Genomic DNA, 57671 nt, shown 5'->3' with positions numbered 1-57671 from the left:
GGGCGGCCGCGCTCACGTGGGCGGCCTCGTCGAAGTCGGCGTCGGCGAACTGGCCCGGTCCGGCCGTCCGGCCCTGCAGGGCGCGGATGAGCTGCTGGTAGCTGAGTATCGCGAGCGCCTGGAAGCGGCTGCCGGTCCGCTCGGAGAAGGACAGCAACGGCGGGATCTCGTCGGCCAGCGCCTCCAGCGTCTCGGTCGTGTCCAGCTGGACGTTCAGCAGGCGGACCGACACCATGCTCGCGACCTGCAGGTCGCCGGCCGCCACCAGCTCGTCGCGGGCCCGGAACGTGTCGTCGAGCAGATCCTCGAGCGGCTCGTGCCAGGGCGCGTTGTAGCACAGGTATTGGAACTGGAGGATCGCCGTCTCCGCGCGGTATCCGTGCCGGACGGCCGCGGCGACCATCTGTCCGGAGATCAGGTAGCCGGTGCGGTAGTCGTCGCGCAGGTCGACCATGACGTTCAGGGCGGCGCCGAGCGTGACGAGGAACGGTGCACAGATGCCGTGGCGCGTCCACATGTCCCGTGCCTCGACCACCAGCCACGCGTTCAGCAGCGGGTCCACCAGGAAGGTCGGCGTGAGCAGCCGGTTCATCAGCCGGCCGGCCGCGATGATCCGCGGGTCGGTGGTCTCGCCGAGGTCCGGCTCGCCGGTCGCCAGGTCGGCGGCCCAGTCGTACAGCCGGTCCAGGCCCGCCTCGACGTACGGTGCGAGGTCCGCGGGTGGCTCGATGCCGAACTGGCGCAGCACGCCCAGGCCCAGCTCGATGGCGGTCCGGGAGCGGGCGCGCTGCATCAGGCTGTTGATCTGGGAGGCGGTGGCGCCGGCCAGGGTGAGCACGTCGGGGTGGCGGTCACTCAGCTCCCGGTAGACCTCGTCGGCCTCGTCGAGGCGGCCCAGGCAGAACAGCACGGCGTGCCGGTCCACGGCGATCGCGTTGCGCAGCGGCGCGATCCCGCCGGCCCGCGCGGCCAGGTCGTCCGCGGTGGACAGCAGCTCCTCGGCGATCGGGTAGTTGGTCAGGCCGAAGGAGCGCCGGCCGGCCGCGTGCAGCAGGGCAGCGGCGGAGCGTAGCTCGCGGTGCGCGTCGATCCGGCCGGCGATCGCCAGATACTGTTCGGCCGCCTCCTGCCGGTAGTCCGGGCAGGGTGCGAGCCGCCGGGCGATGGTGATCTGGAGCCGGTCCCGTTCGGCGACGGCCAGGTCCTCGTGGGCGGCCCGGTGGATGAGGTCGTGCCGGAACCGGACCGTATCGGCGGCCGCCGCGCCGCGGTCCAGCGCGACCAGCCGCTCCGTGGCGGCGGGCGCCAGGCCCTGGACGAGTTCCGGCTCGGTCTGCCGGAGCGCGACGGCCAGCAGCGCCAGCCGGACGTCACCGCCCAGGCAGGCCAGGGCGGTGAGCACCTGGCGGGTGGGCGGTGGCAGCTGCTCGATGCGCGCGGCGAGCAGTTCGGGCAGGCGATGCCGGCCGGTGAACGCGGACACCGCCTCCTCGTCCCAGCTCCAGCCCGCGTCGGTGAGCACCAGCAGCCCGTCCGCGCGCAACGCGTTGAGCAGCTCGACGGTGGCGTACGGGTTGCCGCCGCTGCCCTGGCCGATCGAGCCGGCGAGACGGGCGACGGCGGCCGGGGCCATCCGCAGGACGGCGGCGACCAGTTCGCCGAGGCCGGCCTCGGCGAGCCCGGCGAGCCGCACCGGCGCGGTGATCCGGCCCTCCCGCGCCCAGCGCGCGGCCATCGGCCACAGCGGGTGGTCGGGGCCGACCTCCTGGTCGCGGTAGGTGGCGACGAACAGCAGCCCGGGGACCGTCGGTGCGGTCGTGACGATGGCGTCCATCACCCGCAGCGCCGAGCTGCTGCTCCATTGCAGGTCGTCGAGGGCCAGGACGATCGGGCGGCGTGCCGCGACGGCCCGCAGGGTCGCGACGACCGTGGCGGTGATCCGGCCCGGGGCCAGGCCCTGACCGTCGGAGCCGCCCTCGTCCGGCCCGCCCATGAGAGTGGCCATCTCGGGGATCAGGTAGGTGGCGACCGCGGTGTTGGGCCCGAGCGCCGCGGCCAGCAGCTGCCGGTCCACGGCCATCTCCGCCTCCGGCTCGGCGAGCACCAACCCGGCCAGTTGGCGCATGGCGCGGGTGACACCACCGCTGCCCGTCCCGGTGCGGAACTGGTCGTACTTGCCAGTGAGGAACCAGCCGCCACGGTCGGTGACCGTCGGGCGCAAGGCGTTCACCAGGGCACTCTTGCCGATTCCGGGCGGCCCGGAGACCAGCACGGCGGCGCCGCCGGCCTGCGCCGCGTCGAGGGCCGCGACCAGCCGGCCGACCTCCGGGTCGCGGCCGACCAGGTGGCCCGGCGCGGTGAGCACCGCGGGGAAGTCGCGCTCGCCGAGGCACCAGCCGTCCGCCGCGCCGTCGGAGAAGTGGAGCAGGTCGTGGGCCAGACCCTCGGCGCTCTGGTACCGCCGTTCCGGGTCCTTCTCCAGCAGCCGCATGAGGATATCGCTGAACCCGCGGGGGAGATCCGGCGTCAGGTCCGCGGGGAATGTGGGCGTCCGGACCAGGGTGTCGCGGATCAGCTCCAGCGGGTCGTCACCCGGGAACGGCGGGAAGCCGGTGGCCAGCGCGTACAGGGTGGCGCCGAGCCCGTACAGGTCGGCGCGCCGGTCGACGGCCAGCCGCAGCCGGCCGGTCTGCTCGGGTGGCAGATAGCCGAGGGTGCCGACCGGTTCGTCCGGCGGCGCGGAGCCGTTTCGCGCCTCCGGTCCGGTCAGCGCGAACTCGAAGTCGATCAGCACCGGCGCCCCGGACTCGCCGATGATCAGGTTGGCCGGGGTGATGTCGCGGTGCACGACGTCGGCCTGATGAATGGCGGCGACCACGCCGGTGAGCGCGCGGGCGATCTCGAGCAGGCGGGGCATCGGGAACCGCTCGCCGTCGGCCGTCCGGCCGCCGTCGTCGAGCAGGACGAGAGACTGGCGGCCCTGTCGCCCGGCCAGGCGTGGCACCCCCGGGATGCCGGCGAGATGGCGCAGCACGGCCCGTTCGCGGTCGATGCGGCGGATCGCGCCGGCGCCGGTGGTGCGTTTGCATATCACCGTGCCGTCCGGGGCGGGCCGGCGGAGGACCTGCGTCCGCTCGCTGCGGTACAGCGACTCCTCTGCCATAAGCCGGATACTGCCACCTTATGTACGTTATATCCGTTAGAAGTCGGGTGGCTTGACCGTATCAATGGGCATCGATTAGACAGGGCGGGTGATTCGAACACTTGCCGTGGTCTGCACCGTGGTCGTGCTCGGCGTGGGTGGCGCAACGCCGGCACTGGCGGCCGGCGCCGATCCCACCCAGCCCACCGCCGGCCCCTGCCAGTACACGCCGACACCCGACGACCCCGCCGCGCGCCCGGTGCCGCTGCCTCGCGACCCGTCGCCGACGCCGAGCCGCGGCACCGTCCACACGGTGCTGTTCACCAACCTCGGCCCGATCCCGCTGCGCCTCGACCGGGCCGCTGCGCCGTGCACGGTGCAGAGCTTCCTGCACCTCGTCCGGCACCGCTTCTACGACCGCACGATCTGCCATCGGCTGACCGCGTACCCGACGCTGAGCGTGCTGCAGTGCGGCGACCCGACCGGCACCGGTGAGGGCGGTCCCGGCTACCAATACAGGGACGAACTGCCGACGAACCTGCCGCCCGCGCCGACCGACCCCACCGGGGTCCGGCGCGTCTACGCGCGGGGCGTGCTGGCCATGGCCAACGCCGGGCCGGACACCAACGGCAGCCAGTTCTTCCTGGTCTACGCCAACTCCGCGCTCCGGCCGAACTACACGATCTTCGGTACGGTCGATCCGGCCGGCCTGTGCACCCTCGACCGGGTCGCCGCCGGGGGCGTGCAGCCCACCCCCGACGATCCGGCGCCCGTCGACGGCCCGCCGGCTCGGCGCACCGAGATCATCCGGGCCCTGGCGCTCCCCTGACCGCTGATTCACGGCCCGTCCCTGTTCGCCGGGACGGGCCGTGGCCTCGATCAGCGACCCGGTTGGCCGCAGCCGTACGCGCAGGCGCCGAACTTGGCGAAGCGCAGGCGGGCCGCGGTGCCGAACGCCGTGAAGTCGCCGCCGACCGTGATCGTCCGGCGGACCGGGTCGGCGCCCAGCGTGAGCACGCCCCACTTGCCGTTGCTCTGCGGATTCCAGGCGAGCACCGCGCCGGTGGCGGGATCCCAGGCGGCCAACTTCGGGTGGTCCAGCTTCGTGACCTTGCACCAGGCGGTCGCCGAGGCGAACGGCGTCGGGCAGACCACGGTGAAATGTCCGCCGGCATAGATGGCGCCGTTCAGATATGTGATCGCCTGCACGTCGCCGTCCGTGACGCTGCTCCACATCAGCGTCCCGTTGGGCTGGTACGCGACCACCCGTCCACCCGGGCCGGCCAGTGCGGCGAACAACCGATCGGCGGTGGCCGTCAGGGCGTAGACCGGATAGGGGGTGGCCGACCGGAACTGCGGGTCGACCTGCCCGTCGGCCGGCCGCAGGGCGGCAAGGCGACCGGTCCCGGTCACGTTGTTGAGACTCGTGAAGTAGCCGCCGACGTACAGCCGCGGGCCCGCGGCGTACAGCACCTGCACCTTTTTGTTGGCACTGCCCCGGAAGCCGGTGTCGACGGCGCCGTCGGACAGGCGGAACGCCGCCAGGTTCGGGGCGGCACGCCCGTCCACCTTCGTGAAGTCGCCACCCACGAAGAGCCGGCCGGCGGTCGCGGCCAGCGCCCGCGGGGTCCCGGTGATCGTGTGCTGGAGCGGGCCGACGTTGCCGGTGGACAGGTTGATGCCGGCCAGCCCGGCGCGGGGCAGGCCGGCGATGGTGGTGAACGTGCCGGTGACGTACAGAGTGGATCCGGCGACGGTCACCGCCAGCACCGTTCCGTCCGACCGCGGTGCCCACGGCAGCAACTGGCCGGTGCGGGTGTCCACCGCGGCGAGCCGCTTACGGGCGACCGGCTTCCCGTCGACGATCGCGTGCGTGAAGTTGCCACCCAGATAGACCGTCGTTCCGACCTGGGCGCTGGCGTACACCAGGCCGTCGAAGCCGACGGTACGGTCCGGCTTGGCCGAGATCAGCGGGACGGCCGCGGCTACGGGCGTCGCCGCGAGGGTCAGCGCGCCCGAGAGCAACAAACCCAGGGACAGCCGCCAGAAGGGGCGCTGCCGAGAACCAGTGAGGAGCATAAGGGGACGATAGGTCCGAAAGGGTGCGTTTCGGGCCTCGATGGTGCGCGGTAACCCGAACGGGGCGGGTGCGGCTCGCTCCGGCCGCACCCGCCCCGGCTCAGTGGAGCCTGGTCTCCCTGGTCGAGAGCGGCCCGCTGAGGTAGCCGGGCACCGCGGACCCGTCGGTGGTCGCGACGGCGGCGTAGGTCCCGTCCCGGGACAGGGCGGCGCCGTCCCAGGCCCGGCGCGTATCCGTGAAGTCGTCGGGCAGCGGCGTGTACCAGCCGCCCAACCGGACCGAAGCGCCGCCCGCCGTCTTCACCGAGAGCAGAGTGGATCGGTTGGCGTCGGAGTCGTGGACCGCGATGATCGCGCGGGTACCGTCCCCGGACAGCCGGCCGGACTTGATCTCGTCGCTGGTGAAGGCGGCGCCGGGGTCCCGGCTGGCCACCGTGGTGACGCCGGTGGTCAGGTCACGCCAGTAGGCCTGCGTGTAGAACGTGCCCACGTCGACGAGCTGATCCATGGAGGTGAACAGGGCGTAGCGGCCGTCGGCGGAGAGGTCGAGCAGCTCACCCCAGGAGTCGGCGCTGCCGTTCGCCCAGGCCGACGCCATGACGGTGGTCCCGGCGGTCAGGTCCCGGCGGTAGGCGTGCGAGGTGTAGGCGTTCTGCCCGGTGGCTGCGCTCAGGCCGGTGGCCATGGAGGAGAAGCCGACGTAGCGGCCGTCGTCGGAGAGCACCGGGGAGCTGCTGTGGTCATTCCCCGCGGCGCCCTTGCGGTTGACGCTGACCAGCGTGTTCGCGCCACTGGCGACGGTAGTGACCAGAACCTGGTTGGTGACGTTGCCGGCCTTGCCGCCCCACAGCTTCGCCTCCGAGGAGACGTAGGCGACCGACGTGCCGGTGCCGTTGATCGAGGGGGACTGGCTGTGGCCGGCCGCGGGCTTGCCGGCCAGGCGGCTGATCACCTTGACCGTACCGGTGGTGCGGTCGAAGAGGTACACGTCGCTGCTGTCGTCGGTGTCGTCGGCGGTCAGCTGGGCGTCGGAGGCGAACGCGATCCATCGGCCGTCGGCGGAGATGTCCGGTTCCCCGCTGGCGCCCTCCGCCGTTCCGCCGGTGGTCGTGTGGCTGACCAGCGTGGTGGTCGCGGTGGTCAGATCGGTGACGAAGACGTCGGCGGCGTTGTTCGTGTCGCCGGCGGCGAGGCCACCGGCAGTGGAGACGAAGGCGACGTACCGGCCGTCGGCGCTCACCGAGGGCGAGCCGGCGTCGCTGGAGAGTTGCCCGCCGCCCGGACCGCGGACCACCGGGACGGATTCGTTCAGCGCCGGCAACCCGGGAGTGCCGACCGCGACGGTGACGGTGGAACTGGCCGCACTGGCGGCGCTGTCCTGCACACGTACCGTCACCGGGGTTGCCGCCGCCGTGGCCGTCGGCGTCCCGGCGATGACACCCGACGTGCTCAGCTTCAGCCCGGCGGGCAGGCTGCCGCCGGTGACGCTCCAGGTGTACGGGCCGACCCCGCCGGTCGCCCGCAGCGCGCCGCTGTAGGCGTGGTTGACCAGGGCGTCCGGCAACCGCCGGGTCGCCGGGGTGGCCAGCGCGAGCGGGGTGGTCAGCGTGGACAGCAGGAGGTTCGGGGTGTCACCCGGGACGCCGGTGATCTTGTCCGGGGTGGCCGAGGAGGACAGTCGCGCGGCGACCACGGCCGGGCTGAGCTTCGGCTCCCGGCCGAGCATCAGCGCCGCGGCGCCGGCCACGTGCGGGGTGGCCATCGACGTGCCGGACATCGTCGCGCTCGCCGTGTCGTACGCGTTGCCGGCGGACAGGATCTCGTCGCCGGGCGCGAGCAGGTCGACGCACGGGCCCCGGTTGGACCAGCTCGTCAGCGCGTCGGTGCTGTCCGTCGCGCCGACGGTGACCGCGGCCGGCACCAGGGCCGGGCTGTGCTGGCAGGCGTCGGCGCCGTCGTTGCCGGCCGCGACGACCACCGTGATGCCGTCGTTGATCGTCGCCTGCACCGCCTGCTCCAGCGCCGGGTCCGGGTCGCCGCCGAGGCTCATGTTGACCACGGCCGGGCCGGTGGTGTGCTGGGCGATCACCCAGTCCAGGCCCGCGATGATCCATTCATCGTCACCGTTGCCCATGCAGTCCAGGACGCGGACACCGACAATGGTGGCCTTCTTCGCCACGCCGTAGGTGGTCCCGGCGAGGGTGCCGGCCACGTGCGTGCCGTGTCCGTGGCAGTCGGTGGTGCCGAACGCGTCGGGCACGAAGCTGATCGGCGCGCTGGCCCGGCCGCCGAAGTCCTGGTGGCTGGCCATCACGCCGGTGTCCACCACGTACGCGGTGACGCCGGCGCCCCCGCCGGTCCAGGTGTACTTGGTGTCGAGCGGCAGTTTGCGCTGGTCGACCCGGTCGAGACCCCACGGGGCGTTCGACTCGGTGTCACTGATCCGCATCCGGCGGACCGGATCGACGGCCACGACGGAGGGGTCGTGGCGCAGCCTCGCGGCCGCCGCCGGGGTGAGATCGGCGGTGAAGCCGGGCAGGGCGGCGGTGAACTGCCGGCGGATCGTGACGCCGGCGGCGCGCGCCCGGGCTCGCTGGGTCTCCGGCGACGCGGCGGTGAGCCGCACGATATATCTCGAGGTAGTGGCCGGCGCGGCGGTGGCCGGCACCGTGGTCGTCCCGGCGCCCAGCGCCACGACGAGCGGGATCAACCAGCCCGAGCGTCCCCATCGGACAAGTCGTCTCTTCTGGTGCATGTGGCCTCCCCAGTCGCCCAGCATCTGTGGATCATGGTGCCGGAGGAGACCGGGGCGGCTCGGACGGGAAGCCGACCATGTGAGATAGCGGACACGGCGGCGGAGAAGGTCTGGCGGCCGCCGAAAACCTGTTCCCATCCGCTAGCCGCCCGGCTCCGAATTCTTTGCGACGATGTGACCGGTGGAGAGGCGGACCTATGGCGGAACGCGGCGCTAGTCGCCGGCCGGAGCACCTCGCAGCGGTGCCCCCGCCGGAGCCGACCGATGCCGGTGAGCTGCTGCGGGCGGTCGCCCGCGGCGACGAGCAGTCCTTCGGCCGGCTCTACGACCTGGTCGCGCCCCGCGTCTACGGCCTGATCCGGCGCGTTCTGCGCGACCCGGCCCAGGCGGAGGAGGTGGCCCAGGAGGTCCTGGTCGAGGTGTGGCGCACGGCCGCCCGTTTCGACCCGGCCCGCGGCTCGGCGACCGCCTGGGTCTTCACGATCGCCCACCGGCGGGCGGTCGATCGGGTGCGATCCGAACAGGCGGCGGTCGACCGGACCGTACGAGTCGGGGCGGCCTCGCTCGAGACACCGTACGACGTCGTCGCCGACGAGGTCTCCGGCCGCCTCGAGCGGCAGCAGGTGCGCACCTGCCTGAGCGAGCTGACCGAGTTGCAGCGGCAGGCGGTGACCCTGGCCTACTACCAGGGGCACAGCTATCCGCAGGTGGCGGAGCTGCTCAACGCGCCGCTGCCGACGGTGAAGACGCGGATGCGGGACGGGCTGATCCGACTGCGTGACTGCCTGGGAGCGGGGGTGGGTGCGTGAGCGGCGAGGACATCCACGCGCTGGTCGGCGCGTACGCGCTGGACGCGGTCGACGATCTCGAGCGGGCCGCTTTCGACCGGCACCTGCGCGACTGCGAGGCATGCCGGGCCGAGGCGGCCGAGCTGCAGCAGACGGCGGCCCGCCTCGCCGACGGCGCCTGGTCGGTTCCGCCGGCGACCCTTCGGGACACCGTGCTGGCCGAGATCGCGACGACCCGGCAGGTGGCGCCGCGCGCGCCGGGGCGGCCACGCCGGTCCGGCTCGCTGCGGATGCGCTTGACGGCGGCGGCCGCCGCGGTCGTTGCGGCCGCGGCGGCGGGCGTCGCCGTGTTCGTGATCCAGGAGCAGCGCGTCCACCACGAGCAAGACGTCGCCGAGGCCGCGCGGTCCGCCAATGCCCGGGTACAGGCCATCCTCGCCGCGCCCGACCTGGTCGTACGGCAGGACTCGCTGAGCACCGGCGGCCACGTGACCGTCGCGTCGTCGCGCCTGCACGACGCCGGAGTGATCCTGGTGGCCCCCACCGAGGCACCCGCACCCGGCAACGTCTACGAGGCATGGACGGTCGGCGCGAACGGCCCGGTGCCGGCCGGCACCGGGCAGACCTCGGTCGTCCATGTCGTCGAGAATCTGTCGGCCTCGTCCGCCGTGGCGGTCACGGTCGAACCGGCTCCCGGCTCGCTCAAGCCGACCGGATCGGTGGTCGGGAAGGTCAACCTGACCTGACGTCGCGGGCTCACCGAGCCGACCGCCGATCGACTCCGAATCCCCGGTGTCCATCGCCAGGAATCGGCGCGGGGGAGGTGACGGCATGCGGTTGGAGGAGAATGCCGGTGTCGAGAGGGTGGCCGGCCGCTACCGGCTGATCGCGCTCCTTGGCGCCGGCGGTATGGGGCGGGTGTATCGGGCACACGATGAGCTGCTCGACCGCGAGGTCGCGGTCAAGTGTGTCCGGGCTCCGGCCGTCCGGGACACCGTGCGCGAGGCGCGCGCCGCGGCTCGACTCGATCATCCCCATGTGATCCGGATCTTCGACGTCGTCCAGGCGGACGGGCGGTCCTGGATCATCATGGAGTATGTCCCGTCGCGCTCGCTGCACGAGGTGGTGAGCGAGGGGGGTCCGCTGACCCACCGGGATGCCGCCCGGATAGGACTGGCCGTGCTGGAGGCCCTGGAGGCGGCGCACGCGGCGGGTGTCGTGCACCGTGACGTCAAGCCGCGCAACGTGTTGATCGCCGCCGACGGCCGCGTCGTGCTGGCCGACTTCGGCCTGGCCGCGGTGGGCGCCGAGCCGGCCGGTCCGGGGGAACCGATTCTCGGTTCGCCCAGTTACGTGGCCCCGGAACAACTACGCCGCGGAGTCTCGGGCGAACCGGGCGATCTGTGGTCGCTGGGCGCCACCCTCTACTACGCGGTCGAGGGCCGTCCGCCGTTTGCCCGGCCGAGCGTCGCCGAGTCGCTGTCGGCCCTGCTGTCCGGGCCACCCGACCCGCCGCAACGGCCGGGACCGTTGCACAGCATCATCACGCCCCTGCTGACACCGGACCCGGACCGTCGTCCGAGCGCCACCGACGTCCGGACCGCCCTGCGCGACGCGATGACCAGGGCGATCGGCGTTTACGCCGTACCGGCGCCGCGCCGCCCGGCCGGCGGTGCCGTCCGGTTCCGCCCCGCCGCAACGCGAGTCCCGATCCGACCCGACGTCCACGAGGTGCGTGCGGCCGGTCCCGGCTTCCTCGGCCGGTGGTGCAGGCTGCTCGTGCCGGGACTGTCATAGGGCGCGGAGCCGTCGTTCGGCCCGTTCATAGCGGTCGATGCGGTCGACCACGTCCGGCGTCGGGGCCAGGCGCCGGTTGTTGGCGAGGTTGTCCGCGAGATCGGCGAGCTTGACCTGACGAGCCAGCGGATCAGCGGCCACCTGCTCGATGTACTCCTCGTACGTCTGCTCCGGCCGATGGGTCAACGCGACGACCGCCGCGACGACCCGGTCGGGGAGGCCGGCTTCGCGCAGGTCGCCGGCGGTTACCGCGGTGTCCTCCAGAACGTCGTGGAGCACCGCCACCATCCGCGTGCGAAGGGGACGGACGGCCAGCATGACCCGCAGCGGATGCTGGATGTACGGCTCGCGCTCGGGACTGGGATAACGCTGGCCGCGGTGGGCGCGGCAGGCCACGGCGATGGCCTCCGCCAGCAGGGTGGCGTCGTCCTCCATGCGCCAATGGTGCCTCTTGGCTCAGATCACGGCCCGGACGCCCATGCCGAGTCCGACCAGGACGACGAGGGCGGCCGTGGCGGTAGGGGCTCCGGCCGAGATGCGGCTGGTCAGGCGGGTCGCGCGGGCGCTCAGGCGGGCGGCGTGGCCGCCGCGCGCGACCAGCCGGCCCAGCCTGCGCTGGGCGACGACCAGGAGGAGTCCGACCGCGGTGAGGGTGCCGGCCATGCCGATCCCGTACGCGAGGACCAGCAGCACGCCGAGACCCGCCCGGCCGAGGCCGATCGCGGCGAGCAGCACCACCAGCGCGGACGGGCTCGGTACCAGGCCGCCGGCGAGCCCGATGCCGGCCAGCCCGAGCCGACCACCCGGCCGGTGGTCATGTCCGTGCCCGTGGTGGTGCCCCAACCCATGGCCGTGCGGGTGGGCGTCGTGCGAGTGGCCGTCGTGCGGGTGACTGTCGTGCGTGTGGGCGTCGTGCGGGTGGCCGGCGTGATCGTGGCCGTGCGGGTGGGTGTGGTCGTGGTCGTGGCCGTGCGGGTGGGTGTGGTCGTGGTCGTGGCCGTGCGGGTGGGTGTGGTCGTGGTCGTGTGGGGCGTGCCGGTGGCGGCGGGCTCGGCGGGCGGAGACCAGCATGGCGAGGCCTACGCCGGCCACCAGGAGGCCGCTGGCGGCGCCCAGCCAGGCCAGCAGTTGCTCGCCGGCCAGGGCGGTCGACGTGCTCAGCAGCAGGCCCACGACCAGGACGCCCCCGGTGTGCGCCAGCGTCACGGTGCCGCCCACGGCGAGGGCGTCCCGGATCCGCCCGCGGCGTCCGGCGAAGTAGGCCGCCATCACCGTCTTGCCGTGGCCGGGCAGGGCCGCGTGCCCCGCCCCGAGCAGCAGGGCCAGCAGGAAGGCGAGTCCGACCACGAGCGGCGTCAACCGGCCGCCGACCACCGACTCGACCCGGCTCTGCGCCGAGGTCAGCCAGTTCGGGCCGCTCGCGGCGAGCCGGGCCGGGGTGCCCACGGCCCGGCCGCCGGAACCGCCGACCCGGATCGTCGCGGTGCGCACGTCGGGGGCCGAGGTCAGCAGCTCGCGCGGGTACGAGGTGAGCCGCCCGCTCACGCTCTCGACCGGCAGGGCGCTGTCGATGCGTACGCCATCGCCGTGTGCAGTGAGCTCGCGCCAGCCCACCCGGCCGGACCGATAGCGGTTGTCGACCCGCAGGGTCGTGGCCCTGGCCTGCGCGCCGAACGAGCAGGTCAGCCGGCCGGTGGACAGTCCACCCGCCCCGGGCGCGAGCCGGTAGCCCGGCTCGGTGACCGTCCACGTCAGCCTCGAACCGTCGGCGGTGACGGCGAACGCGTCCGCGTACCGGCGGCATTCGGCGACGGCGTAAGCGGCCCGCTCGGCATCGGACAACCGACCGTCGCCGTCGGTGTCGATCAGCGGCTTCTCCTGCAGGGTCGGTATCTCCGCGATGTCCGAGAGGGCGAGCACGTCGACGCGGTCGGTGCGGACGGTGAGCTCGGCGTACTGGTTGATCGAGAAGTTGCCCAGCGGGTGCGCCTGGGCGGGCGCGGCCGGGGCGAGCAGACCGGACACGACGGCGGCGGCCGGCACGAGCAGCAGGCGGGCGAGTCGGCTCATCGGGCGTCTCCGAGGGCGGGGGCGGGCGAGTCGGCTCATCGGGCGTCTCCGAGGGCGGACAGGGCGCGGCGGGCGGTGGGCCCGTCGGCGGGCGAGAAGTACGGGTTGGTGGCCAGCGCGCGGGCCAGTTCGGCGCGGGCCTCGGCGCGATGACCGAGGGCCAGGCTGATCATGCCGAGGTGGTAGGCGTAGGTGGCCGGGTGCGCGCCGCCCGCGATCGCCTGCCTCGCGTAGGTGAGAGCCTCGTTGTCGCGCCCGGCGGCGTGCAACGACCAGGCGACGGTGTCCGCGACGTCCGGGTGGTGCCGCCGGGCCCATTCGGCGCTCGCCGCCTTGACCGCGTCGGCGGGCCGGCCCTCGGCCAGCGCCAGCTGCGCGGTGGCCAGGTCGTCGCGGCCGCCGTTGGCGGTGAAGAGCCGCTGCGCGGCCGCCGCCAGGGACAGCTGCTGCTGGGCCTGCGCGGAGCGGCCGGCGACGGTGAGCAGCTCGGCGTACTCGATCAGGGAGGACGGCCCGGGCAGCCGGGCGGTGAGATCGGCATAGTCGGCCAGCGCGCCCGGCAGGTCGCCCTGCGCGGCCCGGACCCGGGCCCGACCGCGCTGGGCCGCCACCGAGGACGGGTCGGCGGCGAGGGCGGCCGCGTACTGGTCGCCGGCCGTACGCAGGTCGCCGCGGCCGAACGCGAGCTCGCCGAGCTGGGTGTGGCAGAAGGCGGCGTCGTGCGGGTCGGCCGCGTCGTCCAGCGCCCGGCGCATGAGCCGGTCGGCGTCCGCAAGCCGGCCGCGCAGCTCGAGGTCGTAGGAGGCGCGGGCGTACGCGGCCAGGCCGGGCCGGGTGTCGAGCATGTGCTGGACGGCGTCGGTCGCACCCCGGGCGTCGCCCAGCTGGGTGAGCGCGTCGGCGAGCACCCCGTACGCATCGGCGTCGGCGGTGTCCACCTTCAGCGCGGCGTGGGCCTGGTCGCGGGCGGTGGCGAAGTCGTGCCGGGCGTTGGCCAGCGCGCCGAGCACGACCAGCGCGCCGCCGTTGCCGTCCCGGCGCAGCGCCAGAGACTTGCGGGCGGCCTGCTCGGCCTGCGGGTAGAGGGCCGGGTCGGCGGTGACCCGGGCCTGTTCGAGGTAGGTGGCGCCGAGCGTGGCCCAGCCTCCCCAGTCGCCGGGCACGTCGCGCAGGTGCTGCTGGGCGCGGGCGACCCGGTCGGCCAGCTGGTCCACGGGCGGTGCGGCGGTCAGCGCGGCCGGCGACGCGCTGTGCGGCCGCACCGCGATGCCGGCGACGCCGAGCAGCGCGGCGGCGAGAGCGAGGCTGATCAGGGTGCGGCGCATGACGCTCCTCCAAGAGATACGCCGGGTGGGCGCGCCGGTCGGCGCGCCCACCCGGGTCGGGTCACAACTGGGCTGTCTGGTCGGGGTCGGAGAAGGGTTGCGGCGAGACCGGCCGACGGCGGCGGCGCAGGAAGGCGAGCAGACCGAACGCGATGACCAGGGCGCCGAGGCCGGTGAGGCCGGTCGCGTACGCCACGGGCTTGGTCATCCAGGTTCCGCTGCCGGTGCCTTCGGCGGCCGCGGGTTCCGTGGCGTCCGGAACGCCGGCCCCGGGCGCCGCGGCGGCATCGGACTGGTCGGCGTCGGGCACACCCGCGCCGGCCGGGCCGGAGTCGGCCGTGGCGGTGGGGTCGGTCGCCGGCGGGGCGGCCTGCGGTTGCGCCGCGGCGCCGCCCTGCGAGTTGACCGCCAGCGAGTTGGGCAGCGCGACGTACGGGAACTTCGCCCCGAACGGCTGGTTGTTCGCGTCCACGGCGTCGCCCTTGGCGAGCGCGTCGACCAGCTTGCCGGTCTGCGCCGCCCCTTCGAGGGCCTGCAGCTCGATGTCGACCACATCGTCGGTGAGCCGCCGCCCGTTCGGGAAGCCCTGCAGGTCGCCGCCGAGCACGCCGAGCCGGTTGGGCTGCCCGCTCACCGGCACCGACAGGTTGAGCCGCAGCTGTTCGGACGGCGTGAACCGGCCGGCCGGCACGTCGGCGTTGTTGAGCTGCGAGTTGAGGTCGGCCTTGATCGGGCCGCCGGCCTTGGTGGTGATCCCGGTCAGGAAGATCTCGACCAGGTCGTTGCGGGGCGTCGCGGGCGCCGGCACCTGGTAGATCTTCTGGATCAGCTGCGGCACCTCGGGATTGGTGACCCGTTTGACCAGCGCCGGGATCTTCGCGTCCCGGTCCGGCGGGGTGGCGTTGAAGGTGTCCTTCAGCCCGGCCGGCACGACCACCTCGTTGACCAGCGGGTTGCCCAGGCGCGACACCTGCACCTTGCCGCCGTACGAGGAGCCGTCGGCCACCCGTACCCGGTCGCGTTCGGTGGTGGTCCAGAGGCCGACCACCGGGTTGCGCTTGGCGTCGCCGCCCAGTGCCACGTCCTTGAACGGCACCTGGATCGCGATGGTGTTCACGTTGTAGCCGGCCAGCGTGTCCTGCCCGGTCTCGCTCAGGTTCCCGCCGTACAGCAGGTCGAAGACCCGCAGGTCGAGGAAGAACGGGTCGTCGGCCTGACCGGCGAAGATCTTCCAACCGCCGGGCAGGGTACGGGTGGCCTGCGCGCGCAGCGTGCCGTAGTCGGGCATCGACGCCGGCCCGACCCGGGACGGCGCCACCGGTACGTCCTGCGCGCGTACCTTGAACGGCTCGCCGTGGAACGACGACTCCAGCGTGTAGGTCTGCCGGAAGAGCAGGTTCTCGTCGTCGATCGAGGTGACCGGGCCGTTGTTGTAGAGGAACGTGTTGGTCCCGCGCTTGTCGATGTTCTTGAACGTCCAGCGGAACGTCGCGTCGGGCTTGGCGTCGCCGTCGCTGTCGACCTTGATGAGGTACGTGGCGTCGGCGGCGAACGGGTAGAAGTTGGGGCCACCGTTCGGCTCCTCGAACGGCTGCCAGTTGGCGATGAAGGTGACGTAGCCCGGGCGTTCCGGGCTGACGAACGCGTACAGGTCGGTGTTGTCGATCGCCGGGTCGGCGGCGACCAGCGGCGCCTCCCGGTGGCTCGACGCCGTGGCTGTGCTCGGGCCCAGCCCGTACACCGTGCCGGCGAGCAGCGCGCTCACACCGAGCGCGGCCGCCACACGTTTGACGGTCATGATGGTCTGTCCTCCCGTGCCGGTGACTGTCTCGGCACGGATTCGAGCCCGTCCACGCCCCAGATCGGTGGCTGTGAGATTGCCGTCGCCGGCCCATCCGCGCCGCGAGCGGCGCCGAATCAAAGAGCCGCACCGCCTGTCGGGCGCCGTGCGGCGGGTGGTGCGATGCTGGGGCCGTGACGGAGCAGCAGCAGCCGGCGGGCGAGGCGGCCGGGGTGATCCAGGCCTTCGAACAGATGCCGGCGGTGCTGTGGGCGTTCGAGGGGCCGCAGCACCGGGTGGTCGCCGCGAACCGGGCCGCCCGGGCCAGCATCGGCGATCGGGCCGGCATCATCGGCCGGCCGATCCGCGAGGTCATTCCCGAGATGGCCGGCCAGCAGATCTTCGAGATGATCGACCAGGTGTACGCGTCCGGACAGCCCGTGTCGCACGCCGACCGCCGGGTGCTGGTGGACCGCGACGGCGACGGGCACCTCGAGGAGGACTTCTACACCTACACGTTCCTGCCGACCCGGGACGGGGACGGCGCGGTGACCGGCATGGTGGTGCACATCGTCGAGACGACCCGATGGGTACGCCAGCGGCAGGCCGCCGAGGCCCGCGCCGACGACTCGGAGCGCCGTTACCAGCAGGCCCGCGACGTGGTGCTCTCGCTGCAGCGCAGCCTGCTGCCGCACGGCGTGCCGGTCCTGCCCCGGATGCGCCTGGCGGCCCGCTACTCGGTGGCCGGCGCCGAGGCGGCGGCCGGCGGGGACTGGTTCGACGCCGTCGCGCTGCCCGACGGCCGGGTCGCCCTGCTCGTCGGCGACGTCACCGGGCACGGGCCGGAGGCGGCCGCGGTGATGGGCCAACTGCGCGCGGTCGCCCTGCAGGCGCTGATCGACGGCGCGGGCGTGCTCGACGTGCTCGGCCGGCTCGACACCATCGCCGGGCACATCGCGGCCGCGGAGGGCGCGACCGTCGGCATTGTCCTGGTCGACACGCATACCGGCACGCTGGAGTACGCCTCGCGGGCGCATCCCTCGCCGCTGGTTCTCGGGCCCGGCGGCGCCGCCCGCTTCCTGCCGGGGGCGGCGGCCGGGCCGCTCGGCGTCGGCAGCAAACCGGCCCGGCTGCACGTCGACCGCCTGCATCCCGGCGAGTTCGTCGTGCTCTACTCCGACGGGCTGATCGAACGCGCCGGCCGCGGCCTCGACGCCGGCCGGGCCGAGCTCGCCACCGTCGCCGCGGCGATCCTGTCCGAACCCGTCTCGCCGCACACCTCGCTGCCCGCCCTCGCGGTGGACCGGCTGTGCGGACTGCTGATCGAGCGGTTCGCCTGGGCCGGATACCAGGACGACGTCACCGTGCTGGCCGCCGAGCTGCTCGCCGACCAGCCCCCGCCGCCCCGGCTGCGGCTGCCCGCCCGGCCCGACAGCCTGGCCGTCGCGCGTGCCGCGATCAACACCTGGCTGGCCGGTCTCGGCGTGTCCCCGTCGCAGGTGGGCGCGGTGCAGCACGCGCTCGGCGAGGCGCTCGGCAACGCCGTGGAGCACGCGTACGGCGGCGGCCCGGGCGACTTCGCCGTCACCGTGGACCTGGACGAGCAGGGCGTACTCCGGTCGACGGTCACGGACCGGGGGCGATGGCGGCCGGTTCCGGCCGATCCGCAGTACCGCGGCCGCGGGATGCTGATGATGCGGGCCCTGTCCGACCACGTCGAGGTGGTCACCGGCGAGCGCGGCACCACGGTCACCCTCACCCACCGGCTGCGGCGCCCGGTCGAGGTCGGCGCGGCGACGACCCGCTTCGAGGCGGCCGGCGAGGCCGCCGAGCAGGCCCGGGAAGTGCCGTTCCGGATCGAGACCGGCGGCCCTGCGCTGCGGGTCGCCGGCGCGATCGACGCGGCCACGGTGGATCAACTGGAGCGAGCGGTCCGGCAGGCCGGGCGAGGCGGCGTCGTGCCGGTCACGCTCGATCTGACCGAGGTGACCCTGCTGTCCAGCGTCGGCGTCCGGCTGCTGCATCGACTGGACGCCGCCGCGGTGCCGGCCGGTCTGAGGCTGACCGCGCCGGCCGGCGGCGCCGTCCATCAGGTGCTGACCTTGACCGGCCTGGCCGACCTGCTGGCCTGACCGGCCAGGTCATCGCGCGGGCCGTGCGGTCGGGCATCAACGGACCTCGGCCGGTAGCTCGCCGGTCTCGGCCAGCTCCTGGGCGACGTCGGCGAGTTTGCGGTTCAACTGCTGCGATACCCGGCGCAGCAGGTCGAAGGCGTCGCCGGCGGACAGCCGCCGGCGTTCCATCAGGATGCCTTTGGCCTGCCCGATGACGTCGCGGGTGCTCAGTCCACGATGCAGGGCGGCCTCGCGCCGGTCGACCTCGTCGTGGCGCTGGGCGATGGCCACCGCGATCCCGATGTACGCCGCCAGGATCGAGCCGAACTCGTTGTCGGCGTCGCTGAACGCGTCGGGTGTCGAGCTGTAGAGGGTCAATGCGCCGAGCGCCGACCACTGGGCCGGCCGCTGCACGTACAGGCCGTAGCAGAGTGCGCTGGACACGCGCAGCTCGGCGGCGGTGGCGGCCAGGACCGGCCAGCGCGACGCGGCGGTCAGATCGGAAACCGAGACGGGTTGGTCGCTGTTCATCGCCTCCGGTGCCGGTCCGATGCCGGTCTCGAACTGGATGTCGTCGAGCTCGGCGGCGACCGCGTCGGTGGTCACCGTGTCGACGACGCGCCCGTGCCGGTGGAGCGTGACGCTCGCACGGTCGCACCCGGCCACGGCGCCGACGGTGAACTTCAGCACCTGCGCGAGCACGTCGCGCAGGTTGTCGTTGCCGAACAGCTGCCGGGCCAGCGGGGCGAAGGCGGCCAGCAGCATCGGCCCGTACGCCTGGGGGCCCCACGCCGCGGCGGCCCGGGCCCGCTCCCGGGCCGCGGCCCGCCGGCCGGCCGCGGCACGCTCGCGCTGGCGTTCATCACCGAAATGCGCCTCGGCGGCCGCCTCCGCCCGGTCGGTGTCGAGCCGCCTCGCCGGTCGGCCGGTGGGCCGCAGCCGGTCGAAGCGCCGCTCCCGGTCGAGCAGCTCACGCTCACGCTCGTCGGCCAGCCGTTCGCGCAGCCCGGCGGTTTCCTCGCGCCGGTCCGCCGTGTCGTCGCGGTCGTCCGCCCGGTGATCGCGCTCGGCGGCGACGAAGTCGCGCCGGTCGGCCAGCCAGGCGGATTCCTCGGCGTTGATGGCCTCTGCCGCGTGGTGGGCGGTCGCGATCCGCTCGCCGCGGGCGCCGCGAAGGGCGGCGCGCGCCCGGATCCGGGCGGCGGCCTGGCGGGTCCGCTCCAGCTCCGCCTCGGCCCGGCGCACCGCGGCCTCGGCGCGGCGGACCGCCGCCTGGGTCTCGGCCGCCTCGGCCGCCTCGGCCGCCTCGGCCGTCCCGCCGGTGCGCCTGGCGGACGCCGCCCGGGAGGCCTCCCGCTCGTCCTGCGAGCGCTCCTGCCGATCGGCCAGCCGCTCCCGTTCGTCGGCCAGCGCCTCCCGCTCGTCGGCCAGCCGTTCGCGCTCGTCGGCGAGCCGCTCGCGTTCGTCCGCGCCGGCTTCCCACAGGTCGGCCCGCCGCAGGCGTTCGTCGAACGAGACCTCGCTGTCCGGCACCCGCTGGTCGTCGGTGTCAGTCAAGCGGATCCCTCCCGCCGTCGCCGGCCAGGAGCGGCGTCAACCCGAGCACGTCGAAGACCACCTTCGGCACGCCGTGCAGCCCATCGACCTGCAACAGCGTGCCGTGGCTCCCGGCCGCCTCCCGGGCGCACGCGATGATGCCGGCGGACTTGGCATCGATGAAATGCACCTGTGACAGGTTCAGCATCAGGACGGCGGCGGTGCTTGTCTCGGCGACACTCATCAATCGTGAGCGCAGTTCGGGGGCTGTCGCCAGATCCAGCTCACCCGCCAAGAAGATCACGTAAGCACCGCCGACACGTCGCTGCGACCAGCCGAGGAGGTCGGCACCCCGGCTGGGGGCAGGCACATGATCATTAAGAATCTTGGACACCAGCCATCACCTCACGGAGCAGTGGCTGGGTCATCAACCTCGACCCATTCTCGTCCCGGCCGGCTCGACCCGCAAGCCGCCCGGCAACTCTCTTGACGCCTGCGGGCAGCTGCGCTGCTGAAACCGCCTGACCATTTACGCCAGTGGGGGGACTCGCGGGAGGCCTCTTTCCAGCTGTTCGGCGACGAAACCGGGCGGCCAGTCCTGCGGCCGGTAGCCGGCGTTCTGACACGTTTTGCCAGCCTAGGCCGTGGTCCGTCCGGATGCATCGGGACCGACCGTTCCCCGGCGCTCGCGCTGGGCGTGAGCGCCGGGGTGCCGGGATCGGTCAGCAGTCGGGGATGACGGTGCCGTTGTTGTCCCTGGCCTCGTCGTTGCCCCAGCGGCTCAGGTAGTAGGCAGAGACGAACTGCTCGGCCGGGCCCGAATCCGGGTCGGTCTTGAGCCAGTAGTGGTTGTAGGCGCTGCCGCTGCCGATCTGCCGGCCCCACGCCTTGCAGAAGACGTAGTTGGTGCCCGCGTTGAGCGTGCCGGTCTGCGAGGTGCTGGTCGGCGAGGCGAAGACCGGCGCGGCGGCGAAGGTGTCCACCCAATACTTCGGGCGGCTGCCGCCGGCGCAGTCGGGGATCACGACGCCGTTGTTGTCCCTGGCCTCGTCGTTGCCCCAGCGGCTCAGGTAGTACGCCGAGACGTACTGGTTGGCCGGTCCGGTGTCCGGGTCGGTCTTGAGCCACCAGTGGTTGTAGGAGCTGCCGCTGCCGATCTGCCGGCCCCACGCCTTGCAGAAGACGTAGTTGGTGCCCGCGTTCAGGGTGCCGGTCTGCGCGGTGCTGGTCGGCGAGGCGAAGACCGGGGCGGCGGCGTACGTGTCCACCCAGTACCTGCTGGCGCCCGAGCCGCCACCGCCGGTCCACAGGGCGTCGGCCAGCAGCTGAGCGTCGTGCACCTGGGCGCTGTACGCGTCGGGGTAGGCGGAGACCTGAACGGCCTGGCAGATCGCGCCGATGTCGCCGCTCATCCAGGCGTTGTTCGGGTATTTGCGGATCATCGCGTTGAGGAAGGCGTTCGTCGCGTAGACCGGATCGGTCAGCTGGGCCGGGGTGCCCCAGCCCGCCGACGGGCGCTGCTGGAACAGGCCGAGGCTGTCATGGTCGACGGCCTCGGTGTAGTTGTGCAGGGTCGACTCGGTGATCGCGGTGGTGATGGCGATGACGGCGGCGCGCTTGTCGAGCCCGCGTCCGGCCGCCGTGGCGGCGATCACCCGGGCGCAGGAGACGTGGTAGCTATTGAGGGCGTTGCCACCCAGGTGGCCGTTCATCTGGGCGCGCAGCTGGTTGGCGACGGTCGTGTCGGCGCTGGTCGCGCCGCCGGAGACGCAGTTGGCGTACGCGATGGCCGCGACCATCGAGAGCGGTACCGGCCGGCCGGCGGGGCCGGGACCGGGTTTCGGATCGGCGGCGTAGGACGGGGCGGCCGCGGTCAGCAGCATCCCGGCCACGGTGGCGCCGATGACGGCAAGTCTCTTCCAGGACATGGTGGATGACCTCCTGAGGAATCAGCAGTCGGGAACGTTCGGGAGTTTGTTGTCGGGCGAGGTGACATAGATGTTCGTCATGTAGCCGCCGAACTGAGGCAGATAGCCCCACCACGGGTTCCGGTACGGGCTCACCACGACCTCCTGGCCGAGCGCCTGGCAGGAGACCAGGACGTCGACGCCGGTGGGAACGGTGGCCAGCGGCGGCGCTGCGGTCGTCGGGGCGGACCGCACGCGTACGCCGGAACCCCAGGTCCCGAACGACGAGCCCGGGAATCTCGTGCCGCCGGGCACGGTCAGGGATCGGACGATGCCGGTGAGCGCGTTGTACGCCTTGGCGAACGGCGTGCCGTCGGGGTGCAGGGTCAGCACCACGACGATCGAGCGGTCGTCCGGCCCCACGGTGCCGGTCGTGTGCAGGGCTTCCTGGACGAGGTCCACCCCGGAAGCGGCGGCCGATCCACGGGACGCGGCGGCCGATCCGCCGGCACAGGTCATCGGGGCGTTCCCGAAGCCGGACCAGCCCTGCTTCACCGCGCGGGCACCGGAGAACACGCTCGGGATGCCGAAGGCCTGGTCGTAGGAGTCGGCCGCGCAGCGGGTGCTCTGCCGCAGGTTGTCCATGATGTACTGCCGCACCGGCGCGGGCGCCGAATCCAGCAGGTACCGATAGATGCGGACGACATCGGCCGCGGTGATCGCGGTGTAGCCCCAGTAGCCGCGCTGCGAGCTCGGCGGCGGCGCCGTGTTGCGCAGCCCGAGGCGCGGAACCATCCGGTTGATCACCTGCTCGTAGCCGCCCTGGACCCAGTAGTACGTGGCGGCGTCGTCGTCGCTGCTGCGCAGCATCGCGTCCAGGCGGGTGCGGTCGGCGGCCGGTATCGCGTAGTCCGGCCCGCGGTCCCAGAGGAAGTCCAGCGCGAGGAGCAGCTTGACCACCGAGGCCGACCGGAACTGCAGGTCGGCGTTCTGCTGCGTGGTGAAGGCGCCGGCCTGCCGGTCGAAGACGGCGATCCCGGCCGTGACCCCGGCGGGCACGGGCACCGCGGCCTGCGCCCGGCCGGGGACGGCCATCGCGGCGATCACGCAGGCCACGGCGATCAGACTCGTGAACGTCTTGCCCGGTAGTGACCTCATGTCAGCAGTCCGGGATGACGGCGCCGCTGTTGTCCCTGGCCTCGTCGTTGCCCCAGCGGCTCAGGTAGTACGCCGAGACGTACTGGTTGGCCGGGCCCGAATCCGGGTCGGTCTTGAGCCAGTAGTGGTTGTAGGAGCTGCCGCTGCCGACCTGCCGGCCCCACGCCTTGCAGAAGACGTAGTTGGTGCCCGCGTTCAGGGTGCCGGTCTGCGAGGTGCTGGTCGGCGAGGCGTAGGCCGGCGCCGCGGCGAACGTGTCCACCCAATACTTGCCCGGGTCTCCCGAGCCACCGCAGTTGGTGCTGGTCAGCGACTTGACGCCGTAGCTTGCCGGGTAGGGCGCGAGCGACGTGCCCTCGATCGCGATGGTCTGGCCGACGCCGTTGAGCAGCTGCTCGTAGTGGATGTGCTCGCCGGTGGAGTTGCCGGTGGTCCCGGTGACGCCGATCTGCTGGCCCTGCGCCACGTGCGCGCCGTCGTCGACGGAGTACGACTGCAGATGGAAGTAGTAGGTGTGCCAGCCGCCGCCGTGGTTGATGTCGATGTAGTTGCCCGCACCGTCGGCCTGGTACTTGCGCGCCGCCGTGCCGGCCGCCGACGCGAGCACCGGGGTGCCCGCCGTCGTGCCGCCGTCGTTGCGGATGAAGTCGAGGGCCAGCCGCACCTCGCCGTCGTGGTGCTGGTAGGTCCAGCGCTGGCCGCACGGGAACGGCGCCTTGAAGTTGGGCCCGGCCGCGTGGGCCGGCGACGCCAGCACTCCTACCGCGGCCACTGCCACGGCCAACGTGGCCATGATTTTGACCTTCATGAATGCCCCTTCGTCTGCCGATCGCTCGATCGGGCTTGCGGGGGTGAGCATCATGGACGGTGTTGTGGCCGGGTACCTGAAAGCTTCCAGGTAGCGCTGGGGCACGGGGGGAAACCATGGATCTCGATATCTGTACGATCCGCGTGCCGCTGGGGTACGTCGTCGGCGGCTGGCGGGTCGGGCCCGCCCTGGCCAGCGGCAGCTGGAGCAGCGTCTACCGGGCCACCCGGGTGGGTGCGGGCGAGCCGCGGGAGGCCGCGCTCAAGTTCATCCCGACCGGGACGCTGACCGCCCGCCAGCTCAGTCACCTTGCCGACATGACCGGCCGGGAGGTCGCCGTGCATCGGCAGGTCGAGCACCCCGGCCTGATCCGGGTGCTCGACATCATCGTCATCGACGACCCGGACCGCCCCGTGCTCGACGGCGTGACCGTGCTGGCCATGGAGCTGGCCGCCGGGTCGGCGGCCAAGGCCCTCGAGCGGGCGGGCGGCGCCGGGCTGGCCGACCCGCCGCGGATCATCGCCGACGTGTGCGGCGCCCTCGCCCACCTGCACCGGGCGGGCTGGGTGCACGGCGACCTGAAGCCCGGGAACATCCTGCTCATGCCGGACGGCTCGGCCCGGCTGGCCGATTTCGGGCTGGCCGTGCAGCTCGACGGAACGCACGCATACCTGCCGCCCGGCGGCACCTCCGACTACGTGCCGCCGGAGCGGTGGGCCGAGCCGGTGAAGGATCGCGGCACGGCCGTGCGGCAGAGCGCCGACGTCTGGGCCCTCGGCGTCACCGCGTGTCAGTTGCTGACCGGGCGGCTTCCGTTCGCGGGGGTCACCGCGCGGGCGCGGGCGGCGGCCGCTTCCGCGTACGCGAACGGCGATGCCCTGCTGAATCTGCCGGACGGTCTCGCCGAACCGTGGCGGCGGTTCATCGCCGATTGCCTGGCGGCCGACCCCCGGCAGCGGCTCGACGCCGCGTCGTTGCACCGACGGGCCCTGGAAATCGCCGCCGAGCCCGGTTCGCTGCGGCGGTTTCGCCTGCCCGGGCGTCGCGTTTCCGCGGCCGTGGGCCTGCTGGGTGTCGCCGGCGCTCTGGTCGCGCTCGTCTGGGTGTTTCCGCTGGGGCATGCGGAGGGCGCGGTGGGCTCCTCATCGGCAAAATACGATCGATATTTTCGGACGGACCGCGATATCCCGCCCGCCTATTACGACCTGATCGTCGAGGCCGGCTCGATGTGCCCCGACAACAAGGCCGTCTCGCCGCTGCTGGTGGCCGCGATGCTCAAGGCGGAGAGCGGCTTCGACCCGAATCTGTCCGACCCGGCGGCCGACGAGTACGGCATCGCGCGCTGGACCCCGGGCGTACTCAAGTTCTATCTGCCCCCCGGCCAGCGTGACCGGGTTCCCTCGCCGCCGTTCCCGCCGGACCTGTCCATTCCCGCCGTGGGCCGGTACCTGTGCTGGATGGCGCCCCAGCTGGAGGATGTTCCGGGCAGCCCGCAGGAGAATCTGGCGGCCGCCTACCGTACGTCCTTCGACGTGGTCCGCAAGGCCCGTGGCATCCCGCCGGGCCGGCCCAAGCTGACGATCTACATCGGTCACCTGCGCACCTACCTGGCCGATTACCGCCCGGTGACCTCGTAGCCGTCAGCCCTCCAAAAGGGCCAGATGCTCCTCGCGTACGAGATCGAACTGCAGTGCGAGGGACACGAGCGCGCTGCGCTGCCAGTCGGCCTTCGCCCCGTCCGGCGATTTGACGCGCAGCTTTTCGCGGGCCAGGTAGTCGATGTGGAAGTTGACCGCCGCCCGGGTCAGCCCGGCCGTGGACGGCACCCGCGCGAGCCGGTCGACGATCTCGGGCGCCGTCGGAATCACCGGGCTGGACGCGTGTCGCATCCGCGGCTCGCACATCGCGAGCAGGATCAGGAAGTATTTCGCGGTCTCGTCCAGCGGGAACGACGTGCGGGTGGCGTCGGCCGAGCCGTCCGGCGTGGCCGCGATGTCCGCGTACGTGTGCTGGGGTGCGAAAACGTAGAAGGCGGCCGACCGGTCCGCCCCCGGGACCACCACCCGGGAGAACTCGAACGGCACCGGCATCTCCAGCCGGCGCGGCGCGACCTTGATGAACTCGCCACCGCCCTCGGGGTTCTCGATGACGTACGTGCTGCGTGCGCTCAGGTTGCTGACCAGCCAGTGATCCTCCACGGCGAGGATGCGGCCGGCCACCCGCGAGATCGCCGCATCGGGCAGCTCGATGTCCACCGGGTGCTGCTGGGAGCCGCGCCCGAAGGTGGCCGCCTGGCCCGGGGTCAGCTCGCGAACCGTGGGTGGATCGTCGCAGCTCTGCACGATGACGCCGGCTACCCGCACGGGTCCGCCCCTCCCTGGACAATCGTCTCCGGCAGGCTACGCGGTGGTCCGCCGCCGGCCAACAGCGGAAAAGGGCATGCGTTCGTTCGACGACTCCCGGATTGTCGGCAACCAGACCGACCGGGTATCTCCATGCGTAACCACGAAAAATCATGCTTTCGTGTAGCGTGTCCGGCATGCCAGATCAAGCTCCGCAACGGATTATCCAAAGTGCACAGAAGCTCCTGGCGGAACGGGGTGCAGCGCGCTTGTCGCTGGAAGCTGTCGCCGACGAGCTGTCGCTGTCATTGGGCGAAGTGCAGGACCACTATGCCACGACGCACCACCTGCTGACTGCCCTCATCATCGAGGCGTACGACTCCTCCGCCGCCGCCATGGAAGAGGCCGACGCGGCCGCCGAGAAGCAGGGCAAGCAGCCGGGAGAGCGACTGCTGGCCGCGGCCCGGGCGCTGCGAGCCTGGGCGCAGGCCGACCTGGCCGCGTTTTCGCTGATCTACGGCTCGCCGGTGCCCGGTTACGACGCGCCGCCGGAGACGGTGCCGCCGGCCTCCCGTACGCCGGCCGTGCTGGCTCGGATCGTGCAGGCCGCGCTGATCTCGGGTGCGCTGCGTCCGCCGTCGCGGACGCTGCTGAGCGCGCCGCTGATCCGCGACGAGGCGGTGGCAGTTTTCGGACAGTTGCCGCCGGCGCCGTACGGGGAACTGCTCGAGCGCGGCATCGTGCTGTGGAGCAGCCTGATCGGCCTGCTGAGCTTCAACGTGCTCAGCCGTACCCACGACAGCGTCCGCGACCAGGACGCGTTCTTCGACTTCGGCGTGGCGGTGGCCGCCGAGGTGATCGGTCTCGACGTGCCGTTGCCGGATTAGGGGAGCGAGTCGAGGCACTGATGGATCTCATTCGAACCCTGGGCTTCGCTCTCTCGGCTCTCTCCTCGTACGCGGCGTTCGGGCTCAAGGCCGGCCAGTTCCGCCGCTCCTCGGGAGACCTCGCCTACCGCAGCCTGATCCTTGTCCTGTTCCTGCAATGCGTGACGTTCTCCCTGGGCGTGGTCGCGCTGACCACCGACCGGCTGTTCGGCGTCGGCAACCTGGCGATCCTGCTGATGCACCTGGCGGCGGTGGCCTACTGCACGAGCGCCGAGGTCCTGCTGCTGCTCTGGACCTCCTCGCTGGCCGAGGCGCGGCGGCGGGTGAACCGCTGGATCGTCTTCGGTGCGGTGTCCGGGCTCGTCCTGGTGACGCTCTTCCTGGCCGCCCGGATCGACCGGCTGCCCGCCACCGACCTGAACACCGGCAGCAACCGTCCGCTCGTGGTCGGCTACCTGCTGGTCTTCATGTTCTCGCAGGCCGTGCCGTGCTTCACGATCGTCCGGCAGTGCGTGCCCTACTCCCGGCTCGCCGAGCCGGGCTGGCTGCGCCGGGCCCTGCGCGTGCTCGCCGCGGCCGCGCTGCTGCTCTTCTGCTACTGCCTGTCCCGGGTGACGATCATCCTGCTCAGCACCGGTTACATCGGGGTCGGCGAGTGGGCGATCCTGCCGGCGGTGTTCAGCGCGATCGGCATCGTGACCCTCAACGTCGGACTGACCATGCAGTCCTGGGGCCCGCGCGTCGACGATGCCCGGCGCTGGTTCCACGACTACGCGGCCTACCGCACGCTGTACCCGCTGTGGCACGCGTTCTACCAGGCGTCGCCGGGGATCTCCCTGGAGCCGCCCAGCCGCTCGCTGTCCGACCTGCCGTACCGGCTGCACCGCCGGGTCATCGAGATCCGGGACGGCTGGCGGGCGCTGCGGCCGTACATGGACGAGCCGGACGGCCTGCCCGTCCCGGGCTCGTCCGAGGCCACCCCGGCGGACGGACGGCTGCCGGAGGTGGAGGCGGCCCGGATCCACCGCGCGCTGCTGGCCAAGCGGTCCGGCCGGGAACCCCAGCTCGAGGTGGTCGCGGCCGGCCCGCCCGGGCAGAGCGGGGACACGCTGGCGGCCGAGGTCCGCTGGCTGCGCCAGGTTTCCCGAACATTCGTCCAGCTCAACGACGATCGACCGGACCGGAAGCGATAACAGATGAGTTTGCAGGTGGTCGTCGGCTTCGGGCCGGCGGGCGCGGCTACCGCGCGCACATTGGTGGGTCAGGGGCACGAGGTCCGGGTGGTGACCCGCTCCACGCACCCGGCCGAGGACGGCATCGAGTTCGTCGCGGTGGACGCCGCGGCCGGCGACCGGCTCGCCGAGGTGGCCGCCGGGGCGAGCGTCATCTACCACTGCGCCGCTCCGCCGTACACCAGGTGGCCGCAGGAGCTGCCGGCGCTGACCGCCGGGGTGACCGCGGCGGCCGAGGCGAGCGGCGCGGTCCTGGTCCTGCTCAACAATCTTTACGGGTACGGGCCGGTGGACGGGCCGCTGACCGAGGACCTGCCACTGGCCGCCACCGGCCGCAAGGGACGGGTGCGCGCCCAGATCTCGCAGGACGTCCTGGCCCTGCACCGCCAGGGCCGGATCAGGGCGGTCGAGGCCCGGGCGTCGGATTACTTCGGTCCGGGTGTCACCGCGGGCGGCCACCTCGCCGACCGGGTCGTGCCCGCCGTCCTGCGGGGCCGGACCGTACGCGTTCTCGGCGACCCGGCCATGCCGCACAGCTGGACGTACGTGCCGGATGTGGCGAGCGCCCTGATCCGGCTCGGCACCACCGAAAGCGCCTGGGGGCGCCCGTGGCACGTTCCGACCGTGCCGCCGGAGACCATCCAGGCGATGGTGACGAAGCTGTGCGAGGCGGCCGGGACCGCCCCGGTCGGCGTGCGCCGGGTGCCTCCGGCGCTGGTCCGAGTCCTCGGGGTGGTCTCGCCGTTCATCCGCGAGCTGGACGAGGTCCGGTACCAGTTCGATCGCCCGTTCGTCGTCGATTCCACCGCATGCGCCGAGCATCTCGGGCTTGCACCGACGCCATTGTCCGAGCAGATGCGCTCGACCGTCCAATGGTGGCGAGGTGCCAGCCCCCAAGCCGGCTGAGCCGACACCAACCTGGGGAGTTGATCATGTCGTCAGAGAGAAGTTCCGCTGGTATAGCAATCATCGGGATGGCCTGCCGGGTGCCCGGCGCCGCCCATCTCACGGATTTCTGGCGCCTGCTGCAGGCGCCCGCACCACAGTTCACGCCCGTGCCGGAGAGCCGGTGGAAACACGACTCGTTCCGCAGCGACGACCCCCGTGATCCGCACGGCGCCTATGTGGACCGGATCGCCACCATCGCGGACGTCGACCAGTTCGACGCCGGCTACTACCGGATGCCGCCGTTCCGGGCCCGGGGCATGGATCCGCAGCACCGGGTGCTCATCGATCTGACCCGGGAGGCGATCCAGGACGCCGGCGCGGAGAGCGCCGGTCTCGACGGCGGCGACGTCTCGGTGATCATGGGGATCAGCGAGAACGGCTACCGGGACATCGCCGCGACCAACCTGCGCCTGCGCCAGCTGGTCGCCGGCGAGTTCGGGATCGCGCCGGCCGATCCGTCCTGGCAGCAGGCCGGTGCGGCGGTCGAGCGGCTGCGTGGCACCTCGGTCTCCGGGTCGCTGCTGAGCTTCGGGCCCGGCACCATCAGCTCGACGTTCGACCTGCACGGCGAGAGCTACGCACTGGACGCGGCCTGCTCCAGCGGGCTGACCGCGGTCGCCAACGGCGTGCACGCCCTGCGGACCGGGCGGGCCCGCACGGTGGTGGCGGGCGGCGCGCAGCTGCTGCTCACCCCCGATCTCTACATCGGGCTGTCCCGGGTCGGCGGGGTGTCGCCCAGCGGCACCTGCCGCGCGTTCGACGAGCGGGCCGACGGGTTCGTGCTCGGCGAGGCCGCCGGCGTGGTCATCCTCAAGCGGCTGGCGGACGCGGTGGCCGACGGCGACCGCGTCTACGCGGTCATCCGCGGGGTGGGGCTCTCGAACGACGGCCGGGTGCCCGGCGGCATGGCCCCGCAGGTCGAGGGCCAGCTGCTCGCGCTGCGCCGCGCGTACGCGGACGCCGGCCTGCCCGACGGCGACGTCGGCTACCTCGAGGCGCACGGCACGGCCACCGCGATCGGCGACCGGGTCGAACTGGCCGCGCTGGGCGAGCTGCGCCGTGCGCAGCCGGGACGCGCCTGGGTCGGCGCCGTCAAGGCGGTGCTCGGCCACTCGCTGGTCGCCGCCGGCATCACCGGCCTGATCAAGACCGCCCTGATGGTCCGCAACGGCGTCATCGTCCCGCAGCCGGACTTCACGCCCTCGGCCGAGCTCGATCTCGACTCGGCGGGGCTGGCCGTACCGACCGAGGTCGTCGCCTGGCGTCCGGAGTCGGGCCCGCGCCGGGCGGGCGTGAGCGCGTTCGGCTTCGGCGGCACCAACGCGCACGTGGTGCTCGAGGAAGCGCCCGCGCCGGCCGCCCGCACCGCGCCGGCCCACGGCAGCCCGGAGGTCCTCGTGGTGACCGGCCGGGATCGGGGCCGCCTGGCCCGCCACGCGCGCGAGGTGGCCGGCGCCATCACGACGGAGGCCCTCGACCTGGCCGCGGTGTCCGGCACCCTGGCCCGCCGCCGCCTGCTCGGGGAGCGCCTCGTCGTCGCGGCCACCACCCCCGCCGAAGCGGTGCATCGGCTCCTGGCCGGGGCGGACGCCCTGGCCGCCGGGCACAACGGCAAGATCGGCGACGGGGTACGCGCCGGCAGCGTCCCGGACGGGGAGGAGAAGCCGGCCGAAACGCTGGACCTCGGCGCCGATCACCCGGCCGACGCGGCAGGGCGGGAACGGCTGCTGGAGCGCATCGCCGACACACCCGGCCTGCGGCTGCTGCCCCGCGATGCCCAACTGTGCACCCTGCCGCCCAGCCCGCTGCGGCCGAAGCGGCATTGGCTGGTGAACGACGCCAAGCGCCGGGCCGCTCCGCGGGTGCCGGAGCCGGCGGCCGCCGAGCCGGAACTCGCCGCTTCCGCTCCGCGGGTGCCGGAGCCGGCGGCCGCCGCTTCCACCGTCCTGGAACGAATCTCCCGGATCAGCGCCCTGCCACCCGGCGATCTGCATCGGCACCTGCGGCTGAGCGCGGACCTCGGGCTGGACTCGCTGATGCTCACCGACCTGGAGACCGCGCTGCGGCAGGACCTGGGCCGGCCGGACCTCGACCTGCTCGCCCACGACCGGACCGTCGCCGAACTGCTCGAGCTGACCGGCGCGCCGGCCGAGCCCGAGGTCCGGGCCGCACCGGGCGTCGAGCCGGGCGTTCAGCGGCCCTCCGCGCCCGATGAGGCGGATTGGCCGCCGGAGATCGCGAGCGGGGACTTCCTGCCCGAGGTGCTCGCCATGGACGAGCGCATCCGGCAGCTGGACGAGCTCGACCTGCCGAATCCCTACTTCCGGGTGCACCAGGGCGTCATGCGTAACGTGACGACCGTCGCCGGCCGCGAGCTGATCTCCTTCAGCAGCTACAACTACCTGGGCCTCTCCGGGCATCCGGAGGTCAACGCGGCGGTCCGCGCGGCGGTCGACACCTACGGCTCGTCGGTGTCGGGCAGCCGGCTGCTCTCCGGCGAGCGTCCGCTGACCATCGAACTGGAACGCGCGCTGGCCGGCCTGCTGGGCACCGACGACTGCCTCGCCCTGGTCAGCGGGCACGCGACGAACGTCAGCGCGATCGGCCACCTGGTCGGCCCGGACGACCTCATCCTGCACGACGCGCTCGCGCACGACAGCATCCTGCAGGGTTGCGCGCTCTCCGGCGCGACCCGCCGCCCGTTCCCGCACAACGACGCCGAACAGCTGGAGGATCTGCTGCGGCGGACCAGGTCCCGCTTCCGGCGGGTGCTGATCGCCGTCGAGGGCCTGTACAGCATGGACGGCGACCTGGCGGACCTGCCCGCGCTGATCGAGCTGAAGCGGCGGTTCGGCGCGCTGCTCATGGTCGACGAGGCGCACAGCATCGGCACGATCGGCCCGCGCGGGGGCGGCGTCGGTGAGCACTTCGACGTCGATCGCTCGGGCGTCGACCTGTGGATGGGCACGCTTTCCAAGTCGTTCGCCAGCTGCGGCGGCTACCTGGCCGGCTCGGCGCGGCTCATCCGATGGTTGCGGTACACCCTGCCGGGCTTCGTCTACAGCGTCGGCCTGACCCCGGCCAACGCGGCGGCCGCCCTGGCGGCCCTGCGGATAGCGGCGGCCGAGCCGGAGCGGGTCGCGCGATTGCGCCGCAACTCCGCGCTCTTCCTCGAGCTGGCCCGGGCCGCGGGCGTCAACACCGGGCCGAGCCGGAACAGCCCGATCGTTCCGTGCATCGTCGGCGATTCCGCGCGCACCCTGCGGCTCGCGACCCGGCTGTTCGACCGGGGCATCGTCGTCGACCCGATCCTGCACCCCGCGGTGGCGGAGAGCGAGACGCGGCTGCGCTTCTTCCTCACCAGCGAACATCAGGAGCACGAGATCCGGCGTACGGTCGAGACGCTCGCCGCCGAGGTGAGGGGGCTGATGGCCGTGCCCGCCCGCTAGCCGAGGAGCCGGGCGATCTGGTCGAGGGTGCTGCTTTCCGGGGTCCGCTCCGGGACGGCACTCTCGGGCACGATGTGCTGAGAGAGCAGGTAGGCGATCACCTCGGCCTCCTGCTCCTGCACGTCGTCGTAGGTCGCCCGCATCAGCATGTCCCGCACGAGCGCCGGGTCGAGGCTGGGGAACAGCAGCCGCGCGCTCGCGTCGTCGAGCATGCCCGAGCCGCGGTGGCAACTGATGATGTGACCGACCTCGTGCATGATGATGTGCTCCTGATGCGCCCTGGTGGTGTCCTTGTCGTAGAAGACGAGATCCTCGTTGCGCGCCACGATCCACATGCCACACGGATCGGAGGCGCGCAACTTCACCGGCATCAGAACGATCGGGCGCTCCCGTAGCTCGCCCAGGTGGTGGCAGAGCGCGTCGACATCGGGATAGGTGGACAGGCCGAGGTCGGCGATCAGCCGGACGCCGGCCTCGCGCAGCCGCATCAGCGATTCGTGCCGTGCCTCGGAGCTCACTGCTCCTCCGTGATCGCGGGGAGCCCTTGCATCTGGCGGTACTGATCCATGATGGCGGTGATCGCCTGCAGGTTGTCCGGGCGCATGCCGGCCGCACGCATCGCCACCGCACGCACCCCGGCGTTGCGCATCGCGTGCAGCGCGGCCAGCTCAGCCTGCACGGAGTCGCTCACCTCGTCGTCGAAGAAGTACGCCGTCGAGACGCCGAAGAAGCGGGCCAGCGCGGTCAGCAGATCCGGCGACGGGTTGGTCCGCTTGCCGTTGCGCAGCTGCGAGAGGTAGACGGCACCCACCTTGAGATCGGGCGAGGCCCGCTTGAGCTCCGCGACGACCTCGGCGTTCGTCCACTGCTTGCCCTTCGGCCGGGCGGACGTGAAGAGATCGTCGAGGCGGCGGGCCAGACGAGGCCGTGGATCGCCGGACACAGCCCACCTCCAGGATTAGTTTGCTGCTAGCTAACCATCGTGGCCCACAGCCTAGCGGATGGTTTGCTCAAAGTCTAAACAAGACCGCTCTGTCCGGTTCTTGTTAGCTGCTAGCTATATCGGCGCGCATCTGGTTAACTATCGGCACACGTCGCGGGTCGGGGGGCGCGAGCTTCACCGGTCCACGAGGGGTGGCGTGTGCGGGCTCCAGGCGAAGGGATCGGAAGCTTGCCGGCAGGGAGCCTTTGGTCGTACGCCGTGCCGCCGGTCGCACCGATCGGCGGCACGGTACGCGATCGGAACGGCGCTGCATGAGTAATTGCTGCGCGCATGTTCCGACGTGATAGTTCGAGTGATTCCGCAGCCGATATTCTTGTCGACCTCATTGGGCCGGCTCATCGTTGCCGTGGGATGCATTCTCGACCGATTCAGTGAAGTAAATTAACGGTCAGAACGCCGGATTGATTTCGATGGTTACGATTGTTGACAGCGCTTGATCAATCGCCTTAGAGTGGCGCCGATCCATGCCGGGGCGGCCCGGTCCAGTGGGTTGTCGATCGACAATCGGAAAGGATTCGAACGGTTGCCGCGGTAACACTTTTCCGGCTTCTGCCGGTGACGTGCCGAGTTCCGGCGGCGGTTTGTCGCCCTGGTGCGCGGCCGTTGCCGTCCGTGCGATGACGCCATATTCGGGGGATATGTCATGTCGATGTCAGCGCCGTATGCCCAAAAATTAGCGGGCGACCGGGACGCCGTTCCCGATGGCTGGAACGTGCGAAACCCGGCGGGTCTCCTCCCGCGACCGCGGGACGCGGGTTCGGCCCTCGGCCGGCCGGCGGAGGCCACGAGCACCGTCCGGTTCGACTTCCGGATCCTGGGCCCGATGGAGGTACTGGCCGACGGCGAGCGGATCGCGATGGGTGGCCCCCGTCAGCGGGTCGTGCTCGCCATGTTGCTGCTGGCGCCGAACCGGATCGTCTCCATCGACCGCCTGACCGAGGCGGTCTGGAACGGGAACCCGCCCGCCACCAGCCGCACCCAGCTGGCGATCTGCGTGGCCGGGCTGCGCAAGGTCTTCCAGGCGGCGGGGTGTCCGGACGACGTGATCGTCACCATGCCGCCGGGCTACATGCTCAACACCGGGCAGCACACGGTCGACGCGGTCGAGTTCGCCGAGAGCGTCAACACGGCTCAGCTGCTGGTACACCACCGGCGCTCGGCGGAGGCGGCCGAGCACCTGCGGACCGCGCTGGCGCTGTGGCGCGGCGGCGTGCTCGACGACGTCTCCAGCGCGGTCATCCAGCACGAGGCGAGCGCGCTCGACAAGCAGCGGCTGACCGCGTACGAGGAGTACGCCACGCTGCAGCTCGGCCTGGGCCGGCACCGTGAGGTGGTCACCGAGCTCTCCACCCTGGTGCAGGACCAGCCGCTGTGGGAGCACGCCCGCGCGGCGTTGATGGTCGCGCACTACCGGTCCGGGCGGCGATCCGACGCGCTACGGGTGTTCCGCGAGGCGCGCGAGGTCTTCAGCACCGAGCTGGGCCTCGAACCGAGCCGGGAGCTGCAGGATCTGCACACCGCGATTCTGCAAGAGAGCCCGGACCTGCTGTCGGCACCGGTGCGGGCCGGCCGGGTCTGGGCGGAGGCCGCGGAGGCCCTGCTGCCGCCCGTGCCGTCGAGCTTCGTCGGCCGCACCGCCGAGCTGGCGGCCCTGGACCGGCTGCTGGACGTCCGGTCGGCCGGGTCCGGCCCGGGCAGCGGCCCCACGGTGGGACTGGTCGTCGGGCGGCCCGGGGTGGGCAAGACCGCCCTGGTGACGCACTGGGCCAACCGGGTGGCCAACTCGTTCCCGGACGGCCAGCTGTACGCCGACGTCGCCGAGAACCCGGACCCGGAGGCGGTGCTGGAGCAGTTCCTCGGCGCGCTGGGCGTGGATGCGGCGGAGGCGCCGGACCGGTTCGCCGACCGGGTGGCGCTGTTCCAGCGGGCCACCGCCAGCCGCCAGATCCTGGTCGTGCTCGACGGGGTCGGCAGCCCTGCCCAGATCAAGTCGCTGGTCCCGGCCGGCCGGGGCTCCTGCCTGGTGCTGACCAGCCGCCGCATGCACGCCATGCACACCCAGGTGCGGCTGCGGGTGGACGCGCTCCCGAGCGCCGCGGCGGTCTCGTTGCTGGAACAGCTGATCGACGAGAACCGGGTCGGCGCCGATCGCGCGGCCGCCCGCCAGGTGGCCGAGCTCTGCGGTGGCGAGCCGGTGGCCCTGCGCGCCGCGGCGGCCCGCCTGGTGACCAAGAGCCACTGGCGGCTGGGCCACCTGATCCAGCGGCTGCGCGACGAGCGGCACCGGCTGGACGAACTGAGCCACGGGCAGCCGGGGATGCGGGCGGTCCTGGAGAGCGGGTACCGCTCGCTGACGCCCGAGGCCGCGTCGATGTACCGGCATCTGGGCCTGCTCAGCGCCGCGGAGCTGGACGCCCGGGCGGCCGCCGCGCTGCTGGCGACCAGTGTGGACCGGGCCGAGAGCCTGCTGGAGGAGCTCGTCGACGCCGCCCTGCTGGAGGCGGACGCGCAGGGCGCCGACGGGGTCTTCCGTTATCGCGTGCCCACGCTGCTGGCGCTGCACGCGCGGGAGCGGCTGGAGAACGAGGAAAGCCTCGGCCGCCGGGACGAGGCCCGGCAGCGGCTCCGGGTGCACCACGACTGCGTCGCCGCGCCGGCCGGCCGGCCCTGAACGGCGTTATCACGGCCGGATAAATCGGCGATAAGGCGAGGATACCTAATCACCGTAGCGTTCCTCCCCACGGCGGCCTTTCCCGTCGCAGGAATACTGCCCACGACGATGGGCGGACCTAAGCCGGAGGAGCTGTTATGGGCGACGCGTCTCCCCTTTCCGATCCCGATATCGTTCCCAACCCCTATCCGGTCTACGCCGCATTGTCGGAACGGGATCCGGTGCATTGGTGTGAGGGCCTGGACGGCTGGGCCCTCACCCGGTACGCGGACTGCGCGAGTGCGCTCAAGGATCCGCGTTTCAAAGCGGAGCGCATGACCGAGGTGCTCAGCGCCAAGTTCGAGGGCCGGACGCTGGCGAAGGACAACATCTATCACCGGTTCACCAGCAACGTGATGATGTACACCGACGCGCCCCGGCACACCGCGCTGCGCCGCTCGACCCAGTCGGCGTTCACCCGGATCGCGCACGAGCACTACAGCACGGTGATCGAGGAGGTAGCGGCCGATCTGGTGGCGTCGATCCCGGCCGGGACCCAGTACCTGGACGCGGTCCCGGAGCTGGCCGCCAAGCTTCCGGTCGACGCCGCGGTGCGGGCCTTCGGCGTACCGCAGGAGGATCTGTCCTTCGTCACGCCGCGGGTCGACAACCTGATGACGTACTGGTCCGGCCCGCAGGATCAGCCGGTCGAGCTGGACGTGCTGCTGGACAACCTGACCGACCTGCACACCTACGCCCTGGAGCTGGTGCAGGGCAAGCGTGGCGCGGTGGTGGCGGACACGGTGATCGCGCGGCTCGCCGCGGCGCAGGGCGAGTCGCCCGACGTGTCCCTCGAGCAGACCATCCACCAGCTGGTGCTGCTGCTGATCGCGCTCTTCGCGCCGACCACCCCGGGCTCGACCAGCAGCGGCATGCTCGCGTTCGCCACGCACCCGGAGCAGGTCGACCGCTACCGGGCCGACCCCCGGTGCGCGGACAACGCACCCAACGAGATGGTGCGCTTCAACGCCTCGAACCAGTTCACCTGGCGGCTGGCTGCCGAGACCGTCGAGATCGAGGGCACGAAGATCGAGGCGGGGCAGAACGTCGCCCTCTTCCTGGGCGCGGCCAACCGCGATCCGCGGATGTTCGACCGGCCCGACGTCTTCGACCTGGATCGGCCCAACAGCAACAAGCACCTCACCTTCGGCGTAGGCCCGCACTCCTGCCTGGGCCGGCAGATCGCCACCCTCGAGCTCAAGTGGTTCTTCGCCAAGCTCTTCGAGCGGTACTCCCGGATCAGCCTGGCCGGCGAGCCGGTCTGGAACCCGAACCTGGAGTTCCGGTCGCTGCGGTCGCTGCCGTTGCGGCTCTCCTGATCGACCATGCCATCCGAGAAGTCCCCCCGGGACGCCTGTCCGCACGCGGCCGGGGGCGCCGAGCGATTCACCACGCCGCCCCCGTCCGTCGCGTTGACCGGGCCGGTCACCGACCTCGAAGCGGAGGCCGCCGAGTTCCTGAGCCGATGTCACGCCGAGAACCCCGGCGGCGGCCCGGCCCTGGCCGACCGGATCGCCGCGGTCCACGCCGAGATCGCGGCGACCGGCACGTACACCCAGACCTACGACGAGCTGTCCTTCGGCGCGCGGGTGGCCTGGCGCAACGCGTCCCGGTGCATCGGCCGTCTCTACTGGAACACCCTGCAGGTCCGCGACCTGCGGCAGGTGCGTTCGGCCGACGGGATCCACCGGGAGCTCTGCGAGCATCTGCGGCTGGCCACCAACGACGGGCGGATCCGCCCGATGATCTCCATCTTCGCGCCGGACGCCCCGGGCAGCCCGGGGCCCCGGGTGTGGAACGACCAGCTGGTCCGGTACGCCGGGCACCGCAGCCCGGACGGTGCGGTGATCGGCGATCCCGCCTACCTGGACTTCACCGACCTGGTCCGGCAGATGGGCTGGCAGCCCTCCGGCGGCCCGTACGACCTGCTGCCCCTGGTCATCGAGGCCTCCGGCAGGCGGCCGGAGCTGTTCGAGGTGCCTCGCGAGATCGTGCTTGAGGTGCCGCTCGCCCATCCCGAGCATCCCTGGTTCGCCGATCTGGGACTGCGCTGGTACGCGGTGCCGGCGATCTCGAACATGCGGTTGCGCATCGGCGGCCTCGACTACCCGCTGGCCCCGTTCAACGGCTGGTACATGGGCACCGAGATCGGCGCCCGCAACCTGGTCGACGAGGACCGCTACAACCTGCTTCCGGACGTGGCCCAGCAGTTGGGCCTGGACACCGGCAGCGAGAGCACGCTCTGGCGCGACCGGGCCCTCGTGGAGATCAATATCGCGGTGCTGCACTCGTTCCGGGCCGCCGGCGTGAAGATCACCGACCATCACACCGAGTCCCGCCGGTTCCTCCTGCACCTGGCGAAGGAGGAGGACCGCGGCCGGATCGTGCCCGCCGACTGGAGCTGGATCGTCCCACCGGTCTCGGGCGGGATCACACCGGTCTTCCACCGGTACTACGACGAGGCCGACCTGAGCCCGGGCTTCCACCTGGACGAGCAGGCGCGCCTGCTCGGCCGCGGCGCGTGCCCGGTGCCACCCGGCGTCACCGCCGCCGACCAGGCCTGACCGGGCACCGATAAATCGCCGATAAGGGATCGAAGGTCCACATCGGCAGGATCAGCCCCCGAACCGACCGACCCGAGCATCCTCAGCGAGACGGGAATTGCCGTGACCTCTGCGAAGCAGGACATCGAACCGGGCGCGTCTGCCATCGGAGTGGACGAGATCGTGGCCCTCTACCGCAAATACCGGGACGACCTCGCGGTGGTCCGGAACGAGCAGCGGGCCCTGCGCGCCGCGAACCCGGCGCTCAAGGCCCAGCTGGACGACCTCGAAGCCGAGATCACCTACCTGCTGATCCGGGAGACCAGGCCGGCCAACATGGTCGAGATCGGCTCGTTGCACGGCTGGTCGACGAACTGGATCCTGCGGGCGCTGCGCGACAACGGCATGGGGCACCTGCACACGTACGACCTGATCGACAACGCCCGGCACAACGTGGCGCCGGAGCTGGCGGACGAGCGCTGGACCTTCGTGCGGGGCGACGCGCGGAACGAGCTGGCGCTGTACGACCGCAAGATCGACTACCTGTTCATCGACGCCGCGCACACCGCGTCGTTCGCCCGCTGGTTCGTCGGCGATCTGTTCCCGCTGCTGCGGTCCGATGTGCCGGTCAGCGTCCATGACGTGTTCCACGGCCGGCGGCCGTGGCCGGTCAGCGAGGGCCGGGTCGTGCTCTCCTGGCTCGCCGACGCCGGCCTGGACCACTTCACCGTCTCCCGGGCGGCCGCGCCCCGACACCATCGGCGGATCACCGGGCTGAAGGACGAGCTCGGCCTGGCGGCGCCGGTCCACACCGGACGGCACAACCCGATGCTCTTTTTCCGCACTGCGTAAGTGAGGTCCAGAAGATGAGCCTGGCCACCGACTCGGCGGCGCTGTGGCTGCGCCGGTTCAGCAGCACGCCCGCCCCCCGGCTGCGGCTGATCTGCTTCGCCCACGCCGGCGGCGGCCCGAGCGCCTACCGCACCTGGCACGAGCGCCTGCCCACCTGGGCCGAGGTGGTCGCGGTGCGCTATCCGGGCCGGCAGGACCGGCTGCTGGAGCCGTGCATCGACCGGATGGAGCCGCTGGCCGACGCGGTCGCGCACGCCGTGCGGCCGCTGCTCGACCGGCCGGTGGTGCTGTTCGGGCACAGCATGGGCGCCTGGGTCGGCTACGAGGTGGCCCGGCGCCTGCGCGCACGGTGGGGGATGGAACCGGCCGCACTGGTGATGTCCGGGCAGGTGCCGCCGGGCCGCCGGTCGGTCCGGTCGGTGTCCGGCGACGAGGACCTGATCGCCGAGGTGCGCCGGCTGGGCGGGGCCGACGAGTCGATGTTCGACGAGCCGGAGCTGCTGGAGCTGGTCCTGCCGCCGATCCGGGCCGACTTCGCCCTGATCGACGCGTACCGCCCGGAGCCGGCCGAGCCGTTCTCCTGCCCGCTGCTGGTCTGCTCCGGCGCGCAGGACGCCGATGTGCCGCCGGAGGCCGCGGCGGCCTGGGCGGCGACGACCACCGGCCCGTTCCGCCGACGGGAGTTCCCGGGTGGACATTTCTACCTCACCGACGACGAGCCGGCCCTGCTCGGGGAGCTCGGCGAGTGGCTGGCATCGGTGACAACGCGGCGATAACGGGGTGAAAGCCTCGATCGATAGCGTCGAGGAGTGACAGACTCATTCGCCGACGCCACGATCGCCGGCCTTCAGGCAGACCTGAGCGCCGGCCGGGTCTCCGAGGCCGAGCTGGTCCGCCATCACCTCGACCGGATCGACCGGCTCGACCGCCGGGGTCCCGCACTCCACGCCGTCCTCGAGCTCAACCCGGACGCCGAGGCCGACGCCGGGCGGCTCGCCGCGGAGCGCCGCAGCGGCCGGGTCCGCGGGCCGCTGCACGGCATCCCGTTCCTGATCAAGGACAACCTGGACACCGCCGACCGGATGCACACCAGCAATGGCTCCACGGTGATGCTCGGTTCACGCCCGAGCCGGGACGCCACGACCGTGGCCCGGCTGCGCGCGGCCGGCGCGATCCTGCTCGGCAAGACCAACAAGACGTCGTGGACCAGCGGATCGGCCGGCTGGAGCCCGCGCGGCGGGCAGTGCCGCAACCCGTACGCCCCGGACCGCTCCCCGCACGGGTCCAGCTCCGGCTCGGCGGTCGGGGTGGCGGCCGGTCTGGCCACGGCGGCCCTCGGCACCGAGACGGTCGGCTCCATCCTCGGGCCGGCCGCCGCCAACGCCGTGGTCGGCGTCAAGCCCACCACCGGACTGACCAGCCGGGCCGGCATGATCCCGGGGATCCGCAGCTTCGACTCGATCGGCCCGCTGTGCCGGACCGTCGCCGACGCGGCCACCGTGCTGACGGTGCTGGCCGGGCCCGACCCGCGGGACGAGGCGACGGCGGCCGGCCGGGGACGCGACCACGGCGACTACCGGGACCACCTGGCCGCCGACGGTCTGCGCGGCGCCCGGATCGGCGTACCCCGGGCGGTGTTCTTCGGCTACAGCCCGGCCGCCGACAAGATCGCCGACGCGGCGATCGAGGCCATGCGCGCGGCCGGCGCGGTGATCGTCGACCACGCCGACATCGAGCACGCCGCCGAGCTGACCCGGCATCCCGCCATCGGGCTGGTCGTCGCGCACGAGACCCGGCACTATCTGGACCGCTACCTGGCCGAGACGCCCGGCGACCACCCGCGCAGCGTGGCCGAGCTGGTGGCGGCCAACCGAGCGCACGCCGACGTGGAGCTGGCCCGGTTCGGGCAGGACATGCTCGAGATGCTCGCCGGCTTCGACGCGGACCTCGACGCGCCGGTGTACCGCGGGGCGCTGTCCACCGTGCGGGCGCTCGCCCGGGACCGGGGCATCGACGCCACACTGCGCCGGCACGACCTGGACGCGCTGGTGATGCCGACCTGCCCGCCGCCCTGGCCGATCGACCCGGAGAACGGCGACCCCGCTCCGGAGGGCGCAGCCGTCGTGCCGGGCGTCGCCGGCTATCCGGCGATCAGCGTCCCGGCCGGGTTCAGCGACGGGCTTCCGGTCGGGATCACCTTCACGGCGGGCGCGTTCAGCGAACCCGCGCTGTTCCGGCTGGCGTACGCCTTCGAGCAGATCTGCCCGGCCCGGCGGCCACCGCTTCGGTGAGTCGGCGCCTCGGTCGGATCAGAGCCGGCCGAGGCACCACTCCAGCACCGCCGCGGCGCTGTGCATCTTGTTCTCCGCCTGGTCGAAGGCGATCGATCGGGGTCCGTCCAGGACCGCGGCGGTGACCTCCTCGCCCCGGTGCGCCGGCAGGTCGTGCAGGAAGACGGCCGTGGGGCAGGCGTCCATCAGCGACTGGTCCACCTGGAACGGCCGGAACAGGTCCCGCCAGGACGGGTCGTTCTTGGTCGTGCCGGTGGTCTGCCACCGGGTGGTGTAGACGACGTCGGCCGGCGGCAGGTCCAGCATGTCGTGCCGCTCGGTGACGATCGCGTCGGCGCCCGCCGCGTACTTCTCGGCCCGCTCGAGCACCTCCGGGGACAACCCGTAGCCCGCGGGCGTACGCAGGTCCAGCGTCGTGCCGGCGAACCGGGGCAGGGCGAGTGCCAGCGCGGCCGCCGTGTTGTTGCCCTCGCCCAGATACAGCACCCGCAGGCCGCTGAGATCGCCGAAGTGCAGCGCGAGGGTGGTCAGATCGGCGAGGGCCTGCGTCGGATGCTCCGCCGCGCTCATCGCGTTGACCACCGCCATCCGGTCCTGCGCCGCCAGCGCCTCGAACTCGGCGATCGGCCCCGCGGTCCGGGCGACCAGACCGTCGAGCATGCGGGCCAGCACGCGGCCGGTGTCGGCCATCGTCTCGCCGGTGTTGAGCTGAAGGTCGTCCGGTCCGTACGCGATGGTGCGCGCCCCCAGCCGCAGCGCGGCCGCGGTGAAGGCGGTCCGGGTGCGCGTCGACGTCTTCCGGAAGTACGTGCCGATCACCAGCCCGTCCAGCGAGCCGGCCGCGACCTCGCCCCGCGCATGCGCCGCCCCCCGCTCGACGATCAGCCGCAGCGCGGCGTCGTCGAGGTCGTTGAGGGAAATCACGTGGCGGCGCGGTGCCGCCGCAGCTGAATGGCCCATTGTGCTCTCCTGTCTCTGCCCGGCGGCGACCCTAGCGACGACGGATATTGGCGTGCTATCGAAGCTCGGCAAAAAGGCTCGCAATAACGACCCGAAAATTGCGCTCCATAGCGTGCCCCCTGGTGACGAACGTGGTTGCCGCGCACCTCGCGGAATCGGCGAACAACGACGCGGCAACGGCGAATCCCGATCAGCGAGCACCGAGGAGTCATTGCCGTGGATGTTCCGGCGCCGAGCAACGCCGCTTCGTTCTTGCCCGACGCCGACGCCCCGGCCGAGCGCGTGCCGGACGGCCCGGCCGGCCACCTGCCACGGCTGGTGGCGCGGCAGGCCCGCCGTACGCCCGACCGAACCGCCGTGATCTGCGGCGACGTGCGGTACAGCTATGCCGAGCTGGACCGCCGGGCCAACCGCCTCGCGCGCCGGCTGATGCGGCAGGGCGCCGGCCCGGAGAGCATCGTCGCGCTGGCCCTGCCCCGCGGCGCGGACGCGGTCGTGGCGATGCTGGCGGTGACCCGGACGGGCGCGGCGTACCTGCCGGTCGATCCCGGATATCCGGCCGGACGGATCGCCTACATGCTGGCCGACGGGCGGCCGTCGATGCTGGTCAGCACCGGCGCCGTGGCCGCCGGGCTGCCCGCGACGGCGGTGCCGCTGATCCGGCTCGACGAGGACGAGCCGACCGGCGGCGACGACACCGATCCGGAGGTGGCGATCGACCCGGCCGGCGCCGCGTACGTCATCTACACCTCCGGCTCGACCGGCCGCCCCAAGGGCGTCGTCGTGCCGCACGCCGGCATCGTCAACCACGCGGCCTGGCAGATCCGCGCCTGGGAGATCGGCCCGCGGGACGTGGTGCTGGCCCGGACCGCCTTCAGCTTCGACGCGGCGGGCTCGGAGATCTGGACCACCCTGCTCGCCGGCGCCACCGTCTGCCTGGCCACCGACGACCTGCTCCGGGAGCCGGCCGCGCTGATGGCCTACGCGGCCACGCACGGCGTCACGATCGCCCAGTTCGTGCCCTCGCTGCTCGCGGTCACCGTCCCGGTCCTGCGTGAGCTGCCCGGCTCGGCCCTGCGGCTGCTGCTCGTCGCCGGCGAGGTGCTGCCGCCGGCCCTGGCCGGCGAGGTGGTCAACGACCTCGGGCTGCGCCTGGCCCACCACTACGGGCCGACCGAGGCGTCGATCGACGTCACCGCCTGCGAGGTGCCGGCCGGGGCGATGGGCGCGACCGTGCCGATCGGCGTGCCGGTGGCGAACACCGAGATCCACCTCCTCGACGCGGGGCTGCGCCCGGTGCCGGCGGGCGTCGACGGCGAGCTGTACGTCGCCGGTCGCCAGCTGGCGCGGGGTTACCTGGGCCGGCCCGGCCTGACCGCCGAGCGGTTCGTGGCCTCCCCGTTCGTCGCCGGGGAACGGCTTTACCGCACCGGCGACCTGGCCCGCCGCCGGGCCGACGGACTCATCGAGTTCGTCGGCCGGGCCGACGACCAGGTCAAGATCCGTGGGTTCCGGATCGAGCCCGGCGAGATCGAGAGTGTCCTGGTCGAGGTGCCCGGCGTGCGGCGCGCGGCCGTCGTGGCCCGCACCGACCTCGGCGTCGGCCCGCGGCTGGTCGCCTATCTCTGGCTCGGCGCCGCCGCCGATACCGCAACCGCCGCCGCCACCACCGATGCCGCAGCCGCCGCGGATGCCGACGCCGGTGCGGCGGTCCGGGCGGCCGCCGTCGAGCGGGCGAGGGACCACGTGGCCGCCCGGCTGCCCGGGCACATGATGCCCTCGGCGTTCGTGGTCCTCGACCACCTGCCGCTGGCGCCGAACGGCAAACTCGACCGCCGGGCCCTGCCCGCCCCGGACACCGCCCCGGCCGGCGGCCGGGCGCCCCGCGGGCCCGAGGAGGAACTGCTCTGCGGCCTCTTCGCCGAGGTGCTCGGCCTCGACCGGGTGAGCATCGACGACGGCTTCTTCGCCCTCGGCGGCGACTCGCTGTCGGCCGCGCGGCTGGCCGGCCGGGCGCGCGCCGAGCTGGGCCGGGAGCTGAGCCTGCGGGCGCTGTTCGCCACCCCGACGGTGGCCGGGCTGGCGGCGGCGCTCCGCGACGCCGCCCCGGCCCGGCCGGCGCTGACCGCGGCGCCCCGCCCGGACACACTGCCGCTGTCGCCGGCCCAGCGCGGGCTCTGGATCATCGACCAGGTCGACGGGCCGAGCCCCGCCTACCACATTCCGCTCGCGCTGCGGCTGACCGGCGAGGTGGACGTCGCCGCGCTGACCGCCGCCGTGCACGACGTCACCGACCGGCACGAGTCGCTGCGCACGCTGTTCGTGCCCGCCGGCGACGAGGCCCGGCAGCAGCTCGCGCCGGCCGGCGTACCGCTGGCGGTGATCGACACGCCGGACCCGGCCGCGTCGGCCGCCGAGGCCGTGCGCCGGCCGTTCGACCTCGCGGCGGAATGCCCGCTGCGGGCCACCCTGTTCCGGGCGACCGGGCACGACCGGCACGTCCTGCTGCTGCTCATGCACCACATCGCCAGTGACGGCTGGTCGGAGCGGCCGATCGTCGAGGACCTGGCCCAGGCCTACCGCGCGCGCCGCCAGGGGGAGGCTCCGGGCTTCGCGCCGCTGCCGCTGACCTACGCCGACTACACCGTGTGGCAGCACCGGCTGCTGGGCGACGACACCGACCCGGCCGGGCTGCTGCGCCGGCAACTGGGCTACTGGCGGGCCACGCTCGACGGCCTGCCCACCGTCGTGGAACTGCCCGGCGACCGGCCCCGGCCGGCCATCGCCGACCACCGCGGCGCCGAGCTGCGCACCACCCTCGACGCCGACCTGCACGACCAACTGGTCCGGCTGGCCCGGTCGACCGGCACGACGCTGTTCATGGTGGTGCAGGCGGCGCTGGCCGTCCTGATGACCCGCCTCGGCGCGGGCACCGACATCGCCGTGGGCACGCCGGTCTCCGGTCGGTCCGACGAGCAGCTCGACCGGGTGGTCGGGTACTTCGTCAACACCCTCGTGCTGCGGACCGACACCTCCGGCGACCCGGCGTTCCGGGAGCTGCTGGACCGGGTCCGCGACGGCGCGCTCGCCGGGTACGCCCACCAGGACGTCCCGTTCGAACGGCTGGTCACCGAGCTCAACCCGCAGCGGTCCCTCGCGCACCACCCGCTGTTCCAGGTCATGCTGACCCTGGAGAACCTCGGCGCGGCCCGGGTGGACCTGCCCGGGCTGGCGGTGACCGTCGACGAGATCCCCACCGGGGTCGCCAAGTTCGACCTGGACCTGCGGCTGCAGGAGCGGTTCGCGGCCGACGGCCGCCCGGCCGGGATCGGCGTGGTCGTCGAGTACGCGACGCAGCTGTTCGACCGGTCCACCGTGGACGGTTTCGTGACCCGGCTGGCCCGGCTGCTGCGCGCCGCCGCCGCCGACCCCGGGCAGGCCATCGGCGCGTTGCCGCTGATCGACGACCGGGAGCGGGCCGAGCTGCTGAGCCGGCCGGCCGTGCCGGTCGACGGGCACGGCAACCCGGTCCCGGCGAACGTCATCGGCGACCTGGACGGTCAGCTCGCCCGGTGGACCGTGGACGGGCGGCTCGAGCGGCTCGGCTCGCCCGCGGAGCAGCTCGTCGTCGACGGCGTGCGGGTGGCCCTCGAGCGCCTGCTCCCGGCGCTGACCGGGCACCCGGCGGTCGCCGAGGCGGTGGCGGCGGTGCAGCCGGTGGACGGGCGCGAGCGGCTGGTTGCCTACCTGACGCTCACGCCGGGCGCCTCGGTGCGCGCCGTCGACCTGCGCGAGAGCCTCGCGCGTACGCTGCCCGAGCACCTCGTCCCGGCCCGCTTCGTGACCGTCGACCGGATGCCGCGCACCGCCGCCGGCGCCGTGGACGTCGACGAGCTGCGCCGCTTCGCCGAGGCCGAGGGCGCCCCGTCGCCCGCCTCCGGCACCGGGACCGAGAAGCTGCTCGCCGAGCTGGTCGCCGAGGTGCTCGGCCTCCCGTCCGTCGACGTTCACGACGGCTTCTTCGACCTGGGCGGCGACAGCATCCTGTCGATCCGGCTGGTCGGCCGGGCCCGGCAGGCCGGGCTGATCCTCACGCCGCGCGACGTGTTCCAGTACAAGAGCGTGGCGAGGCTGGCCACGGTGGCCCGGCCGGCCGCGGCCACCACCCCGGACGCCGCGGACCTCGGCGCCGGGCCGGTCGTGCCCACGCCCGTCATGGCGGACCTGCGGCTGGCCGGCGGCCCGGTCGACGGCTACCACCAGTCGATGCTCTGGATCGTCCCGGCCAACCCCGGCGAGCCGGCGCTGCGCGCCGCCCTGGCCGCCGTGACCGACCGGCACGACGCGCTTCGCCTGCGGGTGGAGCCGGCCGGCGACGACTGGCGCCTGCACGTGGCCGAGCCCGGCAGCCTCGACCCGGGCCGCCTGATCCGCCGGGTCGACCTCGGCGACACCCCCGCGGGGCAGCTCGCCGATGTGATCGCCGAGCACACCCGCGCGGCCCAGGCGGACCTCGCGCCCCGCGACGGCGTCATGCTGCAAGCGGTGTGGTTCGACGCCGGCGACCGGCCCGGCCGCCTGCTGCTGCTCGTGCACCACCTTGCCGTCGACGGGGTGTCCTGGGAGATCCTCCGCGACGACCTGCGCGCCGCCTGGGAAGCCGCCGCCGGCCGCCGGCCGGTCCGGCTGCCGGTTTCCGGCGCCTCGTTCCGCGGCTGGAGCGCCCGGCTGCCGGGCGCCGCCGCGGCCCGCGCCGCCGAGCTTCCGATCTGGACCTCGGTGCTGCGGACCGCGGACCCGCTGCTCGGATCGCGGCCGCTCGGCGCGGCGGACGTGCGCGCCACGGCCCGCTCGCTCACCGTCACCCTGCCCGGCGACCGTACGCTGCCGCTGCTCACCGCCGTGCCGGCCGCGGTCCGCGGCACCGTGCAGGACGTGCTGCTGACCGCCCTCGCGGTGGCCGCCGGCGATTGGCGCCGGCGACGCGGCGTCGACTCCGAGGCACTGCTGGTGCACGTCGAGGGGCACGGCCGGGAGAACCTCGCCGAGGGCATCGACGTGTCCCGCACGGTCGGCTGGTTCACCAGCGCCTACCCGGTGCGGCTGGACGCCGCGGCGGCCGGCGCCGACGAGGTGGACGCCGGCCCGCGGGCCGCGGCCCGCCTGCTGAAGCTCACCAAGGAGAACCTGCGCCGGTTGCCCGACAACGGCATCGGCTTCGGGCTGTTGCGCCATCTCAACCCGGACACCCGGGCCGAGCTGTCCGGGTACGTCCGGCCCCAGATCGGCTTCAACTACCTCGGCCGTTACCCGGCTCCGGCCATCGAGCCCTGGGCGCCGGCGCCGGAAGCGGGCGCGCTTGGCGCGGGCTTCGACGCCGGCATGCCCCTCGACCTGACCCTCGAGATCGACGCGGTGGCCGTCGAGCACCCCGGCGGCGCCCGGCTCGAGGCCACCTGGACCTGGGCCGGCGAGCTGCTGGCCGAGGACGATGTGCGGGAGCTAGCCGAGGGCTGGCTGGACGTCCTGCGGGCGCTGGCCGCCGCCGCGGACGCCGCCGGGCGTACCCCGTCCGACCTGCCGCTGGTCGACCTGTCCCAGCAGGACATCGAGACGCTCGAGGCGCAGCTGCCCGGTCTCGCCGACGTCCTGCCGCTGGCGCCGCTGCAGGAAGGCCTGCTGTTCCACGCCCTCTACGACGAGCCGGGCGCCGACGTCTACGCGGTGCAGGAGGTCTACTCGCTCACCGGACCGGTCGACGCGGCCGCACTGCGGGCCGCCGTCGCGACCCTGCTGCGCCGGCACCCGGCCCTGCGCGCCGGATTCTGGCAGCACGGCCTGGCCGCGCCGGTCCAGGTGGTGCTCGACGACGTCGAGACGCCCTTCGACGAGATCGATCTGACCGGGGTCGCCGACGCCGAACGCCCGGCCCGGCTGGCCGCCGTCCTCGACCAGGCGCGCACCTACCGGTTCGACCTCAGCCGGCCGCCGCTGCTGCGGTTCCAGCTGGTCCGGCTCGGCCCGCGGGAGCACCGCCTGGTCGTCGTGAACCACCACATCCTGTTCGACGGCTGGTCGATGCAGCTGATGCTGGACGAGCTCGCCGAGCTGTACCGGGGCGGCGAGCCGCCGGCGGCACCCCAGTTCCGCGACCATCTCGCCTGGCTGACCCGCCAGGACCGGGACACCGGAGAGGCGGCCTGGCGCCGGGCGCTGGACGGGCTGACCGCGCCGACCCACCTGGCCCGGCGCTCGCAGTCGGCGCCGCAGCGGCCGCTGCAGGTCTACTGTGACCTGGGCCCGGGGCCCACCGCCCGGCTGACGGAGCGGCTGCGCCGGCACGGCATCACTTTGAACACCGTCGTCGAGGGCCTGTGGAGCCTGCTGCTCAACGACGCCACCGGAAGCGACGACGTGGTGTTCGGCGCGACGTTCTCCGGCCGGTCGACCGGCCTGCCGGGCGCCGAGTCGGCGATCGGCATGTTCATCAACACCCTGCCGGTACGGGTCCGCCTCGACCCGGCGGAGTCCCTGCTGGACCTGCTCACCCGGATCCAGGACGAGCAGGCCGCGCTGATCGCCGTCCAGCACGTCGGCCTCAACACCGTGCAGCGGCTGGCCGGCCTCGGCGAGCTGTTCGACACCCTGACCGTGGTCGAGAACTACCCGCACGAGGACGGCTGGACCCTCGCGCCCGGCCTGACCGCCGAGGTGCTGGAGGACCACGACGCCACGCACTACCCGCTCACCCTCACGGTGCTGCCCGGCGAGTCGTTGCGCCTGCGCCTGGAGTACCGGCCCGACCTGTTCGACGCGGCCCGCATCGACCGGTTCGCGCAGCGGCTGCGGGAGCTGGTCGACGTGTTCCTCACCGAGCCCGGCCGAGCCGTCGGCGAGCTGACCGCCGCCGCGCGGCCCCGGCCCGAGGCGGCGCCGGCCGCGGCCCCGGCCCCGGAGCCGACGGTCCAGGAGCTGGAGCTTTCCTGGCGCGCGCCGCGCACCCCGGAGCAGGAGATCCTCAGTGGCATCTTCGCCGAGGTCCTCGGCGTGCCGACGATCGGCATCGACGACAGCTTCTTCGCGCTCGGCGGCCACTCGCTGACCGCCATCCGGCTGCTCAGCCGCGTACGGTCGATGTTCGGGGTGGAACTGAGCATCCGGCACCTGTTCGAGGCGCCGACCGTCGCCGACCTGGCCGAGCGGATGACCGGCGCCGACGCGTCCCGCCTCCCGCTGACCCCGATGCCCCGGCCGGACCGGATCCCGCTGTCCCCGGCGCAGTGGCGGCTCTGGTTCCTGCACCGGCTGGAGGGCCGCAGCGCCACCTACACCGTGCCGCTGCTGCTGCGGATGACCGGCACGCTGGACCGGGCGGCGCTGGCCGGCGCCCTCGGCGACATCGTGGCGCGCCACGAGACCCTGCGCACCGTCTATCCGGACGTCGACGGCTCGCCGCACCAGCTGGTGATCGACGCCGAGCTGGCCCGGCCGGACCTGCGGGTGATCGAGACCGGCCACGACCGGCTGGCGGCGGAGCTCGCCGAACAGACCCGGTACGGCTTCGACCTGGCCACCGAGCTGCCGCTGCGCGCCACCCTGTACGCCCTGTCCGACACCGAGCACGTGCTGCTGCTGGTCATGCACCACATCGCGAGCGACGGCTGGTCGGACGCGCCGTTCGCCCGGGACCTCTCCGCCGCGTACGCCGCCCGGCTGACCGGCGCCCGGCCGGCCTGGCCCGACCTGCCGGTCCAGTACGCCGACTACACCATCTGGCAGCAGCGGCTGCTGGGCTCCGAGGACGACCCGGACAGCCTGCTCGCCCGGCAGCTGGCGTTCTGGACCAGCACCCTGGCCGGCCTGCCCGAGCAGCTCGAGCTGCCGGCCGACCGGCCGCGCCCCGCGGTCGCCAGCTTCCGCGGCGACGAGGTGCGGTTCGAGTTGGACGCCGCGCTGCACCGTGACCTGCTCGAGCTCGCCCGGCACACCGGCACCACGCTGTTCATGGTGTTCCAGGCGGCGGTGGCGGCCCTGCTCACCCGGCTCGGCGCGGGCACCGACATCCCGCTGGGCGGAGTGATCGCCGGCCGCACCGACGAAGCGCTGGACGAGCTGATCGGCTTCTTCGTCAACACCCTGGTGCTGCGCACCGACACGTCGGGCAACCCGAGCTTCCGGGAGCTGTTGGCCCGGGTGCGGGAGACCGACCTGGCCGCGTACGCGCATCAGGAGGTGCCGTTCGAGCGGCTGGTCGAGGTGCTCAACCCGGCCCGGTCGCTGGCGCACCACCCACTGTTTCAGGTCATGATCCTGTTCCAGAACAACGCGGAGGCCGAACTGGACCTGCCCGGCCTGCGGGCCGGTCTGGAGGACGCCGGCTCCGGTGTGGCGAAGTTCGACTTCGACTTCGACATGCAGGAGTGCTACGGGCCGGCCGGCGAGCCCGCCGGGCTGCGCGGCCTGGTCGAGTACGCCACCGACCTGTTCGACCGGGCGACCGTCGAGTCGATCGTCGAGCGCCTGGGCCGGCTGCTGCGCGCGGTCTCCGCCGACGCGGACCGCCCGCTGTGGCAGATCGACCTGCTCGGCGCGGCCGAGCGGCGTGCGCTGACCGCGGCCTGGGCGCCGCCGCCGGTTTCCCGGCCGGACACCACCGTGCCGGGACTGTTCGAGGCCGCGGTCGCCGCGCACCCGGACGCCACCGCGCTGGTCGACGGCGACCTGCGGCTGACCTACCGCGAGCTGAACGCGCGGGCCAACCGGCTGGCGCATCGGCTGATCGACGCCGGGGTGGGCCCGGAGTCGCTGGTCGCGCTGGCTCTGCCGCGCGGCGCCGACCTGGTGGTCGCTGTCCTCGGCGTGCTCAAGGCCGGCGGGGCGTACGTGCCGCTGGACCCGGCGTACCCGGCGGAGCGCCTGGCGTACGTCATCGCCGATGCCCGCCCCACGGTCGTGGTGACCGGCCCGCAGGCCGCGGACATCGTCCTGCCGGACTCCGTGCCGCAGCTCGGCGTGACCTCGTCGGAGACCGCCGACGCGAGCGACCCGGCCCGCGCCGGCCTGCTTCCGCAGCACGCCGCGTATGTGATCTACACGTCCGGTTCGACGGGCCGGCCCAAGGGCGTCGTCGTCACCCACGCCAACGTCGGCCGGCTGTTCGAGCAGACCGCCGACTGGTTCCACTTCGGACACGCCGACGTGTGGACGCTGTTCCACTCGTACGCCTTCGACTTCTCGGTCTGGGAGCTGTGGGGTCCGCTGCTGCACGGCGGGACGCTGGTGGTCGTGCCGCAGGCGGTGAGCCGGTCGCCGGAGGAGTTCCGGCAGCTGCTGCGGCGCGAGCGGGTGACCGTGCTGAACCAGACCCCGTCCGCCTTCTACCAGCTCATGCAGGCCGACCAGGACCGGCCGGCCGGCGACCTGGCGCTGCGCTACGTCATCTTCGGCGGCGAGGCGCTCGACCTGGGCCGGCTGGCGTCCTGGTACGAGCGCCACGCCGACGACGCCCCGGTGCTGGTCAACATGTACGGCATCACCGAGACCACGGTGCATGTCACGTACCTGCCGCTGGATGCCGCCCGGGCAGCGTCCAGCCTCACCAGCCTGATCGGCGAGCCCATCCCGGACCTGCGGGTCTACCTGCTCGACGAGGGCCTGCAGCCGGTGCCCGCCGGGGTGACCGGCGAGATGTACGTGGCCGGCAGCGGCCTGGCCCGCGGCTATCTGGGCCGGCCGGGGCTGAGCGCCGAGCGGTTCGTCGCCGACCCGTACGGCGCGCCCGGCAGCCGGATGTACCGCACCGGCGACCTGGCCCGCCGGTCCGCGGACGGCGCGCTGTCCTACTTCGGACGCGCCGACCACCAGGTGAAGATCCGCGGCTTCCGGATCGAGCTGGGCGAGATCGAGACGGCGCTGGCCGCGGTGCCCGGCGTGGCCCAGGCCGCCGTACTGGTGCGGGAGGAACGCGCCGGCGACGCCCGGCTCGTCGCCTACCTGGTGCCCGGCGCCGGCGCCGACTCCGGGGCGCTGGTGCAGACCGCCCGCGAGCGGCTGACCGCGACCCTGCCCGGATACCTGGTGCCGGCCGCGTTCGTAGCGCTCCCGGCCCTGCCGCTGACCCCGAACGGGAAGCTCGACCGCAGGGCGCTGCCGGCGCCGGAGGTCACCGTGGCGGCCCGCGGCCGCGCGCCGCGCAACGTCCGCGAGGAACTGCTCGGCACGCTGTTCGCCGACGTCCTGGGCACCTCGCGGATCGGCATCGACGACAACTTCTTCGACCTGGGCGGCCACTCGCTGCTGGCCACCAAACTGATCAGCCGGATCCGGTCCGCGCTGGGCGCCGAGGTGCCGGTGCGGATGCTGTTCGAGTCGCCCACCGTCGCCGAGCTCGCCGCCCGGCTCGACCAGGCCGCCGGCGCCCGCCCGCCGATCACCCCGGCGCCCCGCGACGGCCGGCGCATCCCGCTCTCCTTCGGCCAGCGCGGGCTGTGGTTCCTCAACCGGCTCGAAGGCCCCAGCTCCACCTACAACGTGCCGCTGGTGATGCGGCTCTCCGGCCCGCTCGACGTGCCGGCGCTGCGGCTGGCCGTGCACGACGTGGTGGCCCGGCACGAGAGCCTGCGCACCCTGTTCCGCGAGGTCGACGGCGAGCCGTACCAGCACATCGTGCCGGTGCCGAGCGCCGACGTGCCGATCCAGCTGGTGGACGTGCGCCCGGAGGACCTGGAGCGGGGCCTGGCCGAGGCGTCCGCCCACCCCTTCGACATCGCCACGGAGCTGCCGATCCGGGTGACCCTGTTCCGGCTGGCACCCGACGAGTACGCGCTGCTGCCGCTGATGCACCACATCGCCAGCGACGGCTGGTCCGAGACGCTGCTGGGCGACGACCTGTCGGCGGCGTACGCGGCCCGGGTCGCCGGCGTCGAGCCCGGGTGGGCGCCGCTGCCGGTGCAGTACGCCGACTACACCCTCTGGCAGCGCGAGCTGCTGGGCAGCGAGGACGACCCGGCCAGCGCGATCTCGCAGCAGCTGACCTTCTGGCGGCGGCAGCTGCGTGGCCTCCCCGAGCTCGCCGAGCTGCCCACCGACCGTCCCCGGCCGCCGGTGGCCGGGTACGGCGGCGACGAGGCGCCGCTGCGCCTGGACGCCGGCCTGCACGCCGGGCTGCTGGGCCTGGTGCGGGAGACCAGGAGCACGCTCTTCATGGCGATCCAGGCCGGGCTCGCGGCCCTGATGACCCGCCTGGGCGCCGGCACCGACATCCCGATCGGCACCCCGGTCGCCGGGCGCACCGACGAGGTGCTCGAGGGGCTGTTCGGCTACTTCGTGAACACGCTGGTGATGCGCACCGACACGGCGGCCGAGCCGACCTTCCGGGAGCTGCTGGACCGGGTACGGGAGACCGACCTGGCCGCGTTCGCCCACCAGGAGGTGCCGTTCGAGCGGCTGGTCGAGGTGGTCGCGCCGGCCCGCTCGCTCGCCCGCCACCCGCTGTACCAGGTGATGCTCACCTTCGAGAACTTCGACGAGGTCGAGCTGACCATGCCGGGGCTCCGGACCCGGCTGCAGGACGTGATCGGCTCCGCCGCCAAGTTCGACATGGACGTCCGGCTCCAGGAACGCTACGGCGCCGACGGCGAGCCGGCCGGCATCGTCGGTGAGATCGAGTACGCCACCGACCTGTTCGACCGCGCCACCGTGGACCGCTTCGGCGCACGGCTGACCCGGTTGCTTGCGGCCGCGGTGGCCCGGCCGGACGCCTCGATCTGGGAGCTCGACCTGCTCGCCCCGGAGGAGCGGGACCTGGTGTGCGCCGATCCCGCCGTCCTGGTCGCCGACGAGCACGGCAACCCGGTGCCGCCGGGCGTGACCGGCCGGCTCGTCCGGGACGGGCGGGCCACCGGGGAACTGGCCCGGTGGGCCGCCGACGGCGTCCTGCGGGTGCGGGGCCGGGCCGAGGACGTACGGCTGCGGCGGGGTTTCCGGATCGACCCGGCGGACATCGAGGAGCGGCTGCGGTCCGGCGACGTCGGGGACGTCGCGGTGATCGCCGGGGACGAGCGGATCGTCGCGTACGTCGTGCCCACCGGCCCCGCGGACCCGGCGGCGATCCGGCGGCTCGCCGAGACCGTCGTGCCGGACTACCTGATGCCCGACACCTTCGTCGTCGTCGACGAGCTGCCGGCCGACCGGACCCTGCTGACCGCCGACGCGGGCGAGGCCGCCGGGCCGCGCGCCCCGCGCACGCCGCGGGAGCAGATCCTGGCCGGTCTGTTCGCCGAGATCCTCGGCGTGGAGCGGGTCGGTCTGGACGACAGCTTCTTCGCCCTCGGCGGGCACTCGCTGGCCGCGGTCCGGCTGCTCAGCCGGATCCGCACCACCCAGCACGCCGAGCTGCCGGTACGCGCGCTGTTCAGCGACCCGACCGTGGCCGGTCTGGCCGCCCGGCTGGACCCGGCCGCCGAGACCCGGCCGGCGCTGCGGGCGGCGGCCCGCCCGGAGCGGATTCCGCTCTCGGCCGCGCAGCAGCGGCTGTGGTTCCTGGCCCGGCTGGAGGACGACAGCACCGCGTACAACGTGCCGCTCATCCTGCGCCTGACCGGCGAGCTGGACGCCGCCGCGCTGGCGGCCGCGGTCGGTGACGTGGTCGCCCGGCACGAGAGCCTGCGCACCGTGTTCCCCGACGGCCCGGACGGGCCGTACCAGCAGATCCTCGCCCCGGAGCAGGGCCGCCCCGCCGTCACCCGGGTGGAGATCGACGAGGCGTCCCTGCCGGCCGCGCTGGACGCCGCCGCCCGGCACACCTTCGACCTGCTCACCGAGACGTCGCTGCGCGCCACCCTGTTCGCGGTCGACCCCGAGCACCACGTGCTCCTGCTGCTGATGCACCACATCGTCAGCGATGGCTGGTCCGGCGTGCCGTTCGCCAACGACCTGTCGACGGCTTACGCGGCCCGGCGGTCGGGTACTGCGCCGCGGTGGGAACCGCTGCCGGTGCAGTACGCCGACTACGCACTGTGGGAACGGGACCTGCTCGGCGGCGAGGACGACCCGGACAGCGCGATCGCCGGGCAGCTGCGGTTCTGGCGCGACGCCCTCGACGGCATGCCGCCGCTGCTGGAGCTGCCCACCGACCACCCGCGTCCCGCGGTGGCCGGACACCGCGGCGCCGAGGTGCGCTTCGAGATCGCGCCGGGGCTGCACGACCGGATGGCCGCGCTCGCCCGGCAGACCAACACGACCCCGTTCATGGTGCTGCAGGCGGCCCTCGCCGCGATGCTCACCAGGCTGGGCGCCGGCACCGACATCCCGATCGGCACGCCGTCGGCCGGGCGCACCGACGAGGCGCTCGACGACCTGGTCGGCTTCTTCGTCAACACGCTGGTGCTGCGCACCGACACGTCGGGCGACCCGGCCTTCCGGACGCTGCTCGACCGGGTCCGGGAGACCGACCTCGCCGCGTTCGCCCACCAGGACGTGCCGTTCGACCGGGTGGTCGAGCTGGTACGCCCGGTGCGCTCGCTGGCGTACAGCCCGCTGTTCCAGGTGATGATGGTCTTCGAGACCGCGGACGAGAGCACCTTCAGCATGCCCGGCCTCACCGCGTCGTTCGGCGACGTCGAGATGGGCGCGGCCCGCTTCGACCTGACCCTGCACATCCAGCAGGAGCGGGCCGGTGGGTACACGGTCGACCTGGAATACGCCGAGGACCTGTTCGAGCGGGCCACCGCCGAGCGGATGGCCGGCTGGTTCGTGGAGCTGATCGAGGCGGCGTGCGCGGCGCCGGACACCGCCATCGGCCGGATCCCGCTCAGCGGCACCGAGACGGTCACCGGCGACGCGGTGTGCCAGCGGCGCGTGCTCACCATGATGGCCGCCTCCCAGGGCGATCTGCCGTACGGCCGGCTCGCCTCGGACACCGCACCGGTGCTGGCCATGATCCGGACGAAGGCGCATCGCACCCCCGACGCCGTCGCGCTGGTCGCCGGCGGCGCCGAACTGACCTATCGGGACCTGCTCGACCGGCTGGACAGCGGCGCGGCTGTCGATGGACTCCCGGAGGCCGTGGGCGACCTGCTGGCCGCGGTCGCCGCCGGCGCGCCGGTGCGGCTGCGTACCCGAGGGTCCGGCCGCGTCGTCACCGTCCCGCAGACCGTGGTCGCCGCGGCCCTGTCCGCCCGGCAGGCCTGGCTCCCGCTGGAACCCGGGGACCGGGTGCGCCCGGCCGCGGCGCCCGGCACCGTCACCGGCCTGTGGGAGGTGCTGTCGCCGCTGATCGCCGGCGCCGCCGTGGTCGTCGGGGACGATCCGGCCGGCGCGACGATCCGGCACGTCACCGCGACCGAGCTGACGGAGCTGACCCGCGCCGGCGCCGTGCCGGCCGGACTGCGCCGAGTCTTCTGCTCGGGCGAGACGCTGCCGGCCGCCCAGCAGCGGGCCTGGTTCGAGCTCACCGACGTGCCGCTGTGGTTGGACTACACCATCGCCGAGGTGCCCGGCGCCCACCTCGTGCGGGAGGCCGATCCGGACGCCTGGGACGGCACCACGCTCGGCATGCCGCTCACCGGCACCACGCTGCGGGTGCTCGACGCCGCGCTGAGCCCGGTCCCGCCCGGTGTCGTCGGCGAGCTCTACCTTGCCGGCACCGGCGTCGCCGACGGATACCCGGAGGCCGCCGGCACCGCCGCCACGTTCGTCGCCGACCCGTACGGGCCGGCCGGCGCGCGCATGGTGCGCACCGGCGACCTGGTCCGGCGTACCCCGGACGGGGAACTGGAATTTGTCGGCGCGGAGCAGCCGATGCGCGGCTTCCGGGTGCGCCCGGCCCCGATCGAGGCGCTGCTGGCCGACCACCCCGAGGTGGCCCAGGCGGTCGTCCTGGTCCGCGACGACGAGCTGCTCGGGTACGTGCTGCCCGCCGCCGGCGCCGAACCCAAGCCGTCCGCGCTGCGCGACTACCTGCGCGCCGTGCTGCCGGAGCACCTGGTCCCGGCCGTGCTCACGGTGGTCGGATCGCTGCCGCTGACCGCCGCCGGACGGGTCGACCCGGCCGCGCTGCCGTCCCCGGCCCGCGACACCGGCCTCGACGAGGCGGCGCCGCTCACCGCCGAGCAGCGCGTGCTGCTCGACCTGTACCGCGAGGTCCTCGACCTGGACGAGGTCGGACTCGAGGACGGCTTCTTCGAGCTGGGTGGG

Annotated in this window: 32 protein-coding genes and 1 pseudogene (1 of these 33 running past the window's edge); 17 read left to right on the top strand and 16 right to left on the bottom strand. The window is 73.2% G+C overall.

Translation table 11 applies throughout. The features are described from left to right. Nucleotides 1-3163: the 5' portion of an AAA family ATPase gene (locus ODJ79_RS34855; RefSeq protein ID WP_263027911.1), read on the bottom strand. It extends 2336 nt beyond the left edge of the window; only the first 3163 of its 5499 coding nucleotides appear in the window; it begins with the start codon at nt 3161-3163; its stop codon lies beyond the left edge, outside the window. A 106-nt stretch (nt 3164-3269) separates the two neighbouring features. On the opposite strand from ODJ79_RS34855, the gene ODJ79_RS34850 reads away from it, so the two are divergent. Next, the gene (locus ODJ79_RS34850) at nt 3270-3971 is read left to right on the top strand and encodes a peptidylprolyl isomerase (protein WP_263027944.1); all 702 of its coding nucleotides are present in this window, start codon (nt 3270-3272) and stop codon (nt 3969-3971) included. 50 nt (nt 3972-4021) lie between these two features. Here the strand turns inward: ODJ79_RS34850 and ODJ79_RS34845 are convergent, their stop codons facing one another. Further along, complete coding sequence (locus ODJ79_RS34845; RefSeq protein WP_263027910.1) at nt 4022-5221, bottom strand: delta-60 repeat domain-containing protein; 1200 nt, start codon at nt 5219-5221, stop codon at nt 4022-4024. 100 nt (nt 5222-5321) lie between these two features. Next, the gene (locus ODJ79_RS34840) at nt 5322-7976 is read right to left on the bottom strand and encodes a S8 family serine peptidase (RefSeq protein ID WP_263027909.1); all 2655 of its coding nucleotides are present in this window, start codon (nt 7974-7976) and stop codon (nt 5322-5324) included. A 197-nt stretch (nt 7977-8173) separates the two neighbouring features. Here ODJ79_RS34840 and ODJ79_RS34835 point away from each other — a divergent pair, with 197 nt between their 5' ends. From ODJ79_RS34835 to ODJ79_RS34825, 3 genes are all read left to right on the top strand, one after another. After that, entirely contained in the window at nt 8174-8785 is a 612-nt protein-coding gene (locus tag ODJ79_RS34835; RefSeq protein ID WP_263027908.1) for a sigma-70 family RNA polymerase sigma factor, read from the top strand. After that, complete coding sequence (locus tag ODJ79_RS34830) at nt 8782-9510, top strand: anti-sigma factor (protein WP_263027907.1); 729 nt, start codon at nt 8782-8784, stop codon at nt 9508-9510. The genes ODJ79_RS34835 and ODJ79_RS34830 overlap by 4 nt, the downstream gene beginning before the upstream one ends. An 85-nt stretch (nt 9511-9595) precedes the next feature. After that, the gene (locus ODJ79_RS34825) at nt 9596-10561 is read left to right on the top strand and encodes a serine/threonine-protein kinase (RefSeq protein WP_263027906.1); all 966 of its coding nucleotides are present in this window, start codon (nt 9596-9598) and stop codon (nt 10559-10561) included. On the opposite strand, the gene ODJ79_RS34820 is transcribed toward ODJ79_RS34825, so the two are convergent. The 4 genes from ODJ79_RS34820 to ODJ79_RS34805 all read right to left on the bottom strand — a co-directional run bounded on the left by ODJ79_RS34820 (nt 10556) and on the right by ODJ79_RS34805 (nt 15754). Further along, nucleotides 10556-10996, bottom strand: coding sequence for an HD domain-containing protein (locus tag ODJ79_RS34820; protein WP_263027905.1), 441 nt, complete (start codon nt 10994-10996; stop codon nt 10556-10558). The two genes, ODJ79_RS34825 and ODJ79_RS34820, sit on opposite strands and share 6 nt — an antisense overlap. Before the next feature lie 21 nt (nt 10997-11017). Further along, nucleotides 11018-12631: a hypothetical protein gene (locus ODJ79_RS34815; RefSeq protein ID WP_263027904.1), complete on the bottom strand. Its 1614-nt coding sequence runs from the start codon at nt 12629-12631 to the stop codon at nt 11018-11020. 35 nt (nt 12632-12666) lie between these two features. Continuing rightward, nucleotides 12667-13956 (bottom strand): tetratricopeptide repeat protein, encoded by a 1290-nt coding sequence (locus tag ODJ79_RS34810; protein ID WP_263027903.1) that lies wholly within the window; start codon nt 13954-13956, stop codon nt 12667-12669. 61 nt (nt 13957-14017) lie between these two features. Continuing rightward, complete coding sequence (locus tag ODJ79_RS34805) at nt 14018-15754, bottom strand: DUF4331 domain-containing protein (RefSeq protein ID WP_263027902.1); 1737 nt, start codon at nt 15752-15754, stop codon at nt 14018-14020. Between the two features lie 176 nt (nt 15755-15930). Here ODJ79_RS34805 and ODJ79_RS34800 point away from each other — a divergent pair, with 176 nt between their 5' ends. Next, nucleotides 15931-17868 (top strand): SpoIIE family protein phosphatase, encoded by a 1938-nt coding sequence (locus tag ODJ79_RS34800; RefSeq protein ID WP_263027901.1) that lies wholly within the window; start codon nt 15931-15933, stop codon nt 17866-17868. A 36-nt stretch (nt 17869-17904) separates the two neighbouring features. On the opposite strand, the gene ODJ79_RS34795 is transcribed toward ODJ79_RS34800, so the two are convergent. From ODJ79_RS34795 to ODJ79_RS34775, 5 genes and pseudogenes are all read right to left on the bottom strand, one after another. Next, nucleotides 17905-19407 (bottom strand): GAF and ANTAR domain-containing protein, encoded by a 1503-nt coding sequence (locus tag ODJ79_RS34795; RefSeq protein ID WP_263027900.1) that lies wholly within the window; start codon nt 19405-19407, stop codon nt 17905-17907. Continuing rightward, nucleotides 19400-19780, bottom strand: a complete 381-nt coding sequence (locus tag ODJ79_RS34790) for an STAS domain-containing protein (RefSeq protein ID WP_263027899.1) — start codon at nt 19778-19780, stop codon at nt 19400-19402. The genes ODJ79_RS34795 and ODJ79_RS34790 overlap by 8 nt, the downstream gene beginning before the upstream one ends. A 328-nt stretch (nt 19781-20108) precedes the next feature. Then, nucleotides 20109-21314, bottom strand: a complete 1206-nt coding sequence (locus tag ODJ79_RS34785; RefSeq protein ID WP_263027898.1) for a hypothetical protein — start codon at nt 21312-21314, stop codon at nt 20109-20111. Nucleotides 21315-21335: 21 nt separating this feature from the next. Continuing rightward, nucleotides 21336-22451, bottom strand: coding sequence for a hypothetical protein (locus ODJ79_RS34780; RefSeq protein ID WP_263027897.1), 1116 nt, complete (start codon nt 22449-22451; stop codon nt 21336-21338). A gap of 282 nt (nt 22452-22733) precedes the next feature. After that, a pseudogene (locus ODJ79_RS34775) lies at nt 22734-23259 on the bottom strand (M23 family metallopeptidase); the annotation flags it as partial. A gap of 116 nt (nt 23260-23375) precedes the next feature. On the opposite strand from ODJ79_RS34775, the gene ODJ79_RS34770 reads away from it, so the two are divergent. After that, nucleotides 23376-24896 (top strand): serine/threonine-protein kinase, encoded by a 1521-nt coding sequence (locus ODJ79_RS34770; protein ID WP_263027896.1) that lies wholly within the window; start codon nt 23376-23378, stop codon nt 24894-24896. A gap of 3 nt (nt 24897-24899) precedes the next feature. Here the strand turns inward: ODJ79_RS34770 and ODJ79_RS34765 are convergent, their stop codons facing one another. Further along, nucleotides 24900-25622, bottom strand: coding sequence for an FHA domain-containing protein (locus tag ODJ79_RS34765; RefSeq protein ID WP_263027895.1), 723 nt, complete (start codon nt 25620-25622; stop codon nt 24900-24902). Nucleotides 25623-25870: 248 nt separating this feature from the next. Here ODJ79_RS34765 and ODJ79_RS34760 point away from each other — a divergent pair, with 248 nt between their 5' ends. The 4 genes from ODJ79_RS34760 to ODJ79_RS34745 are packed head-to-tail and all read left to right on the top strand — an operon-like array spanning nt 25871 to nt 32117. Beyond that, nucleotides 25871-26488 (top strand): TetR-like C-terminal domain-containing protein, encoded by a 618-nt coding sequence (locus ODJ79_RS34760; RefSeq protein ID WP_263027894.1) that lies wholly within the window; start codon nt 25871-25873, stop codon nt 26486-26488. Between the two features lie 20 nt (nt 26489-26508). Then, nucleotides 26509-27681, top strand: coding sequence for an MAB_1171c family putative transporter (locus ODJ79_RS34755; RefSeq protein ID WP_263027893.1), 1173 nt, complete (start codon nt 26509-26511; stop codon nt 27679-27681). A gap of 3 nt (nt 27682-27684) precedes the next feature. Beyond that, nucleotides 27685-28626 carry an NAD-dependent epimerase/dehydratase family protein gene (locus ODJ79_RS34750; protein WP_263027892.1) on the top strand — a complete coding sequence of 314 codons (942 nt, stop codon included), beginning with the start codon at nt 27685-27687 and terminating at the stop codon, nt 28624-28626. Next, nucleotides 28530-32117, top strand: coding sequence for an aminotransferase class I/II-fold pyridoxal phosphate-dependent enzyme (locus tag ODJ79_RS34745; RefSeq protein WP_317620728.1), 3588 nt, complete (start codon nt 28530-28532; stop codon nt 32115-32117). The genes ODJ79_RS34750 and ODJ79_RS34745 overlap by 97 nt, the downstream gene beginning before the upstream one ends. Here the strand turns inward: ODJ79_RS34745 and ODJ79_RS34740 are convergent. After that, complete coding sequence (locus ODJ79_RS34740) at nt 32114-32635, bottom strand: hypothetical protein (RefSeq protein ID WP_263027890.1); 522 nt, start codon at nt 32633-32635, stop codon at nt 32114-32116. The two genes, ODJ79_RS34745 and ODJ79_RS34740, sit on opposite strands and share 4 nt — an antisense overlap. After that, a complete protein-coding gene (locus ODJ79_RS34735) occupies nt 32632-33060 on the bottom strand; it encodes a helix-turn-helix domain-containing protein (protein WP_263027889.1) in 429 nt (142 codons plus the stop codon). Before ODJ79_RS34735 ends, ODJ79_RS34740 begins: the two co-directional genes overlap by 4 nt. Nucleotides 33061-33943: 883 nt before the next feature. Between ODJ79_RS34735 and ODJ79_RS34730 the strand changes: the two genes are divergently transcribed. The 6 genes from ODJ79_RS34730 to ODJ79_RS34705 all read left to right on the top strand — a co-directional run bounded on the left by ODJ79_RS34730 (nt 33944) and on the right by ODJ79_RS34705 (nt 41516). Then, a complete protein-coding gene (locus ODJ79_RS34730) occupies nt 33944-35791 on the top strand; it encodes a BTAD domain-containing putative transcriptional regulator (protein WP_263027888.1) in 1848 nt (615 codons plus the stop codon). A gap of 137 nt (nt 35792-35928) precedes the next feature. Continuing rightward, nucleotides 35929-37149 carry a 4-nitrotryptophan synthase gene (gene txtE / locus ODJ79_RS34725; protein ID WP_263027887.1) on the top strand — a complete coding sequence of 407 codons (1221 nt, stop codon included), beginning with the start codon at nt 35929-35931 and terminating at the stop codon, nt 37147-37149. A gap of 6 nt (nt 37150-37155) precedes the next feature. After that, nucleotides 37156-38394: a nitric oxide synthase oxygenase gene (locus ODJ79_RS34720; protein ID WP_263027886.1), complete on the top strand. Its 1239-nt coding sequence runs from the start codon at nt 37156-37158 to the stop codon at nt 38392-38394. Between the two features lie 102 nt (nt 38395-38496). After that, entirely contained in the window at nt 38497-39225 is a 729-nt protein-coding gene (locus tag ODJ79_RS34715) for a class I SAM-dependent methyltransferase (RefSeq protein WP_263027885.1), read from the top strand. A 14-nt stretch (nt 39226-39239) separates the two neighbouring features. After that, nucleotides 39240-40001, top strand: coding sequence for a thioesterase II family protein (locus ODJ79_RS34710; protein ID WP_263027884.1), 762 nt, complete (start codon nt 39240-39242; stop codon nt 39999-40001). A gap of 33 nt (nt 40002-40034) precedes the next feature. Then, nucleotides 40035-41516 (top strand): amidase family protein, encoded by a 1482-nt coding sequence (locus ODJ79_RS34705; RefSeq protein ID WP_263027883.1) that lies wholly within the window; start codon nt 40035-40037, stop codon nt 41514-41516. An 18-nt stretch (nt 41517-41534) separates the two neighbouring features. Here ODJ79_RS34705 and ODJ79_RS34700 read toward each other — a convergent pair whose 3' ends face one another. Beyond that, nucleotides 41535-42476, bottom strand: coding sequence for an ornithine carbamoyltransferase (locus ODJ79_RS34700; protein WP_263027882.1), 942 nt, complete (start codon nt 42474-42476; stop codon nt 41535-41537). A gap of 216 nt (nt 42477-42692) precedes the next feature. Here ODJ79_RS34700 and ODJ79_RS34695 point away from each other — a divergent pair. Continuing rightward, a partial coding sequence (locus ODJ79_RS34695) for a non-ribosomal peptide synthetase (protein ID WP_263027881.1) occupies nt 42693-57671 on the top strand: 14979 nt, incomplete at its 3' end.

The organism is Actinoplanes sp. KI2, assembly GCF_025630775.1.
Lineage (GTDB): Bacteria > Actinomycetota > Actinomycetes > Mycobacteriales > Micromonosporaceae > Actinoplanes.
Note: the sequence above shows the minus strand (reverse complement) of the source record. Positions and strands in the feature narration are given on the sequence as shown.

Coding starts and splice junctions, on each gene's coding strand:
- ODJ79_RS34805 (WP_263027902.1), bottom strand. CDS start 15,754: ATGACCGTCAAACGTGTGGCGGCCGCGCTCGGTGTGAGCGCGCTGCTC.
- ODJ79_RS34815 (WP_263027904.1), bottom strand. CDS start 12,631: ATGAGCCGACTCGCCCGCCTGCTGCTCGTGCCGGCCGCCGCCGTCGTG.
- ODJ79_RS34700 (WP_263027882.1), bottom strand. CDS start 42,476: ATGGGCCATTCAGCTGCGGCGGCACCGCGCCGCCACGTGATTTCCCTC.
- ODJ79_RS34845 (WP_263027910.1), bottom strand. CDS start 5,221: ATGCTCCTCACTGGTTCTCGGCAGCGCCCCTTCTGGCGGCTGTCCCTG.
- ODJ79_RS34785 (WP_263027898.1), bottom strand. CDS start 21,314: ATGTCCTGGAAGAGACTTGCCGTCATCGGCGCCACCGTGGCCGGGATG.
- ODJ79_RS34820 (WP_263027905.1), bottom strand. CDS start 10,996: ATGGAGGACGACGCCACCCTGCTGGCGGAGGCCATCGCCGTGGCCTGC.
- ODJ79_RS34710 (WP_263027884.1), top strand. CDS start 39,240: ATGAGCCTGGCCACCGACTCGGCGGCGCTGTGGCTGCGCCGGTTCAGC.
- ODJ79_RS34780 (WP_263027897.1), bottom strand. CDS start 22,451: ATGAGGTCACTACCGGGCAAGACGTTCACGAGTCTGATCGCCGTGGCC.
- txtE (WP_263027887.1), top strand. CDS start 35,929: ATGGGCGACGCGTCTCCCCTTTCCGATCCCGATATCGTTCCCAACCCC.
- ODJ79_RS34770 (WP_263027896.1), top strand. CDS start 23,376: ATGGATCTCGATATCTGTACGATCCGCGTGCCGCTGGGGTACGTCGTC.
- ODJ79_RS34750 (WP_263027892.1), top strand. CDS start 27,685: ATGAGTTTGCAGGTGGTCGTCGGCTTCGGGCCGGCGGGCGCGGCTACC.
- ODJ79_RS34835 (WP_263027908.1), top strand. CDS start 8,174: ATGGCGGAACGCGGCGCTAGTCGCCGGCCGGAGCACCTCGCAGCGGTG.
- ODJ79_RS34810 (WP_263027903.1), bottom strand. CDS start 13,956: ATGCGCCGCACCCTGATCAGCCTCGCTCTCGCCGCCGCGCTGCTCGGC.
- ODJ79_RS34720 (WP_263027886.1), top strand. CDS start 37,156: ATGCCATCCGAGAAGTCCCCCCGGGACGCCTGTCCGCACGCGGCCGGG.
- ODJ79_RS34755 (WP_263027893.1), top strand. CDS start 26,509: ATGGATCTCATTCGAACCCTGGGCTTCGCTCTCTCGGCTCTCTCCTCG.
- ODJ79_RS34825 (WP_263027906.1), top strand. CDS start 9,596: ATGCGGTTGGAGGAGAATGCCGGTGTCGAGAGGGTGGCCGGCCGCTAC.
- ODJ79_RS34840 (WP_263027909.1), bottom strand. CDS start 7,976: ATGCACCAGAAGAGACGACTTGTCCGATGGGGACGCTCGGGCTGGTTG.
- ODJ79_RS34730 (WP_263027888.1), top strand. CDS start 33,944: ATGGAGGTACTGGCCGACGGCGAGCGGATCGCGATGGGTGGCCCCCGT.
- ODJ79_RS34745 (WP_317620728.1), top strand. CDS start 28,530: ATGCGCCGAGCATCTCGGGCTTGCACCGACGCCATTGTCCGAGCAGAT.